The following is a 55,969-nucleotide window of genomic DNA, read 5'->3' as shown; positions in this document are numbered from 1 at the left end:
CCTGGGCCGCCACGCCGTCGCGCTGGGCTGCGCGCACCAGCTGTTCATGCCGGCCTTCTACTTCAACCACCCGCGCGATGAGGGCGTGATCGCCGCCGTCACGCAGATGATCCGCGGCATCGGCAGTGACGCCTTGCGCGTGCTGCTCTACCAGTTCCCATCGCTCAGCAACGTGGGCTTCAGCCACGCCAGCATCGCCGCGCTGGCCGATGCGCATCCTGGTGTGGTGGTCGGCATCAAGGACAGCACCGGCGACCGCGCGCATTCGCTGGCGTTGGTGCAGGCCTTCCCGCAGCTTGGCACGCTGGTGGGCGCGGAGCTGGATGTGGCGCCGGTCATGCTGGCCGGCGGCGCAGGGTCGGTCAACGGCCTGGCCAACCTGGCGCCGCACCTGATGCGCCGCGTGGTCAGCCGGCCCGCCGAGGTGTCTGCCGCCGATGCCACGCTGATGCAGGGCCTGCTGGCCTTGCTGAACGTCAAGCCGAACCTGCCCTTCGTCAGCGCCTACAAGACTGCGCTCGCAGAGCAACTCGGCGATGACGGCTGGCTGCATGTGCGCGCGCCTCTTTCGCCCCTGGATAACACCGAGGCGCAGGCCGTTCGGGCCGCGTACCGTGCCCTCGGTCAGCGTTTAGCCACCCTCTAACCACACCGGAGACACGCCATGAACATCCCCGCCTTCAAGCGCCGCGAACTGCTGCAGGCCGCCGCTGGCGCCACGGCCCTCTCAACGCTGCCCGCCGCCTTCGCGCAGGCCAACTTCGACTGGAAGCGCTACGCCGGCCAAACGCTCGAAGTGCACCTGGTCAAGAGCCCGCGCGGCGAGCTGCTGCAGCGGCATCAGAAGGAGTTCGAGGACCTCACCGGCATCAAGGTCGGCGCCGAGCAGATGCCCGAGCAGCAGTCGCGCCAGAAGACGGTGATCGAGTTCAACTCGGGCCGCACCAGCTTCGACGTCGTGCACCTGAGCTACCACGTGCAAAAGCGCCAGTTCGCCAAGGGCAAGTGGATGGAAGACCTGCGGCCCATGTTCGCCAACGCCGCACCGCCGGATTTCGACCAGAAGGACTATTCCACCGGCGGCATGTTCTACGCCACGCAGGCAGACGGCCGCATCGACAGCCTGCCGCTGAACCTGGACCCGTGGATCCTCTACTACAACAAGGAACTGTTCGCGGCCAAGGGCGTGGCCTACCCCAAGAGCTACCCCGAGATTCTGGAAGCCGCCAAGAAGCTGCACGACCCAGCCAACGGCGTGGCCGGCTTCGTGGGCCGTGGCTTGAAGAACGCCAACGTGCCGCTGTGGACGGGCTTGTTCCTCGGCTGGGGCGGCCAGTTCTTCGACGCCAATGGCAAGCTGGCGACCGAGACGCCCGAGGCCATCGCCTCGGCCACGCTGTACCGCGATCTGCTCAAGACCACCGGCCCGGCCGGCATCGCGGGCTACAACTGGAACGAATCGCAGAGCCTCTTTCTGCAGGGCAAGGCCGCGATGTGGATCGACGGCTCGGGCTTCGCGCCGCCGCTGGAAGATGCGACCAAATCCAAGGTCGTCGGCAAGGTCGGCTACGGCGTGATGCCGCCCGGCCCCAAGGCGCAGGTGTCGGCCACGTTCGGCGACGGCATCGGTGTCTCGGCGTTCTCGAAGAAGAAGGAGGCGGCGTTTCTCTACATCGTCTGGGCCACCAACAAGGCGATGCAGGCGCGCATGCTGGCAACAGGGTCGGGCGCGCCGGTGCGCCTGTCGGCCTATGCGAACAAAGAGGCGATCGCCAACCTGAAGGTGCCGGCCGAATGGCTGAGCGCCGTGGCCGAATCGCTGCGCATCGCCAAGCCGGGGCTGCCCATCATCGAGCCGGTGACCGAGTTCCGCGACGTGTTCGGCATCGCGCTGAACAACATGCTGACCGGTGGCGATGTGGCGGCGGAGTTGAAGAAGGCGACGGCCGAATTCGCGCCGGTGTTGGCCAAGGCCGAAGGCTGACCGGCGCACGCACCCTCACCCCACCTCGGCCCCATGCGCCCTCGCGTCTCCCCTTTCCTCTGGTTCATCCTGCCGGCCGTGCTGGTGGTGGTGGCCGTGATCGTCTTCCCGTGGATGTTCACGCTCTGGATGAGCCTGTTCGACTGGAAGATCGGCTCGGCCTCCAAGTTCGTGGGCCTGGCCAACTATGTGGAGCTGGCGACCAACACGCGCTTTCTGATGTCCATCGTGCACACGATGGTCTTCACGGCGCTGGCCGTCATCGCGCCGCTGGTGCTGGGCACGGCGGCAGCGCTGGTGTTCAACCAGAAGTTCGCCGGGCGCGGTTTCTGGCGTGGCGCTTTCGTGCTGCCGATGATGGCCACGCCGGTGGCCATCGCGCTGGTGTGGGTCATGATGTTCCACCCGCAGCAGGGCGTGCTCAACTACCTGCTGTCGCTCGTCGGCATTCCGCCCAGTGAGTGGGTCTACTCACCGATGTTGGCCATCCCCTGCCTGGTGCTGGTGGACATCTGGCAGTGGACGCCCCTCGTGATGCTGATCGTGCTGGGCGGCCTGGCATCGCTGCCGACCGACCCGTTCGAGGCGGCCTACATGGAAGGCGCGACGCGGGCGCAGACGCTGCGCTACGTCACGCTGCCGCTGCTCATGCCCTTCATCATGGTCGCGGCCGTGGTGCGGCTCATCGACGCGCTGAAGACCTTCGACACCATCTACGTCATCACGCAGGGCGGGCCGGGCACGTCGTCGGAGACCATCAACCTGTACCTGTACCTGCAGGCGTTTTCGTTCTACCAGATCGGCAAGGCCTCAAGCGTCGTGGTGGTGTTCTTCGTGCTCGTGGTGGGCCTGAGTCTGCTGCTGTTCTGGCTGAAGGAACGGTCCCGCTATGACGCGTGAACTGAGCTCTCCCCGTTTGGATGGCTCACTGCGTGTAGCCCTCCCATCCCCCTCAAGGGGCGCACCCAGCGGCCTGGCAGAGCCAGTTCCGCGGGTGCCCTGGCATGGCCTGCTCTGCGCTGTCTGGCGCCGCGGGCGGTGGGTCACGCGATGAAAGCCAAACTGATCGATCGGGCGCTGCTCGCGCTGTGCGTCTTCCTCCTCGTCTCACCGGCCATCGGCTTCTTCTTGTGGATGCTGTCGCTGGCATTCAAGAACGATGTCGACAACCTGGCCTACCCGCCGGTGTTCATCCCCAGCCCGCCCACGCTGGACAACTTCCGCAAGGTGTTCGACAGCGGCCCGTTCTTTCAGTACTTCATCAACAGCGTGGTGGTGTCGGGCCTGGCGACGTTGATCGCGCTGTTGATCGGCGTGCCGGCCGGCTACGGCATCGCGCGGCTGAAGGCGCGCAAGCTGCTGCTCACCATCCTGATCGCGCGCATGACGCCGGCCATCAGCTTTTTGATCCCGCTGTTCACGCTGTTCCAGGCGCTGGGGCTCACTGGCACGCTGGCCCCGGTGGTCATCACGCACCTGGTGATCACCGTGCCCATCATGGTCTACATCGTCGCGGGCTACTTCGAGACGCTGCCGATGGAGCTGGACGAAGCGGGCCTGATGGATGGCTGCTCGCCCTGGCAGCGCTTTCGCTACATCGCGCTGCCGCTCGCGCGCCCGGGCATCACGGTGGCGGCCATCCTGGCGTTCATCTTCTCGTGGAACAACTTCATCTTCGGCGCTGTGCTCGCGGGGCGCGAGACGCGCACGCTGCCGGTGGCCATCTACAACGTGCTGACCTTCGAGCAGATCGCCTGGGGGCCGCTGGCGGCCGCGGCGCTGCTGGTCACGCTGCCGGTGCTGGTGCTGACACTGGTGATTCAGAAAGAGATCGTTGGCGGTTTGACGGCCGGCGGCGTCAAGGGCGGATAGATGTTGAACCCCCTTGTCTCCGCGCTGCGCGGCATCTCCTCACACGTCCATGCAGCGCATTGCGCGATCGATCATTGATATGGCTTCAGTCACTCTCTCCGGCATCACCAAATCGTTCGGCGACACGCAGGTCATCAAGGGCGTGGACATTGCCATCCACGACGGCGAGTTCGCTGTGTTCGTCGGCCCCAGCGGCTGCGGCAAGTCCACGCTGCTGCGCATGATCGCGGGGCTGGACGCGCCGACCGCCGGCGACATCCGCATCGCCGACCGCGTCGTCAACGACCTGCCGCCCAAGGAGCGCGAGGTCTCGATGGTGTTCCAGACCTATGCGCTCTACCCGCACATGACGGTGGAGGGCAACATGGGCTTCGGCCTGATGATCGCCGGCGCGGCGGCCGATGCCATCGGCGCCAAGGTGGGCGCCGCAGCGCGCATGCTGGGGCTGGACCAGCTGCTGGACCGGCTGCCCAAACAGCTCTCCGGCGGCCAGCGCCAGCGCGTGGCCATGGGCCGCGCGATGGTGCGCGACCCTAAGGTGTTTCTGTTCGACGAGCCCCTGTCCAACCTGGACGCCAAGCTGCGCGTGCAGATGCGCACCGAGATCCGCGCGTTGCACCAGCGCCTGAAGACGACCTCGGTCTACGTCACGCACGACCAGGTCGAGGCCATGACCATGGCCGACCGCATCGTCGTGCTGCGCGATGGCAAGGTCGAGCAGATCGGCACGCCGGTCGAGTTGTACGACCGGCCGGGCAATGCGTTCGTGGCGACCTTCATCGGCTCGCCGTCGATGAACCTGCTCCCGGGCGTGGTCGAGGGCGGCAACGCCAGCACAGCCGGCGGCGCGGTGCCGCTAATGCCGTCGTTGGCCGCAACGCTGCCAGGCCGCGAGTTGCTGTTGGGTTTGCGCCCAGAGCATCTGAAAGTGCAGGGCGCGGGCCAGGAAGGCATCGCTTGCGAAGTCAAGGTCGTGGAGTTCAGCGGCGCCGACACCCTGCTCGTCTGCGAGGCGGCCGGCCAGCCACTGCAGGCGCTGGTGCACGACCGACTACTGGTCAAGCCGGGCGACACCATCCGCCTGGCGATTGCGCCGGAGCTGGTGCACGTGTTCGACGCACAGACGCAGCAGCGCCTGGGCTGACGCGCTTCAGTGCGCCCCGCCCTGCCGGCTGCGCGATTGATTGCCTGACCCGACCTGTGATTCGCGGTCGCTGCGGCTCGCCGGCGTGCGCTGCGACTGGTGGATCTGCGTCGCGCCGTCGGGCGTCGGCTGGTTGCGGTCATTGGCCACCTTGCCTTGGGCCTCGGCCTCGGCGTCCCCATCCATGTCGCTGCGGGTGCTGGAGGGCTTTTTGGACATACATGCTCCTGTAGGTGCGGGGTTCGGACCGGCCGTTGCGCCGGGGCGTCGGCATAGATTGCGCCCGGGCTGGGCCTGCTGCGTGTAGGACAACGCCGATTCGGGCGCAAGACCATGGGGCTTGGCCATTGGCCTGGCGTTCCCAAGGCACGCCTCTTGCCTACGCAAGCTGTCACCGCTTGCCCCCATACTGCGCTGCACTTCGGGCGCCCGCGCCCCGCTCCATGTTCCAACGCAAGACCCTGAAAACCCTGACCCGGCTGTTCACCAGCAGCCTCAAGCCGATGCTGAAGGCCGCGTCGCCGCCGCCCAAGCGCAAGAAAAAGGCGGCGGCCAAGCCGCTGGCCCACCCCAAGCCGGTGCCGTGGGCCACGCTGCTGGCCCAACCCAGATCACCGGCCCGGGCCAAGCCAGCGCCCAGCCGTGCGGCCGCCAAGCCGGCAACAGTCCGCGCCGCCCCAGGCACCAGCGCTGCGGCTGGGCGCTGGGTCAGCGGCCGGGCCATGACCGCGGGCGGCACGCGCCGTTACCGGCTGTTCATTCCGGCGGCCCGCGGCTTTGGCCAACAGGTGCCGCTGATGGTCATGCTGCACGGCTGCGACCAGAACGCTGAGTCTTTCGTCGCCAGCACGCGCATGCACCAGCTTGCAGCGCGCGAGGGCTTCGCCGTGCTCTACCCCGACCAGGACCGCCTGGCCAACGCCCACGGCTGCTGGAACTGGTTCGACACGCGCAACGGGCGCGGTCATGTCGAGGCGGCGCTGATCATGCGCGCCATCGACCAGGCCTGCCTGTACGGCGCCGACCGCACGCGCGTGGCGATCGCCGGGCTGTCGGCCGGCGCCAGCATGGCCACCCTGGTGGTCACGCGCTACCCCGACCGCTTCCAGGCCGTGGCCATGCATTCCGGCGTGCCACCCGGCACGGCGCGCACCGGCCTGGGCGCGCTGTCGGCGATGTACGGCCATGGCAACACCAAGCCGCTGGACGCCGATGCCGCCGCCATGGCCGCGCACTGGCCCGCGCTGCTGGTGGTGCACGGCGGCGCCGACACGGTGGTCAAGCCCAGCAATGGGCTGGCCGCCGTGCAGGCCTGGGCCGAAGCCGCCGGCGCCAAGGCCGCCAAACCGCGCGCCGTTCAGCGCGGCCAACGGTTGGCAATGCAGGTCACCGACTACCGCGCGCGCAGGCGGGTGGTGGCCAGCCTGGTCGAGATCCCGCAGCTGGGCCACGCCTGGAGCGGCGGGCCGGCGTCGCAGCCCTACAGCGACCCGCAGGGGCCGGATGCCTCGCGCCTGATCTGGGCCTTCGCCAGCCGGCAGTTCCGCACCGTGGCGAAGTTGTAAGCGCAGGTTACAAAGCGACCGCAGACCCCCTCAGTTTTGAGGATGCGAGCGTGCGGAGCGGCTCCTAGCATTGGTGTGCCTGTGCGGCAGCTTCGCTCGCCGGGCCCGAAAGGGGGACACCATGTACGCCACCGCCGCTTTCCAGACCATGCCCGCGCTGCACGCCTTTCCAGGTGCGCTGCCGCCATGTCGACCCGCAGCGCGCCGCGTGCTGTTGGTGGACGACCATGAGCTGGTGCGCTTCGGCGTGCTGGCGCTGCACGAACAAGTGCAGGGCGTGCCGATCGAGTGGCTGGAGGCCGGCTCGCTGCAGGACGCCATCGACCTGTATGGGCGTGAGGCCGACATCGACGCCGTGCTGCTCGACCTGAACCTGCCCGACAGCAAGGGCCTGCAGGGCCTGCGCAAGTTCCTGCAGGCGCACCCCGGCGCGCGGGTGGCGATCTTCAGCGGCACGCAGGATGAATTCGTGGTGCGCCAGGCGCGCGCGCTGGGCGCCACCGGTTATGTGGGCAAGAACACCATGGTCCAGCAGTTTCGCGACGCGCTGGCGGTGCTGCTCGGCTCTACCGGCGGGCGTGACCTGCGGGGCCTGTCGGGCGCCAGCAGCGCGCTGTTCCCCAAGTTCCCTTCGTCGGCCATGTTCGACCGCGTGGCCGAGCTGGGGCCGCGTCACCTGGAGATCCTGGAACTGGTGCTCTCGGGCTGCGCCAACCAGGAGATCTGCAACGCCACCAAGCTCTCGCTGGGCACGGTGAAGAACTACGTGTCCTCGCTACTGCTGGCGCTGGACGTGACCTCGCGCTCGCACCTGGTCAGTTTGTTCCGCTGAAGGTGGTCTGCGGTGTCGGCCCCCACGGCCCACCGCACCGGGCGCTGGCTCTGGCGCCTTGCGCTGGCCGCAGCAGCGGCGGGCGTGCCCCTGGCCGGTTGGGCCTGGGGCGCCACTGCCGCTTCCGCGGCTGCAGCCCTGTTGGCCACGGCCGTGGCAGCCGTTCTATGGCAGCGCTGGCAGCAAGCCACGCGCCAACTGCAGGCGCAGCACGAACAGATCCGCGCGCTGCAGGCCGCGCGTGACGCCGCCGTCAAAGCCGACCAGGAAAAAAGCCGCTTCCTCGCCATCGCCAGCCACGACCTGCGCCAGCCGGTGCATGCCATCGGCCTGTTCGCTGCCACGCTGGACAAACGGCTGGAAGGCTCGCCCGAGCAGCCCCTGGTGCGCAACCTGAACCGCGCCATCGCCGGGCTGGACCGCTCGTTCAACGCGATGCTGGACATCTCGCGGCTGGACGCCGGCGCCGTGGAGCCGCGCGTTCAGCACTTTCCGCTGCGCGACCTGTTCCGCCGCCTGCACATGCACTACGCCGGGCAGGCCGAGCAAAAGGGCCTGGGCCTGCGCTTCTCTCCCGGCGGCAAATCCATCAGCAGCGACCCGCAGCTGCTCGAACGCGTGCTGGGCAACCTGCTGCAGAACGCCATCCGCTACACCGCCACGGGCGGCATCGTGGTGGTGGCCCGGTCCACCGAATCGCATGTGCACGTGGAGGTGTGGGACACGGGCATCGGCATCCACGAACGCGACCTGCCCAAGATCTTCGACGAGTTCTACCAGGTGGGCGGCGGGCAGCGCGTGCGCTCGCAAGGGCTGGGCATGGGCCTGGCCATCGTCAAGCGGCTGGTGCGGCTGCTGGGGCACGAGTTGCAGGTGGCTTCGCGGCCCGGGCGCGGCACCATGTTCCGCCTGCGCATCGCGCGGGGGGGGCTGGACGGCATCGAGCGAGTGACCGCCGCGGCCGACACGCTGCCGCTCGGCCCACTGCAGCCGCGCACGGTGCTCGTGCTGGACGATGAAGACACCATCCGCGAAGGCCTCAGCATGCTGCTGCGTGAATGGGGCTACGACGCGATTGCCGCCGGCAGCATCGCCGAGGCGCTGCACGCGCTGCGCCAGATCGATGCGCCGCCCGATCTGATCCTGTCGGACCTGCACCTGGGCGAGGGTGCGGACGGCATCGCCGCCATCGACGAGATCCGCCGCGAATGCGGTTGCGATGTGGCCGCCATGTTGATCACCGGCGACACCACGGCCGCCGAGATGCACCGCGCCACCGAGAGCGGGCACACCGTGCTGTTCAAGCCGGTGCAGCCGCGCAAGTTGTATGACGCGCTGCGGGCGCTGGGGTCTTGACATGGACTGCCCCCACGCGCATCGCTTCGCGTATCGCTGCCCCCCCGAGGGGACGCGTCAGCGGCTTCGGGCGGCCGGGCGCCACTGACATGACTTTCGTCCGCTGTGCGCGCAAGCGCCCCGTCCTAAAGTGACCGCAACCTTCAAGCAGGACCACTGCATGCCCGAGTTCGACATCGACGCGTACCTCTCCCCCCTCGCAGGCGATACGCCGTGCGGGCCGGAGCTGGACCACGACGACGCATTCCAGGCGCTGCAGGAGGCCGCCCTCGGCAAGCCCGAGCGGCAGTACGGCGAGAAGATCTACCCCGCCGAGCCGCCCGACTGGCGCCTGGTGCACCAGCACGCGCAGGCCCTGGCGCTGCGCACGCGCGATCTGCGGGTGGCCGTGTGGCTCACGCGCAGCGCGGCCCATGTGCAGGGCGTGGTCGGCATGGTGCAAGGCCTGCAGCTGCTGCAGGGGCTGCTGGAACGCCACTGGCCCCACGTCCACCCGCAACTCGACGCCAGCGACGACAACGACCCCACGGCCCGCCTCACCGCGATCTGGCCGCTGCACAAGGAAGACGGCCTGGCCGACCTGCGCCGCGCCGCGTTGACGCCGGCACGCGGTGCCATCACCGTGCGCGATCTGGAACTGGCGTTTGGCGGCGCCAAGCCGCGCACCGGCGAAGCGCTGCCAACGGTCGAAGGGTTGATCCCCGCCATCGCCGCCGCGCAGGCCCAGGTGCCCGCGCTGGCACCCGCCATGCAGGCCGGCCTGCTGGCCGTGCAAGGCATGACCGCCGCGCTGGACCAGCACCTGAGCGCCGGCCGCTCGCCCGACCTCAAGCCGCTGGCCGCGCTGCTGCGGGCCGTGGCCTCGGCTGGCCAGCAGGCGCAGGGCACGCCGGCGTTTCTGGCGGCGGCCGATACCGGAGCGCCCGGCGCGCCGGGCCAGGCTGCAACCCAGCCCGCGCCCGGCACCATCAACTCGCGTGAAGACGCCATCCGCATGCTGCAGCGCGTCAGCGACTGGATCGAGAGCAACGAGCCGACCAACCCCGCACCGCTGTTCATCAAGCGCGCGCAGCGCCTGATGACCAAGAACTTCCTCGAGATCATTCGCGACCTGATGCCCGACGGCGTGGGCCAGATCGAGAAGCTCGCCGGTTCCCCGAAGTAGATCCGCAAGCCGCAAGCCCGCCGCGCCCACAGACCACCAGGAGCCCACCATGGCCACCAGCAGCCAGAAGTTCATCGCCCGCAACCGCGCCCCGCGTGTGCAGATCGAGTACGACGTCGAGCTCTACGGCGCCGAAAAGAAGGTGCAGCTGCCCTTCGTCATGGGCGTGCTGTCCGACCTCTCGGGCAAGCCGGCCGAGCCGCTGCCGCCGGTGAGCGATCGCAAGTTCCTGGAGATCGACGTCGACAACTTCGACGCGCGCATGGAATCGATGAAGCCGCGCGTCTCGTTCCCCGTACCCAACACGCTGACCGGCCAGGGCAACCTGGCGGTGGAGCTGGTGTTCAAGAACATGGACGACTTCTCGCCCGCCGCCGTGGCGAGCAGCGTGGACGGCCTCAAGCAGTTGCTCAAGGCGCGCCAGGAGCTGGCCAACCTGTTGACCTACATGGACGGCAAGACCGGCGCCGAAGACCTGCTGGCCAAGGTGATGGCCGACCCGGCGCTGCTGGCCTCGCTGGCCGCTGCGAAGAAGCCCGAGGCGCCGGCGCCTGCGCTAGAGGCCGCCAAGCCGGCCGACGCCGCCTGACCCGTCCGCCCCGCCGCCGTCCGCCCCCCTCCATCCGCACTCCCGGGAGTCATCCACCATGGCCGAAGACACTCTCCAGACCGCAGCGCCGCTGCAGGGCATCGAGTACCAGGGCGGCGAGTTTGCCGCGCTGTTGAACCAGGAGTTCAAGCCCAAATCCGACGACGCCAAAAACGCCGTGCAGAACGCGGTGCTGACGCTGGCGCAGCAGGCACTGGCCTCGACCAAGCTGATCGATGGCGACGTGATGGCCAGCATCGAGGCCATGATCGCCGAGCTGGACGAGCAGCTGTCCAAGCAGGTCAACCTGATCCTGCACCACCCCGAATTCCAGGCGCTGGAGAGTGCCTGGCGCGGCCTGCATTACCTGGTCAACAACACCGAGACGGACGAGATGCTCAAGATCAGCGTCATGAACATCTCCAAGAAGGACTTTGGCAAGACGCTGAAGAAGTTCAAGGGCACGGCGTGGGACCAGAGCCCCCTGTTCAAGAAGATCTACGAGGAGGAGTACGGCCAGCTCGGCGGCGAGCCGTTCGGCGCGCTGGTGGGCGACTATTACTTCGACCACAGCCCGCCCGATGTCGAGCTGCTGGGCGAGATGAGCAAGGTGGCCGCCGCCGCGCACACGCCCTTCATCGCTGCGGCCAGCCCCAACCTGCTGCAGATGGGTTCGTGGCAGGAACTGTCGAACCCGCGCGACCTGACGAAGATCTTCACCACGCCCGAATACGCGGCCTGGCGCTCGCTGCGCGGCTCGGAAGATTCACGCTACATCGGCCTGGCGATGCCGCGATTTCTGGCGCGGCTGCCCTGGGGCGCCAAGACCGCGCCGGTGGAAGAGTTCAACTTCGAAGAGGCCACCACCGGCAAGGACCACACGGCCTACGCCTGGGCCAACTCGGCCTATGCGATGGCGGTCAACATCAACCGCTCGTTCAAGATGTACGGCTGGTGCACGCGCATCCGTGGCGTGGAATCAGGCGGCGCGGTGGAAGGCCTGCCGACGCACACCTTCCCCACCGACGACGGCGGCGTGGCCATGAAGTGCCCGACCGAAATCGCGATTGGCGACCGGCGCGAGGCCGAGCTGGCCAAGAACGGCTTCATGCCGCTGCTGCACCGCAAGAACTCGGACTTCGCCGTCTTCATCGGGGCCCAGTCGCTGCAAAAGCCCGACGAGTACGACGACCCCGACGCCACCGCCAACGCCAACCTGTCGGCACGCCTGCCCTACCTGTTCGCCTGCTCGCGCTTCGCGCACTACCTGAAGTGCATCGCGCGCGACAAGGTCGGCTCGTTCAAGGAGCGGACGGACATGGCCAAGTGGCTGAACAAATGGATCATGAATTACGTGGACGGCGACCCGGCGAATTCGTCGGAGGCGACCAAGTCACGCAAGCCGCTGGCCGCCGCCGAGGTCACCGTCGAAGAGGTGCCCGGCAACCCCGGCTACTACACGTCCAAGTTTTTCTTGCGGCCGCACTACCAGCTCGAAGGGCTGACGGTGTCGCTGCGGCTGGTGTCCAAGCTGCCATCACAAAAGGGCGCCTGAAACCGCTACCCAAGGGACCAGGCACGGGCCGTCGTGCGTGCCTGAACTCCCTTCCAACGTCACGACGTTCAACCTAACGAATGAATCGAGGAAATCATGGCCCATGTTGACTACTTCCTGAAAATCGACACCGTCGACGGCGAGAGCACCGACGACAAACACGCCGGCGAGATCGAGCTGGAATCGTGGAGCCTGGGCGGTGCCAACGCCGGCTCGTTCAGCAGCGGCGGTGGCGGCGGCAGCGGCAAGGTGTCGCTGCAGGACTTTCACTTCGTCAAGAAGACGGACAAGGCCTCGGCCAAGCTGCTGACGGCCTGCTGCACCGGCGAACACCTGGCCACAGCCACGCTGGTGTGCCGCAAGGCCGGCGGCGAGCAGGAGGAGTTCCTGACGGTGATCCTCTCGCCCGTGATGGTCAGCAGCTACCAGAACAGCGGCTCGGCCGGCTCGGACATCATCCCCATGGAACAGGTGGCGCTGAACTACGGAAAGATCGAGTTCAAGTACAAGCCGCAGGACGGCAAGGGCGGCCTGGGCGGCGAGGTCGTGGGCGGCTGGGACGTCACGACCAACAAGAAAGTCTAGGGCGCAACCGAGGCCACCGCCATGCCGCTGCGCATCCCTGAACTGGAGGCCGCGGCTGGCGGCCAGCCCTCTGCGTCCGACGTCTTTCTGAGCGTGCAGACCAAGCGCGCCGGCAAGGTCAAAGGCGAGGTGACGACCGAGGGCCACGAGGAGCAAATCCAGCTGCTGCGCTGGAACTGGGGCGTCAGCGCGAACACCGCGATCGGCTCGAACGAGCGCACGGCGCGGCGCGTGTACCGCCAGCTCGTCATCACCAAGGGCATCGACTCGGCGTCCACCGCGTTGCTGAGCGCGCTGGCCACCAACGACGAGATCAAGGAGGCCGTGCTGACCATGCGCAAGGCCGGTGGCGAGGCGCTGGACTACTTCACGATGACGCTGAATGGCGCGCGCGTGGTGGCGGTGGACATCGACGTCGCCGACGATGGCCGGCCGGTGGAGCGCGTCAGCATCGCGTTCACCAAGATCGGCATCGCCTACCAGCCGCAGGAGGGTGCGGGGCTGGGCTCGGGCACGTTCAGCTTCGATGACGAGGTGTTGCCCGCCTGATCGGTAGGGCGTGCGTGCCATGGCCACCGTGGACGCCCGCAACCGCCTGCAACCGGCCTTGCTGGACCGGCTGACCGACGACGCGCCGGGCGAACGGCACGAGGCAGACGACCACCGCGTGATGTCCAAGACGCAACTGCGCCAGGCCGTGCTGCGCGACCTGGCGTCGCTCTTCAACGCCGTGCAGCCGCTGGGTGCTGCCGGCGATGCGTATCCGGGTGTGGCGGGCAGCGTGCTCAATTTCGGGCTGCCTGCCCTGTCGGGCCAGCTCGCGTCCAAGCTCGACGTGAGCGTGCTGGAGCGCGCGATCCGCCAGGCCATCCTGCGCTATGAGCCGCGCATCCTGGCCGAGAGCCTGCAGGTGCACGCGGTCGAATTCAGCAGCGTGCTGGACACGCACAACGTGATCGAGTTCGAGATCCGCGGCCACCTGTGGTCGCAGCCGGTGCCGCTGGAGATTCTGCTGCGCACGCAGATGGATCTGGAGGCGGGGCAGGTGGAGGTGCGGGATGCGGCGGGTACCAAGCCATCACGAATAGGTTGACCGCTTGAATCACAACGGAAAGCGAGCATTCAAATCATGGCTGTATTTTTCTTGTCGGGGCAACGCATCGAGCTTCCTGCTGTCCCGCTCAACCCCGGTTCGCCCACGAGTAAACCGAGCGCGTGGTTGCATGGGAAATTTGTGACGGTGCGCCTGCTGTCGTCAGTCACAGGTGTCCGCCTACACACCAACGGTCGTGATTTTCAGGATCGCCCCGCCTCGGGAGCCAACGGCGCCTGGGTCGTCATCGGCGATCTGATCCTGACATCCACCGAGTTGGTCGACACACTTGCGTTGCCAGGTGCATTCACGCATGCATCGGAAGTTGTGCTTCCCGAGCAGTGCGTCATCAACATCGGCGTATGTGCGCCCCTGTACAAGGGCGCAGGCGGAAATCTGCAAGCCGAATACGTGTCCGGACCGAAGCTGGCGATCAAGCCGATGCCCGGCCATTGGCACAGCCGGGCAGCTCATGCATAAGTTGGAAGCTGTCGCTGTGAGCGGGCCATAGGTCGCCGGCGACAACACGCAAGCAAGCCCCCATGGACCCCCGCCTCCTGCGCCTCTACAGCGACGAGCTGACGCACCTGCGCGAGGTCGGCGGCGAGTTCGCGCACGCCTTCCCCAAGATCGCGTCGCGCCTGAGCATGGAGGGCATGGAGGTCACCGACCCCTATGTCGAGCGGCTGATGGAGGGCTTTGCCTTCATGGCCGCGCACGTGCAGCTGAAGATCGAGGCCGAGCAGCCGCGCCTCATCGCGCAGTTGCTCGAAGCGAGCTACCCCAACTTCCTCGCGCCCGTGCCATCGATGATGGTGGCGCGCTTCGATGTCGACACGCTGGACCCGAACCTTGTGCGCGGCCACGTAGTGCCGCGCGGCAGCGCCGTCACGGCCGAGCTGGCGCGCGGGCAGGAGACGCATTGCGAGTTCCGCACCGCGCACGCCGTCACGCTGTGGCCCATCGAGCTGCTGGCGGTGCAGTACTTCACGCACGCGCCGGACTTGCCGCTGGCGCGCTTGCCGCAGGCCCAGGGCACGCAGGGCGGCCTGCGCATCCGGCTGCGGACCGGGGGCGGCCTGGGCTTCCATCAGATGGGCATGGACCGGCTGGCGTTCTACATCAGCGCCCCGGATGAAGTCGCCTTCCGCCTGCACGAACTGCTGCACGGCGCATGCACCGGCACGCTGGTGACCACGGGCCGACCCGGCGTGCTGCCAGCCTGGCGCGGCCCCGAGAGCGTTCGCCCACTTGGGTTCGCAGCCGACGAGGCGCTGCTGCCCGAATCGCTGCGCGCCTTCTCCGGCTACCGGCTGCTGCAAGAGGCGGCCGCCATGCCGCAGCGGCTGCTGTTCTTCGAGATCGGCGACCTGGCCGCGCGGCTGGCACACGTGAGCGGCGACGAGGTCGAGCTCATCGTGCTGCTGCGCCGTGGCGATGCGCCGCTGGAGGCGCTGGTCGACCGCGCCAGCCTGTCGCTGCACTGCACGCCGGCGATCAACCTGTTCAAGAAGCGGCTGGACCGCATCCAGCTCGGCCCGGGCGCCTGGGAATACCACGTGGTGCCGGACCGCACGCGGCCGATGGACTTCGAGGTGCACAGCCTGGAGACGGTGACGGGCTATGGCACGGGCGCCGTGGCGCAGCAACGTTTCGAGCCACTGTATGCGACGCAGCAGGCGGCCGGTGCCAGGCTTGACGCTGACGCCAACCACGCTGAGACGCACGGCTATTACACGCTGCGGCGCGAGCCACGGTTGCGCTCGCAACGGCAGATGCAGCAGGGTGCCCGCTCGGCCTACATCGGCGAGGAGGTGTACCTCGCGCTGGTCGACCCGCGCCATGCGCCGTACCGCGAAGACATTCGCCAGCTGTCGGTGGCAGCGTGGGTCAGCAACCGCGACCTGCCGTTGCTGCTGCCGCAGGGCCGGCGTGCGCCACAGGGGTCGTACGGATCGCACGGGTCACAAGGGCCGCAAGCAGCGCAGGCGATGCAGGGCTCGAACGGCTCGCCCAAGGACGAGGCGCCCCTGTGGCGGCTCGACGCTGCCGGCCCGGTGCGGCGCGTGGACGCGCTGCGCGGACCGACGCGGCCGGTCACGCGGCGGCCGGTGGGCGAGCTCGGCTGGCAGCTGGTAAGCCACCTCAGCTTGAACCATCTGTCGCTGGTGGGCAGCTCGCCGGCCGATGCGGCGGCCTCGCTGCGCACCATGCTTGCGTTGTACGCGCCGCCCGAGGATGTGGCCTGGGCGCGGGCTGTGGCCGGTGTGCAGACGCTACAGGTGCAACCCATCGTCCGGCGGCTGCCGTTCAAGGGGCCGATGAGCTTCGGCACCGGCATCGAGATCGTGCTGGAACTGGACGAGATGGCCTACCAGGGCACCAGCGCCTTCCTGTTCGCCAGCGTGCTGGAACGCTTCTTCGCGCGGCACGCCGCCATCAACGCATTCACGCAACTGGTGCTGCGCACACCGCAGCGCGGCGAAGTCATGCGCTGGGCGCCGCGCGTCGGGCTGCGGGAGGTGGTGTGACCGCCACCACGCCGCCAGCAGACGCTCGCTCCGAAGCCGAAGGCAACCGTGTGACTGCCGAACGCCTGCATGTCGACGCCCGTGCCGCCAGGCGCAACGGGGATGGCGGTCCAGCGCGCCGGGCCCGAGATGACGAGCGCGACGCACTGTTCGAATCCCTGCGCGCCGAACCCTGGGCGCACGACTTCTTCGCTCTTCTGCGCCACCTCGAAGCGCTGCACCCTGACGCCCCGCGCATGGGCCGCGCGCTGCGCCCGTCGCAGGAACCCATCCGCCTGGGCCAGGAGCCCGAGCTCGACTTCGCCCCCGCCCCGCTCGCCACCTTCGCGCATGAGAAGAACACCCCCGCCCCGCGCCTGGGCGTGCGCTTCTTCGGCCTGCTCGGCCCGCAGGGGCCGATGCCGCTGCACCTAACCGAGTTCGTGCGCGAGCGCCTGCGCTGGCGCAACGACCCGACGGCGGCGCGCTTTCTGGACATCTTCCACCACCGCATGCTGGCGCTGTTCTACCGCGCCTGGGCCGACGCCCAGCCCACGGTGCAGCACGACCGGCCGCAGCACGACCGCTTCGCCGCGTGGCTGGGTGCCGGCTTCGGCGCGGTGGGCGCGGCGCCGCTGCAGGGCGCGTTGCCGCGCCAGGCGCAGCTGTTCCAGGCCGGCCTGCTAGGCGCGCGCAGCCGCCACCCCGAGGGCCTGGCCAAGCTGCTGGCGCAGCACTTTCGCGTGCCGGTGCGCATCGAGCAGCACGTCGCGCAGTGGCTGACCATCGCGCCAGAAGACCGCAGCCGCCTGGGCCACGCGCGCAATAGGCCCGAGCGCTCGGCCGTGCCCACCGCGCAGCTGGGCCGCAGCGCCAACGCCGGCCATGCGGTGCGCGACCGGCAGTTCAAATTCCGCATCGTGCTGGGGCCGCTGCTGCTTTCGCAGTACCACGGCTTTCTGCCCGGCGGCGCCGCGTGGCCGGCGCTGCGCGACTGGGTGCGGCAGTACGCCGGGCTGGACTTGCAATGGGACGTGCAGCTGGTGCTGGCGCACGCCGAGTTGCCCGCGCCGCGCCTGGGCCAGCGCAAAGCGCCAGGCCCGGCGCTGGGCGTGACCTGCTGGATCGGCCGTCACACCCCCCCGCGCGACCGGGGCGACCTGCGCCTGCGGCCTGCCACCTCGTTCCTGCACCGACACGGAGCCTGAAATGACACTACCCCGTTTGGATGTCTCACTGCGTGTAGACATCCCATCCCCCTCAAGGGGCGCCGCGAGCGGCCGGGCAGAGCCCGTTCCGCCGCGGCTGCTGGCATGGCCTGCGCCGCGGCCTTTCGATCAGCAGCATGCGAGACGGTCGCATGCCCTGAGGGTGGCGCGCAGCGCCATGGAGAACTGACATGCCCGAAATCTCACGTACCGCACTGTTCGGCAAGCTCAACGCCACGGCCTACAAGGCCATCGAAGGGGCCACCGTGTTCTGCAAGCTGCGCGGCAACCCGGTGGTGGAACTGCAGCACTGGATCTACCAGATCCTGAACGGGCAGGACTCGGACCTGCACCGCATCGTGCAGCACGCCGGCATCGACGCCGGGGCGCTGGCGACCGACCTCACGGCCGCGCTGGACCGGCTGCCGCGCGGCGCATCCTCGGTAACCGATCTGTCGAGCTGGGTCGAGAGCGCGGTCGAGCGCGGCTGGGTCTACGGCTCGCTGATGTTCGGCGACACGCGCGTGCGCACCGGCACGTTGCTGGTCGGCATGCTAAAGACCACGGGCCTGCGCGCAGTGCTGGTGTCGATCTCGCGGCAGTTCGAGCGCATCCAGGTCGACGCGCTGGCGCAGGACTTCGCGAAGATCGTCGCCGGCTCGCCCGAAGACGGCCAGCCCGCCACCGCCAGCGGCGCCGCGCCCGGCGAGGCCAGCGGTGCGATTTCCCCTGCGGCGATGGGCAAGCAGGAGGCGCTGAAGCGCTTCGCCATCGACCTGACCGAGCGGGCGCTGAAGGGCGAGATCGACCCGGTGGCCGGCCGCGACGAAGAGATCCGCCAGATCGTTGACATCCTGATGCGCCGACGGCAGAACAACCCCATCCTGACCGGCGAGGCCGGCGTCGGAAAGACGGCGGTGGTCGAAGGCTTCGCGTTGCGGTTGGCGCGCGGTGACGTGCCACCGCAGTTGAAGAACGTGCGCCTGCACATGCTGGACGTGGGCCTGTTGCAGGCCGGCGCCAGCATGAAGGGCGAGTTCGAAAGCCGGCTGCGCGCCGTCATCGACGAGGTGCAGGCCTCGCCGCAGCCGATCATCCTGTTCATCGACGAAGCGCACACGCTGGTGGGTGCCGGCGGCCAGGCCGGCACCGGCGACGCGGCCAATCTGCTGAAACCGGCGTTGGCGCGCGGCAAGCTGCGCACCATCGCCGCCACGACCTGGGCCGAGTACAAAAAATACATCGAGAAAGACCCAGCGCTGACGCGGCGCTTCCAGGTCGTGCAGGTAGCCGAGCCGAGCGAGGCCAAAGCGATTCTGATGCTGCGCGGCGTCGCCGGCATTCTGGAGAAGCACCACCGCGTGGCGCTGCTCGATGAAGCGATCGAGGCGGCCGTGCGGCTGGCGCACCGCTACATCCCCGCGCGGCAGTTGCCGGACAAGGCCGTGAGCCTGCTGGACACAGCCTGCGCGCGCGTGGCCGTGAGTCAGCACGCCACGCCCCCGGCGCTGGAGGACTGCCAGCGCAAGCTGGAGGGGCTGCAGGTCGAGCGCGAGATCATCGAACGCGAGGCCGCCATCGGCATCGACACCGAAGTGCGGCGCCAGCGCACGGCCAGCGCCATCGATGCGGAGCAGACGCGGCTGGAAGTGCTGCAGGCGCAGCACGCGGAAGAGAAGGGTGTGGTGGACCGCATCCTGGAGCTGCGGGCCGTGTTGCGCGCACCACCGCCCGAGGGCGATGCGCCACCACCCGACCGCGACGCCCTGCTCGCCGAGCTGCGCCCGCTGCAAACGCAGCTGCGCGAGCTACAAGGCGACGCCCCCCTCATCCTGCCCACCGTCGACGAGCAAGCCGTGGCCAGTGTGGTGCAGGACTGGACGGGCGTGCCCGTGGGCCGCATGGTCAAGAACGAGGTCGAGGCCGTGCTGCGCCTGGCCGACACGCTGAACCAGCGCGTCATCGGCCAGAAGCATGCGTTGGAAATGATCGCGCGGCGCGTACAAACCTCGCGCGCGCGGCTGGACAACCCGGGCAAGCCGATCGGCGTCTTCATGCTGTGCGGCACCTCGGGCGTGGGCAAGACCGAGACCGCGCTGGCGCTGGCCGAATCGCTGTACGGCGGCGAGCAGAACGTCATCACCATCAACATGAGCGAGTTCCAGGAGGCGCACACCGTCTCCACGCTCAAGGGCGCGCCGCCCGGCTACGTGGGCTATGGCGAGGGCGGCGTGCTGACCGAAGCTGTGCGCCGCCGGCCCTACAGCGTGGTGTTGCTCGATGAAGTGGAGAAGGCCCACCCCGATGTGCACGAGCTGTTTTTCCAGGTGTTCGACAAAGGCTGGATGGAAGACGGCGAAGGGCGCGGCATCGACTTCAAGAACACCATCATCCTGCTGACCAGCAACGTCGGCAGCGAGCTGATCATGCGGCTGTGCAAAGACCCGGCCCGCACGCCGGACCCGGAGCAGATCGCCACGGCGCTGCGCGAGCCGCTGCTGCAGGTGTTCCCGGCCGCGCTGCTGGGGCGGCTGGTGGTGGTGCCCTACTACCCGCTGTCCGACACGATGATGGGCGAGATCGTGCGGCTGCAGCTGGGCCGCATCAGCAAGCGCGTGCAGGAGAACCACGGCATCCCGTTCGAGTACGACGACGCCGTGGTGCGGCTGGTGGTCTCGCGCTGCACCGAGGCGGAGTCGGGCGGGCGGGTGATCGACGCGATCCTGACGAACACGGTGCTGCCACGCGTGTCGCTGGAGTACCTGACGCGGCTGGCGGCGGGGGGGAGTTTGCAGCGGATACGGCTGGGGGTGCGGGAGGGGGATTTCAGTTACGGGTTTGATTGAGGGGAGGCGTCGGCATGCCTTCCGCGCGCATCCCCGCCACCGGCGACGTCATCCAGACCACCCAGCCGACACGCGCCACGCCTGCGCCGTCCATCCTCTATGTCAACAAGGTGGGCAACGATGGCTGGCTGCAGGCGCGGGCGGAAGGTGCAGGAGAGCGGCTGTCCTTGTTCAAGTACACCCGGCTGACGCACGTGCAAACGCGCGGCGGGCGCACTTACTTCAAGGCGGCAGAGGGGGTGCACCAGGGACGTATGCTGAGCCTGGCGCAGGCCAATGCGCAGGCGTACCTCGGCAGCCGACCGCCGACGGCCAAAGTTGCGCAGCTCACCGTCACGTACGGAGCGTACGAGCAAGGTTGGTTTTCCGAGGCGCGCGGAGACCGGCTGGACCAACAACTGGCAACGCTGGAGATCGATGGGGTGTCCGCCGCTGTCACGATGAATTCGGTATGGGGAACGGGGTTCACGACCTTGCCGCCCGGGCAGTACACGGTTCTGGTGCCCGACGTTCCCCATGGGGCCAACATGACCCGGCCTTACCGGAGGGTCGCACCCACGCTCGTGTTTGACCAGGTGTGGTTTCCGATCCAATATGGCAACAACAGCCGGTATATTCATATCGGCAACGTATCGGAAGGCTGCGTGACGGTGATGGACTTCGCCCGGTGGCCCGCCATCCACGAAGCACTGCTGAGTCACCGGTCGCCCGATGGCAAAAGCGTTGCGCAACTGACGGTCAAGGGAAAACCTCAGAGAGAGCGATGAAGTCGATGCTGAAGCGATGCATGGAGTTGCTGGGAATCATGGTCATTGCATGGCCGGTGTGCTCGTTCTCAACCTTGGCAGATGGTTCGCCCCACGCTACAGACCGCTACACGGCGCAGGACCGGCGCACTGCGCAATCGCTGAATGCGGTGGGAGACAAGGCATACCGGGCAGGGCAATTCGACACGGCGCGCAAGGCGTATATGGAGTCTTATCCGAACTTCCCGAACTCCTACGCCTATCTGATGTCGGGCGACGCGCACTGGCGCGCCGTGCTGGCCGCCAACCAAGATGGGCAGGGCCAGGAGGCGGGCCACTGCCGTGTCATCAACGCGCACTTCGCCAGCGACGTGCGGCGCAGTCTCGAGGAACATTTCCAGCGCGGGCTTGCACTGCGCCCGGCCAAGGGAGTTGCAGGCAAGCCGAGCGCGGAACTGCGCCAGCGCGCAGTTGCCACAGCGGCCTGCCTGGGCAAACTCGCTGAGCACTACGGGCGTCAACCGGCATCTACGTGTGTGGCGCTGGACCGACTGTCTGCGTGCCTGGGTGCGCCCTTGCTGAAGTGATGCACCTGCTCGCCGCGATCGGGTACACGCACCACCCGGAAACCAGCGAAATCGCCACAGCTGCATCCGCCTATGCCGGACACCATCTCGCCCGGCAACGGGTGTTGACCTTGCTGGCATACCTGCAAAACTTCCCTGCGACCAGGAAGGATGGGAAGTGAGGACAGCGCTGGGCGCAGTCCGCGCCGTACCACCTCATGACCATGCCCATCCTCATCTCCAAAGGACAACAGCAGTTCCCTGAGCTGGCGTCATTCATGGGCGGGTGGTTCCATCAAGACTTCGACATCCACGGCGACACTTTGGAAGCGGTGGTGGCCGCGTTCAAAGCCGAAAGTGACGCAGCGCTTGTCGAGCCCCTCGTCGCCGACATTGGCGCATTCCTGGCGACCGGCGATGAAGGCATGGAAGACCGGTTCCAGGACTTCTTCCAGCCCGACGTCATTCCCACTGCGTTGCGCCCCACGACACGGGAGTTTCTTGTGGCCATTCGCGATGCGCTTGTGGCAGGGCGGGACTGAGCAGATGGTGCATTGGCGTGTCGTGCACGTGTTGCTGGCCTCGGTGTGCGCCGGCTTGCCGGCAGCGGCTTCTGATGCGGTCCACACCCTCTGCGTGTCGCCCGAGGTTCCCGCGTTCTCGTGCCCGGTGGCAAGCGGCCGCGCACTCGCGTTGTGCATCAGCACCGACCAGTCCGTGCGCTACCGGTTCGGGCGAGCCGGCGCCATAGAGTTGCACTACCCACCCGGCACGCTCACGAACGGCCAGTCGATGCGGTTCGCGGACTACTTCCGCTACCAGACCGAACGGGTGGAAGTTCGGTTCGAGCACCAGGGCACGCAATACATCGTCTTCGACTACCGCGAGGACGATCGGCCCCAAGCCGGCGTGCGCGTGATGGGTGCTGGCGCCAGGGAACGCGAGATCGCTTGCACCGGTCGCATCACCGGGCGGCTCAGCGCACTTAGCGATGTGCTGCCATGCGACGCCGACAGCGGGCTGAATCCCGGCAGCTGCAAGTAGCTGCTCCGTGGCTCTACGCGGCGCTCGACCAGCCCATGCCGGCCGCGCGGGCCTGCACGGCAATCGACGCTACCAACCGTTCGGCGATGGCGCCATCGAGCGCCAGCAGCCCGAACGCATCGCCGTCGACGGCAGGCCGCGCGACCGCGAGCACGCCGCAACCTTGCAACGCAGCAGCGCGCGCAGCCCAGTCGACATCCAGCAGCGCCAGGGCCTGCTCGGGCGTCGCGTCCGGCGGCGGGGCGTCGGGCGCGGACAGCAGCAGCACCTGTGATTGCAGACACCACGGAAACGCGGGGTCGTCGAACATGCCCGCAATCGCGTCGACCCGCTGCGAGCACACCATCGTGATGGGGCCATGCCGGCCGCGCAGCCAGTCGATCACTGCGCCCAAGCCTCCCGACGGCGCACTCGTCCGCGCGCAATCACCGTCTTCGTCGTGAACCCAGGTTGAAGATGGAGCATGCCGAGACCCGGCCCGCAGCGAGCTGACCTTCGCAATGCTGGCCATGGCGCGCGCGACGGCGAGTGCGACGGGCTGCGGCACACCGGCGTCGACCGATTCGACATCCCACCCCACCAGCCACACGCGCGCAGCATCTGCGGTACCCAGGTCGCCGAGTTGCCATGGCGCCTCGATCGGGCCGCGCCGGGCCAATAGGGTTGGTTCATGCACTGCGCAGATTCTGAGGGGCACGGGGGCGAGCGCCTTTCAACCCACCATGACTTTGGTCTGTTGCCCGCCCTGCCCCCACCCCGTACCGTTGCCTGCAACACGCGCTTCCCATGCCGGCCCCCATCACGCTCACCTCCCCGCTGCCGCCCGAGGACTTGCTGTTCGAGTCCATGAGCTGCTCCGAAGGCCTGAGCGTGCTGGGCGAGATGCAGCTGGGCCTGGTCAGCGCCAAGCCTGATCTGAAACCGCAGGACCTGCTGGGCAAGACCGTCGGCGTGACGGTGCAGCTGCGTGAGGACGCCAAGCGCCACTTCCACGGCTACGTGACGCGCTTCTCGATCGGCGCACGCAGCGGCCGCTACTATGGCTACCAGGCCAGCGTGCGGCCCTGGCTGTGGTTCCTCACGCGCACGACGGACTGCCGCATCTTCCAGGACCTGAGCGTGCCCGACATCGTGAAGAAGGTGTTCGAGGACCACGGCGGCGCCAGCTTCAAGTTCAACCTGTTCCGCTCTTACCGCAAGTGGGTCTATTGCGTGCAGTACCGCGAGAGCGACTACAACTTCGTCGCGCGGCTGCTGGAGCACGAGGGCATCTACTGGTACGTGGAACACGGCGAGGGCCAGCACAAACTGGTGCTGGTCGATTCGAAGAGCGTGCACGACGCCGCGCCCGGCTGCACGCCGCTGCCCTACTACGAGAACACGGCCGAGGCGCCGCCCGACACGGAATGCATCGGGGGCTGGCAGTTCGCCAGCGCCGTGGAGACCGACCACACGCTGCTGCGCAGCTACGACTTCGAGCGGCCATCGACACCCTTGGAGGTGAAGGCCGAGACCAAGCCGCCCTACAAGATCGGCGCGCTGGAGCAGTACGACTGGCAGGGCGACTATGTGCAGGCGCCCGACGGCACGCAGTGGGCCGAAGGCCGGCTGGACGAGCAGCAGACCCGCTACGAGACCGCCCGTGGCAGCGCGAATGCGCACGGCATCGAGGCCGGCCGGCTGCTGACGTTGGAGCGCCACCCGCGCGAGAACCAGAACGCCGAATACCTGGTGACGCAGGCCACCGTGCACGCGCGCAACGACGCGTACGAGACCGGCGGCAGTGCTGGCAGCTACCAGTGCGAGTTCTCGGCCATCCCCTCGGGCCAGCAGTTCCGCCCGCAGCGGCGCACGCCCAAGCCCTTCGTGCAGGGGCCGCAGACTGCCGTGGTCACGGGGCCGGCGGGCGAGGAAATCTTCACCGACAAATACGGCCGCGTGAAGGTGCAGTTCCACTGGGACCGGCTGGGCAAGAAGGACGAGAAGAGCTCGTGTTGGGTGCGCGTGTCGCACCCGTGGGCGGGCAAGAACTACGGCGTGATCCACATCCCGCGCATCGGGCAGGAGGTGGTGGTCGATTTTTTGGAAGGGGACCCGGACCAGCCGCTGATCACCGGTCGCGTCTACAACGCCGAGCAGATGCCGCCGTGGGACCTGCCGGCCAATGCCACGCAGAGCGGCATCCTCACGCGGTCGAGCAAAGGCGGCGCTGCAGCGAACGCGAACGCACTGCGCTTCGAGGACAAGAAGGGCAGCGAGCAGGTGTGGCTGCATGCGGAGAAGAACCAGGACATCGAGGTCGAGAACGACGAGACGCACTGGGTGGGGCATGACCGCAAGAAGACCATCGACCACGACGAGACCACGCTCGTGAAGCACGACCGCACGGAGACGGTGGACAACAACGAGACCATCACCGTGCACGGGCAGCGCACCGAGGTGGTGGACAAGGACGAGACGATCACCATTCACAAGAACCGCACGGAGACAGTGGACCTGAACGAGGGCATCACCATCGGTGTGGACCGCACGGAGAGCGTGGGGTCGAACGAGACCATCACGGTGGGTTCGAACCGCAGCGTCACGGTGGGCGCGAGCGAGACCAAGACGGTGGCGCTGCAACGCACGCACACGGTGGGGGTGAACGAGACGATCTCGGTGGGGGCGGCGCAGGAGATCACGATTGGGGGGCTGCAGGCGGTGACGGTCGGGGCGGTGCAGACGATCAATGTTGGGGCGAGTCAGTCGACGAGCGTGGGGGCGGGGCAGAGCAACACGATCGGGGCGAAGCAGACGAACGAGATCGGCGCCGACCGCAGCATTCAGGTGGGTGGCGCGCAGACGACCAGCGTGGCCAAGGCGCGGAGTGCTTCGGTGGGCGAAGACGACTCGTTGAAAGTCGGCAAGAACCTGGTCATCGAAGCGGCGGACTCGGTGTCGATTAAGACCGGGAGCGCCAGCATCACGATGAAGAAGGACGGGACGATCACGATCAAGGGCAAGGACATCACGCTCGACGGATCCGGGAAGATCAATGTGAAGGCCTCCAGCGACGTGATCGTCAAGGGTTCGAAAGTCCTGCAGAACTGACGATGGAACCGACCATGCATCCGCACGACATGCCCGTTCACCTGGCCGAAGCCGCAGAAGCGGCCGATGCGTTCAGCCCACTGCTGCGCGCGCCTGTCGCGCACGTTGTGCCCTTGCACGCCCTGCCCGCCGTGGTGCTGGGTGAACTGCTGGCACTGGTCGATGGGGGAACGCAACCACTGGTGCGCCACACGGCTGGCGGCGAGGCCGCCGTACGTGCGCGCAGCGCGGTCGATCTGCAAGGCACACAGATCGGCGCGCGCGTGGTGCTGGTGTTCGAAGACGGCGACGCCGCCCGCCCCATCGTCATGGGCGTATTGCGCGAAGGGGCAGGCTGGGCATCGCCTGAGCCGTCGGCGCAGGTGCAGGTAGATGCCGACGGCCAGCGACTGATCGTCAACGCGAAGGAACAGCTTGTGCTGCGCTGTGGGAAGGCCAGCATCACGCTGACCAAGGCCGGCAAGGTGTTGATCGAAGGCAGCTATCTGCTCAGCCGCTCCAGCGGTGTGAACCGCGTCAAGGGTGGGTCGGTGCAGTTGAACTGAGGCGCCACCGTCACCGAGCCATCGCCATGGAATTCATCAACGCCACCCGCATGACCGCGGGCTACAACATGGGGCTGGAGCCGAGTGGGCGCGAACTGCTCGTGGTGGTGGTGAAGGGCACGTTCGTGTTGCCCAAGACTGGCGAGCCGATGCGGCTTGCGGATGAGCAACTGCCGCTGATCATGGCCGACACGTTCACCGGTGCGCCCGGCTTCAGCGCCCCAGTGCACGAGATTGACTTCGCGCCCCGCAAGCACCGATGTGACGTGTTGCTGACCGGTCATGCCCGCGCGCCTGTGGGCACGCAGGTCACGCGGCTGCGTGCAGGGTTGCGCGTCGGCCCGATGGAGAAGGTGTTCGATGTTGTCGGCGACCGCGTGTGGCAGGCCGGCCTCACCGGTATCAGCGTCTCGGCGCCGTTGCCGTTCACCGAGATGCCCATCTCATACGACCGCGCCTTCGGCGGTGCCGATCACTACAGCGAAGACGAAAGCGAACACGACGCCTACCTGCCGAACCCGGCCGGCCGCGGCTGGCACAAACACCTGAAGAACGCCTGGGTCGACGGCACGCCGTTGCCGAACACCGAGGAAGTCGGCAAGGCGGTGAGCTTCCCAAACGACAAGTACGCGCCGATGGCCCTCGGCCCGCTCGGTCGCGGCTGGCCGCAGCGCGCGCGATTCGCCGGCACCTACGACCAACCATGGCTGGACGACATGTTCCCGTTCCTGCCGAAGGACTTCGACGAACGCTACTACCAGGCCGCGCCGGAAGACCAGCAGCTTGCGTTGCCGGACGGGCAGATGGAGGTGGGGCTCAGCGGCTTCACAAGCGATACACCGCGCCAGTTCACGCTGCCTCATTTTGAAGCCCCCGTGCATGTGTTTCCGAAACGAGGGGAACGCGAACTGCATTTTGGGTCGCTCGACACCATCGCCTTCGAGCCCGATCACGAGCGCCTGACGATGACGTGGCGTGTGACCCGACTACTGAAGAAGAGCATCTTCGAGATCGCGCAGGTGCACGTGGGCATGCGGAGCTGCGAGCGCTGGGGGCAAGGCGAGTCCGTTGCCCAGGCGACTGCAGGATGACCGTGCGGCCCCTCGCGATCCTCAAGACCGGGCTGATGACGGCCGTCGGTTCCAATGCCGCAGCGTGTGCGGCGGCTTTTCGATCGAAGCTGACCAACCCCACTCCCACTCGCTTCATGAACTCGAATGGCGACTGGATCATGGCGCACCAGGTGGAACTGAAGGGCAGGAAGTCGGCCTTGTCGAGGCTGGCGCAGATGGCCGCGACCGTCATTGACGAAGCGCTGGAAGGTATTCCGAAGGGTGAGCGATCCGACATTCCCTTGCTGTTGTGCGTCGCGGAGCGAGAGCGACCGGGGCGACTGGACGGCCTCGAAGACCGCTTGCTCGAACAGGTTCAGGTTTTTCTCGACACCCGCTTCGAGGGCTCGTCTGCGGTCGTGACGCAAGGTCGGGTCGGTGTGGCGGTGGCGCTGGCCCAGGCGCGCAGGCTCGTCCACGAGGGTGTAGTGCGCCGGGTGTTGATCGCGGCCGTCGACAGCCTGCTCGGTTGGCAGGTGCTGATGCACTATGACCGGGCCGATCGCCTGCTACGGGACGACAACTCGAACGGCTTCATGCCTGGCGAAGGGGCCGGCGCGCTGCTGGTCGGCGACCCTCCGGGCCACGCCGAGCTGCTCTGCCTGGGCCTCGGTTTCGCGCGTGAGGTTGCCCCCATCGACAGCGAAGAGCCGTTGCGCGCCGAAGGCCTCACGGCGGCGCTGCGGAGTGCCTTGACCGAGGCCGGGCGGGCCATGCAGGACTTCGACTTCCGCGTCGCCGACCTGTCCGGCGAGCAGTACTACTTCAAGGAAGCGGCGCTGGCGCTGTCGCGCACCTTGCATCAGCCCAAAGAGGAGTTCGATCTCTGGCATCCGGCCGAATGCACCGGCGAGGCCGGGGCGCTGGCCGGTGCCGCGATCATCAGCCTGATTGACGCCGCCTGCCGCAAGTCGTTCTCGAAGGGCACGCATGTCGTTGCCCACATGTCGAACGATGGTGGCCAGCGTGCCGCGGTGTTGCTTGGGTTCCGGGGAACAGCATGAGCAACAAGGTGTTTGCCAACATGATGGAGGTGTCGTGCAAGTCGGCGAGCGGCAAGACCATCTGCGCCTTCCCCGACGTGTGCATGACGCCGCCGCAGACACCGGCCACACCGCCGGGTGTGCCTATACCCTATCCGAACACCGGCATGGCATCCGACGCGACCGACGGGTCCACCTCGGTCAAGATTTCCGGCAGGGAGGTCATGCTGAAGAACAAGTCCTGTTTCAGCAAGAGCACCGGCGACGAAGCCGGGGCTGCGCCCAAGAAGGGCCTGATCACCTCGAAGAATACCGGCAGGGTGTTCTTCAACATGTGGTCGATGGATGTGAAGATCGAAGGCGAGAACGTCGTTCGACACCTCGACATCACAACGCACAACCATGGATCGACACCTGGCAACTCGCCGCCCATGCCGCACACGGACGGGATGACGCCGCCCGGACCGATGCCGAGCAATGAATCCTGCCCGATCTGCTGACGCTCGTGTCGGTTCGCCGGTGAATCCGGTCCTCGGCGTCAAGTTCCTCGCCGGCGAGGAGGACCTCGACTTCACGGTCGATGGGCCGTTGCCATTGCCTTGGCAGCGGTCATACCTGTCTTCAAACACAACGTCGGGCTGGTTCGGGCAAGGTTGGGGGTCCCCGCTGGAAGCCAGTCTTCGTGCGGTTGCCGACCTTGCGGGCAAGGTCGTAGATCACATTGACTATGTCGATCCGTTTGGTCGACACATCGAACTTCCCAGCGTTGCGGCGGGAGGTGAATTCTTTCTCGCATCGGAGAAGATTGTTCTCTCTCGAACACTGCAGGGCCAGTATCGACTTGAAGATCAGGGGGGCGTGACCTATTGGTTCAACCCGACGGCGAAGGGTCACCATCGCATCTCGGCCATCGTCGATCGGAATGGAAATGCGATACATGTCGACTACCGCGAGCAGAACGGCGAACTTCAATTCGTCCATGTGTCCTGCAGCGGCAAGCAGCAACTAGAGATCGCCCTTGTAGCCTCGCGCGTGCAAGAGGTTGTCGAGAGTCGCGTGACCGCGGCGGGCCTCCAGCGGAGCAGCCTGGTGCGCTACCAGTACACCTCGCAAGGCGACTTGTGCACTGTCATCAACCGCGCCGGCGAATGCATGCGCTCATTCGACTACACCGATGACCGGCTGATGAAGCATCAGGTGTTCGCGGGTCAGCTCGAGTCCTGGTACGACTACGTCGGCGCGGGCAAGGATTCGCGCGTGGTCAAACATTGGGACAACGCTGGCGGCCAATGGACGTTCGTCTACCTTGCCGACCGAACCAACGTCACGGACCAGGACGGACGCACCTACGTTTACCACTTCGACGAACTCAAGCGCTGGACGGGATTGACCGACCCCGCTGGCCGATTCACACGACGTGCAGTCGACCGCGACGGCAACTTGCGCGCCATCATCGACCCGGCAGAGAACGTCACGGAAACGATTTTTGACCAACGCGGCAACCCGATCGAGCTGCGCGACGCCATGGGTGCCGTCACCAAGATCGAATGGCACGAACGATTTGCGGAACCGACGGCGATCACCGACGCGTTGAACCGCACGGCCACCTATCAGTACGACGAGAAAGGCAATCTGGTCCTGGAGGTGGACCCGGCCGGGGGAGAGACGGCCTACAAGCGCGACGCACGGGGCTTGGCGACGGAGATCGTCGACGCCATCGGCGGAACCAAGCACATGCGCTACAACGACCGGGCGCAACTGACCCACCTCACCGACTGCTCGGCCCGAACCACGACCTTGTCATACGACGACAACGGCTGGCTTGTCGGCCTCACCGACGCCCTGGGTCAAACAACGACCTTCACCTATGACGCCGCCGGCCGCCTGAGCCGCCATACGCTGGCCGATGGAAGCTACGAAGCCTATGTCCATGACAGTCGAGGCGAGTTGCTCACGGTCACCGATGCGCTCGGGAACGAAACCCGATTCGAGTATTCACCCGACGCGCTGCTGACCGGGCGCATCGACGCGCTCGGAAACAAGTTCGTCTATCGCTACGACCGCGCCCGGCGCTTGACGGAGCTGATCAACGAGATCGGCGACCGATACCGTTTCAACTACGACGTGTTGGATCGGGTCGTCGACGAAACGGCGTTCACCAACACCCGGGCGCTTTATGAGTACGACGATGCCGACAACTTGATTCAGCGCGTCGAGGCGCCCGGCAGTCCCGAGGCCATCGTCACTCAGTATGAGTACGACCGTCTGGGGCACGTGCTGACCCGAACATCTCCGAATCGACAAGTCAGGTACGAGTTCGATGCCGTCGATCAGATGATTCGGGCCAACGATGGCGTCGTCGATCTCAGGATGCGGCACGACAAGCTTGGCCAGGTCGTCGAAGAGGAACTGATTGCCGCTCAACGCACATTCAAGGTATCCCATGTGTTCGACCCCTTGGGAAATCGTCTGGAGTCGACGCTGCCGGACGGCACCAAGCTCGGTTGCCTGTACTACGGCAGCGGTCATGCGCACCAGCTCAGCATCGACGGCCAGGCGATATCGGACATTGAACGTGACGCCTTGCATCGAGAGGTGGAGCGCACGCAAGGCAAACTGCAGACGACACGCGCCTACGACGCCGCGGGTCGCCTGCTGCGGCAATCGAGCAGTGCGTTTGCTGGCTCGAAAGGTCCAGGCAGCGGCATTCGCGATGCCCTGCTCATTCATCGGCAGTTTCGCTACGACCGCGCGGGCAGGCTGGTGTCCGAATCGGAGCGAGGCGGCCGGCAACTGACCTACGAGTACGACAGACTCGATCGCCTCACCCGCTTCAACCAGGAGCGGTTTTCCTTCGACCCCGCCCACAACCTGGTGGGTGCGCGAGGGGCGCCGAGTTCGTCTGGCGGGAGGGTGGAGAACGGGCGCATTGCGGTGCACGAGGACAAGCGGTTTGTCTATGACGGACACGGCCGCTTGACGGAGAAGCGCATCAGCGCCCACACGACGATCAATCTGCGTTGGGACGAGGGTCATCGTCTCGTCGAATCGACGAAGCAGGCCGCTGCGATCAGGTCGAGCACCCGGTACTTGTACGACGCCTTGGATCGCCGAATTGCCAAGCGTACGGCAGAAGGAACCACCTGGTACGTCTGGATCGAAGATCTGCTGGTTCAACAGATCACTGACAGCGATCGGCACACCTTCGTCTATGAAGAGGACTCGTTCACGCCGTTTGCGCTTCACTCGCACCGATTCGCCGACGCGACGAGCGCCGTTCACTACTACCACTGCGATCAGATCGGTGTGCCGCGCGAGCTCACCGATGCACAAGGTCTTGTCAGGTGGAAAGGCGAATACAGTGGTTGGGGCCGGCTCGTGCATGAATCGTCGGGCACCGTCGAGCAGGCGGCTGGAGGCATCCAACCGATTCAGCCACTGCGATTCGAGGGCCAGTATCACGATGAAGAGACCGGTCTTCACTACAACCGGTATCGGTACTACGACCCTGATCTGGCCGCTTTCATCTCACCAGACCCGATGGATCTGGACGGCGGTGAAAACCTGTACCAGTACGCGCCCAATCCGGTCGACTGGATCGACCCCTATGGCCTGTACAACAAGCGCCGAAAGAACGGTCGATTTGCAGCCAAACCTGGGCCGAAGAAGAAGAAAGATGCCTCGCACGGATGCAGCTTGGCCACCACCAAGCCGGCACAGGGCTACGAACTTCGCAGCCGGACGAACGACAGACTTCGAAAGTACGGTGAAACGACAAAAGGCACCCTTCGATATACAAAAAAGTACCTGAAGAAGCACAATGTGTACATGAAGTTCGTGGCCAAGGGAACCAAGAAGGAAATGAAGGACTGGGAGCACCAGAAGATCACCGCGTACAAGGCAGCCCACAATGGTTGTCGGCCCGATCTGAACAAGTCAGACCACTAGTTGATGCAACGATCGCCTGACATAGAACTCAATTGCAGGACCATCAGAACCATGAAACTTTGGATATCGGCTGAACTCGACGGCGACGTCGCCGCAAAACACCAGGCGGCGTGGAAGCCCATTCAGGATGCAGTGAATAAGCGAGTGAAGGAACGCAAGTTCACGAGCTTCTGGAAGAAGTGGGACTTCATCAGCATCATCATGAGCGACCCCGATTTCTACAAAGAGGTGGCCAAAAAATCAAGGAAGGACAAGTCCTTGGAGTTCCGACTCAAGATCGACCACGGCAAGTTCCTCAATGCGAGTCCGAAACAAGCGAGTGCAATGCTGCTGGAAGCGCTCGGGCGCTCGGTGGACATGATGGCAAAAATGGAAGTCACCGACGAGGACATCGGCTTCTTGAAGTCGACGCTCTCTGACGTTGCCAAGGAGTTGTGATCGCGTTTGCAATCCAGGCAGCACCCTCGGTCCTCGAAGTGGCGCGGCAACTGTTCGACGCGCCCTTGTCGCGCACCGTTGCCCTGGGCCCACCGAACGCGGTGATCCTGCGTGCCGTCGACCGCGTGGCGCCGAACCAGGGTCAGGTCTCAATACTGTTCGTTTACGAAAAGTTCGCGAGATTGGCAAACCGCTGGCGAGGCGACAACGGCTTCGGTCCAAGCAGTGCGGGCGAGAAATCGAGCTCTGTGCCAGGGCGCTTGGTCCGGCTATAGCCCGGGAACGGCGAGTTGCGTCGCTTGACCATGCGCGCATTCGCACGGCCTCGGCTACTGACGCAGCGCAGCGTGGCTGCCTCGCGCAACAACGTGGCGAACCAGCGCTTACGCAGTCTTGGTCGCGCTGGGGGGAAAGGCCCCGGACAGGGGCTGGGCGCGGCGCAGCAGGTGGAGATGGCCGGTGAATGAAAGACTTCGCTGGCGTACGCGCTGGCTGCTGGCCGCCTGATGCATCAGCCAGCATACGGCGTAGTGCGCCAACACCCAGCCGTAGAACTCCTGGCGCACCCCTTCCGGGGTCTTGCTGCGCAGGGTGCGACGGCGTTGCACGAGGTGCGTCTTCAGTTCGTCAAAGACCGCCTCGACCTCCCAGCGCTTGTGGTACAGAGTGGCCAGCTCCAGGGCCGGTGACTGCTCGGGGTCGAGCATGATCGTGATCAGTCGATAGCGCTCTTCGACGTTGTGGATGCCGGGCAGTGCGTACTCGATGACGCGCAGCACGATCTCACCGGTGCGTGCGCTGCGCGACTTGCCATCGGGGTAGATCACACTGAGATACGAGCCGTCCGGCAACTCACGAGCCACTGGCAACTGCCGGTTGGCTACGCAACGCCACAGCAGCTGTGCGCCGGTGGCCAGGGCCGCTTTCCAGTGGGCGTAGCCGCTGAAGCCGCGATCGGCCAGGCACAGCATGTCGGGGCCGAGCCGGTCGAGCAACGGCGCGCAGATGTCCCACTCAGCCGCACGGTAGGCCCCCAGGTTGGCGCCGAGGATTGCGTGCGTGGCGCACTCCACCAGCACCGCGCATTGCGCCTGCGGACAGCCCGCGTGGCCTGTGCGGCTGCCGGGATGCCCGAACTCAACGACATTGCCGGCCTCGTCGGGCAGCTCGAAGTTGCTGCCGTCGATGGCGACCAGCCGAAGGCCGGCGTAGAACGCCTCGGGCTGCAAGCGCACATCGGCCAGCGGCACACAAGCGCGGGCATGCAAGTCCTGCAGTGGCGCCGCGCCGATCTTGGTGCGCGCCATGCTGATGGACGACTTGGCCACCGTCGGAACACCTTGCTGGCCTTGCATCCACGCCAGACCCTGGGCCACGACGGCGAACACATCTTCATAGGCGGCCTCGGGGTACAAGCTCAGGGCCATGCAGTAGTAGCCGGCGGCAATGGCCGGAAAGCTGCGGATGCGCTGGCTGTTCACGCCGTGCGCATCCTCTTCGCCGACCTGAGTTGATAGCATTGCTGCCGGTAGATTGATAGCAACGTCGATGAAATGCACAACCTCAGTATTCGCGGCCTCGACGACAAGGCCATGGCCGAGCTCAAGCGCTGTGCCGCGCGTGAGGGTGCCAGCGTCAACGCATTGGTCGTCCGGCTGATCGAGCAAGGCCTTGGCCTGCGACGCGCGCGGCCGGCTCGGACTCGTCATGACGACTTGGACGCACTCGCCGGCACCTGGACCAAGAGCCAGGCGGCGAAGTTCGAGGCGTCAGTCGCCGCGTTTGGTGAGGTAGACGCTGCGCTCTGGCGGTAACGCATGCGCCCCATCGTGGTCGACACCAACGCGTAGCCCGCGTTCAAGGCTGGCGAAACTTCCGTCGTCGACGTCGTGGCACACGCGGATCGCTTAGTGATGACCAGCGTGGTGCTGGGTGACTACTAGCCGCCTTTGCGGCCGGCACGCGCCAGGCGCAGAACCGGGCGGAGCTGGCAGCATCATGGACTCGCCGCGTGTCGAGGTGGTGGCGATCACTGCGCAGACCGCCGACAGCTACGCACTTGTCTACACCGGGCTTCGCCGTAAAGGCCAGCCGATTCCGACCAACGACTTGTGGATAGCAGCCAGTGCGCTCGAGCAGGGCGCAGCGGTTCTGACCCGCGACGCACACTTCGCAAACATCGACGGGCTGCGCGTGGGGAACAAGCTCGAAGCCCTTCTTCCGTGAACCAGGCGGAGGCATCGCATGGCTCGCCCCCTCCGCATCGAATTCCCCGGCGCCGTCTACCACGTCACCTCACGCGGAGATCGCCGCGAGCCGATCTACCGCGACGACGACGACCGCAAGGCGCAACTGGATGTCATCGCCCAGGCGATGGACCGTTTCGACGGTCAGGTGCTGGCCTATTGCCTGATGGGCAACCACTACCACCTGGTGCTCCACACGCGGCAGCCCAATCTGTCGCGGCTGATGCGCCATGTGAACGGCGTCTATACGCAGGTGTTCAACCGTCGGCACGGTCTGGTGGGGCATCTGCTGCAAGGCCGGTTCAAGGCCATTCTGGTGGACCGCGATGCCTACCTGCTGGCTTTGTGCCTTATGTCGAACGCAACCCGGTGGCCGCTGGCATCGTTGGTCAGCCGCAGGACTGGCCGTGGTCAAGTTGCCGCGCGCATCTGGGCCTGGAGGGCACTCCGGCGTGGCTGGACACGGATGGGCTACACGGCTATCTGCTGGCGCGTGAACTCAAGACGCGCGGCGACCGGCAGCAGGCAGCCCGGCTCTACGCCAAGTTGATGACACAGGCCGATCCCGGTGACGATGCGTTCTGGTCCACGGCGCTACGCCAGCAGATCTTTCTGGGTGACGAGGCTTTCGCGCAGCGCACGCAGGAGAAGGCCGAGCCTCTGCGTCGTGCGGCGGCCGACGTGCCTCGCCCGCAGCGGCGAACCGTCGCCGATACACCGGCGGCGCGCGAGCGGGTGTGGAGCGAGTGTCTCCAGCAGTGCGGTGGGACCGGGCTGCGGCCCTGCGCGCGGCTTATCGTGAACACGGCATGACCATGACGGTGCTCGCCCTGATGGCAGCGCTGTCGGTGTCACGCGTCAGCCGGTTGATCGCGGGGGAAGAGGCGCGCGACGCTGGCGCCAGGCCGCAGGCGCGGACCGACGAGCGCACCGGGTTGCCGGCGATGCGGTCGGCTCGGCCCGATACGGCGGAAGATGTGCGAGCGCTCGAGGGCGCGTGATGTACGGTAGCGGGCACTTTGCCAAAATTTGCCAAGATCGGTACGATGCTGCCGACTTGACGGTGGCATGAAGGGCCTGCGATGAGCACCATGAACATTTCCCTCCCGGAACCGATGAAGGCGTTCGTCGACTCGCAGGTCGCCGCGCGTGGCTACGGCACCAGCAGCGAATATGTGCGCGAACTCATTCGCAAGGAACAAGACCTGCAGCACTTACGCGCGGTGCTGCTCGCGGGCGGGGAATCCGCAGCCACGCACCCTGTCGATGCCGGCTACTTCGACAGCTTGCGCGCACGTATCGCAAGCAAGACTCCGCCCGCAGCAGCCAAGCAGCCCGCCGCGCGCCACAAGCCGGCCAGCAAAACGACCCGCCGTGGCTGACACATGGCCACGAAGCCCGTCGTTCCCCGGGCGCTTGCCCTGCGCGACGTGGAAGATGCCGTAGATCACTACCTGACGGATGCCGACGCCAGCGTCGCATTGCAGTTCGTCGATGCGCTGCAGGACGCGTACACCCACATCGGCAAGCATCCCGCCACCGGCTCACCGCGCTATGCGCACGCGCTCAACCTCCCAGGCCTGCGGCATTGGCGCGTGCGCCGATTTCCGCATCTGGTGTTCTTCATCGACCGCGCGGACCACGTGGACGTCTGGCGCGTGCTGCATGGTGCGCGCGATATTCCGGCGTCTTTGATGGGCCCTGAACCGCATGAAGTTTGAGCGGAACTTCTGCGAGCAATGCCCGGAGTCGTACCCATGCCCACCTTGAAGATTCGTTTGCCCGACGACAAGCATGAGCGCCTAAGGGCGCTCGCGAAGTCCAACTCCATCAGCATCAACAAGCTGATGGACGAGCTGGCCACGGTAGCGCTTGCCAACGACGACGGCCGCGTGCGCTTCGAAACGCGCGCGGCGCGTGGCAATCCCAGGCGCGCGCTGGCCCTGCTCGAAAAGCTCGTGCCGGTCTGTCGAACGCAATCCAACTCACCGCGCGATGCACACGCGCTGAATCTGCCCGGCATGCGGCATTAAAGGTTCCGCCGACAACTCCACCGCCACCCGCCAACCCGCCTAGAACCGCCAGCCCAGCCCGATGCCGAACAGCACCGGGTCGACCTTGAAGCTGCCCAGCGTGGCACCGCCAGCGGACACGTCGGTCTTGATCCAGACCTTCTTGACGTCGATGTTCAGGCTCAGGTTTTTGTAGGGCAGCGGAATGTCCATGCCGAGCTGCAGCGCGGGGCCGAAGCTGTTGCGGTCGATGTCGACACCGGCTGGCAGGCGCACCGAACTGAAGCGCGTGTAGTTGATGCCGGCACCCACGTAGGGCCGCACGGCACCGGTGGGCATGAAGTGGTATTGCGCCAGCAGCGTGGGCGGCAGGTGGCGCAGGGACCCGATGGAGGTGCCGCCCGCGCGCAGGTCGTGCTTCTGCGGAACCGTCAGCACGAGCTCGGCCGCGATGTTGGGCGTGAAGAAATAGCTGATGTCCAGCTCAGGCATCCACTTGTTGTTGATCGACAGGTCCAGCCCGGTGGAATCCTTGTTGGCGCTGTTCAGGTGCACGGCGCGCACACGCACCTGCCAGGGGCCTTGGGGCGTGGCTTGCGCGAATGCCGATGTCGCCATCACGAGGCCCAGCACGGCCGCGGCGATCACTTGCTTCTTCATGGTCTTCTTTCTGTTGTCGTTCCGGGAACACTCCCGAGCACGATTACAGAAGAGTCCACCCACCTGCACGTTGATGCCTCTCAAGCGCTGCGCGCGACCCGCTTGCGCTGCATCAAAAACCGTTCACGGCGCCAGCGGGCATGACAGCGCCAGCGCCGAGACCGACCGGTTCATGGTGTAGCGGTGCAAGCCGGGGCGCCGGTTCGCAGTGCACCCGGGGCATTGCGGGCCTCGGCGCAGACAGATCGAGCGGCGCCTTACGCGTGTGGGCCGCCACGCGTGTGACTTTCGGATATTGGCCTCAGCCGAATGCAGGCACATCATGACCCGCATCGCCCAGCTCAGGACCGCGCCCACGCCCACGCCCACGCCCCCAGCAACCACCGCCACACGCCATCCAACGCCACCGCCTTCCAGCAAGCCGCCCCAACCGAAAAACGTGTTGCGCTGACGCCCGTCACCTTCACAGCATGCCCCTCGCTCGCCCGCCCATCCCCGCCGTCGTGATGCAGCACGTGGAGGAGGCCGCGCACCTGCGCCATGTGCGCTCGGTACTCGTGCGCGCCCCCCACGTGCGCCTGCTGCAACTGGGCCGCCTCGACGAACGCATTGCCGCGCATCTGGATGGCATCGCGGTCGCTGGCGCGTACGGTGCGGGCTTGGTGCAACAGGCGCTGGAGCGGCCTGGCGCGGGCGAGATCTTCACCGCCACCGTGGGCGCCATCGCCGACCGGGATGTGGAACGGCTCGACAAGCTGCTCGCGATCACCGAGGCCCTGCCGGCGAGCCGCGCGGGTTTGCTGTCGGCCTTCGGCTGGGTCTCGGCGTCCGACCTGCAGGGCACCACGCGGGCGCTGCTGGAGTCCCGCCAACCATGGCGGCGCGAGGTCGCTCTGGCCACCTGCGCCATGCACGGCGTGGACCCACGCACCGCACTCGACACGGCCCTGCGCGACGGCGACGCAACCTTGCGCGCGCGCGCCCTGCGCGTGGCGGGCATCTGCGGTCGGCGCGATCTGGCGGACGCGTGCCTCGCAGCGTTGGCAGACGGCGATGCGCGCTGGGCTGTGGAGGCGGCGTGGGCCGCGCTGCTGCTCGGCCACCGGGCCGAGGCCATCCACGCGCTGGAAACGCACGCTCTCGACGACGGCCTCGAGCAGGCACCACGGTTGACTTCACTGCGCGCGCTGCTGAAAGTGCTCTCGCCGCCGCGCGCACACGCATTGCTCGCCACGCTGGCCAAAGACCCGGCGCAGGTGCGCTTGCTGATCCAGGGCATCGCCATCGCGGGCGACCCGCACCATGTGCCGTGGCTCATCGCGCAGATGGCGGACTTGCAACTGGCCCGGCTGGCGGGCGAGGCCTTCAGCTTCATCACGGGCCTGGACCTCGCGTACCTCGACCTCGACCGCAAGCCGCCCGAGGACGTGCAGTTCGGCCCCAACGACGACCCGGATGACGACAACGTCGCGATGGACGAAGACGACAGCCTGCCCTGGCCAGACCCCGACAAGATCGCCGCGTGGTGGCAGGCGAATGGCCACCGCTTTGCGCCGGGCACGCGTACGTTCATGGGCGCGCCGCCGTCGTCGTTGCACTGCCTGGGTGTGCTCAAGACCGGCTTTCAACGCCAGCGCATCGCGGCTGCGGAGTACCTGAGCCTGCTGCAGCCGGGCACGCCGCTGTTCAACGTGGCCGCGCCCACCTGGCGGCAACAACGCGTGCTGCCGATGATGGGCGGCTGAGTTCCAGAGGCGAAGACCATGTCCTTCCCCGTGCCGACGCTGTTCGCCATCCTCGGTTCGCTGTTCCTGCTGCTCGGTGCCTGGCGCTGCCTGAGTGCCGGCGCGCTGGTGCCGCAGGGGCGCACCTGGCTGATCGTCGGCGCCATCTTCGGCGCCGTCGCGCTGTACCTGTGGTGGTCGCACATGCCGGGCATCTGACCATGGACATGCTGATCAAGCTCTACCCACCCGAGGCTTTGGCGGCCCCCGCTGCGCCCGGCGCCGTCATCCGCAAACCCATCGGCCCTGAGCACACCGCCATCACCCATTGGGTCGCGACCCACTTCGGCGTCGGCTGGGCCAGCGAGGCGCAGGTCGCGCTGTCGAACCGCCCGGTCACGCTGTGGGTGGCCACGCGGGATACGGCGCTGCTGGGCTTCGCCTGCTTCGACGCGACGGCGCGCGGTTTCTTCGGACCGATCGGCGTGGCCAGCGGCGTGCGCAGCCAGGGTGTCGGCGCGGCGTTGCTGCGGGCGTGCCTGCTGGACATGCGGGCTGCAGGCTATGGCTATGCGGTTGCCGGTGGCGTGGGCGCACCGGAGTTCTTCCGCCGCGTCGCCGGCGCGGTGGAGATCGCAGACTCGGTGCCGGGGCTGTACGGCGGCCAGTTGCGGGCGTCCTAGCACGGGCAACCTCAGTGGGCGGCGGCCACGGCTGCAGCCCTCTCTCCCCAACGCTCTCCCACGAGGCGAGCGGGCACCAACAGGCCGCCGCGCCGGCCCCACGTGACTTTCGTTCATTGCCCCACCGCCCCTGCCGCGGGACCATAGCGCCGCACGCTGGCACCCACCTCTGCCCGCGCGCGGTCGCTGCGCCGGGCTGTCCGGCGTTGCCGGGGTGGGGCTGCAGGGTGCAGGCGCGCATGACTGACGAAGAACGGTCCGCTTCCCGCCGATTCGACCCGGCGCCACCCACGGGTGGCCGGGGGGATGAGACCGTGGTCGTCGACAACGATTCGACCCGCCTCAACACGCCCAGTGGCACCGCCACAGCGCCACCAGACGCCCCCGTCAGCCGCACGCTGCCCGGCCCCGACACGAGCCTGCCGCACAGTTCGACCATCCCCCAGACGCTGCCCGGCAAGAGCGCCACGCCGGGCGCGCCCGTCATGCGTCAGGTGGGCCGCTACCGCATCGGCGAGAAGCTGGGCCGCGGCGGCATGGCCACTGTGTTCCAGGCGCACGACCCGGACATCGGCCGCGATGTGGCCATCAAGTTCCTGCACGCCACGCTGTGCGCGGACGAGGAATACCACGCCCGCTTCCTGCGCGAGGCGCGGGCCGCAGGCGGCCTCTCGCACGCCAACATCGTCACCGTGCACGACGTCGGCGAGATCGAAGGCCGGCCCTACATGGCGATGGAGCTGATCGACGGCAAGCCGCTCAGCGACGAACTGGCCGATGGCAAGCCCCTGCCGCTGCGCGATGTGGTGGTGATGGGCATCCAGCTAGCGCGCGCGCTGGCCTATGCGCATGCGCGCGGGATCGTGCACCGCGACATCAAGCCGGGCAACGTGATGCGCGTGCGTGGCACCAACACGATCAAGGTGACGGACTTCGGCATCGCGCACATGGACTCGACCGGCGCGGAGCACCGCACGCGCGTGGGCGACATCCTGGGCACGCCGCAGTACATGTCGCCCGAGCAGGCGCAGGGCGAGCGGCTGGATGGGCGATCTGACCTGTTCTCCAGCGGCATCCTGCTCTACCAGATGCTGACCGGGCGCCGGCCGTTCCTGGGCGACAGCCTGGTGGCGCTGGCCGTGAAGATCGCACGCGAAGAGCCGGCGCCGATGGAGTCGCTGCGCTCGGACTTGCCGGCCGCACTGCGCCGCGTGGTCGAACGCTGCCTGGCCAAGGCGCCGGACCGGCGCTTTCAGACCGGTGAGGAACTGGCCGACGCCCTGGGCCGCGTGCTGCACGAGATCGACGAAGACGCCGCGCAGAAAGACAAGCCGCGCAGCGTGCCTTTGCGCGTGAAGTGGGCCGGGATGATGGCGCTGATCGTGGCCGTGGTGATGGGGCTCACGGCGGCCATCGTCACCAACCGGCAGAACGCGGCGATGGTGAACCAGGTGGTCGATTCCGGTGCTGCACTGGCGCGCTTCATCGCGGCGCAGAACGCCGCGCCGGTGCTGGGCGATGAGTGGGACACAGTGGATGTCTCGCTCAAGGAGATCATGAAGACCGGCGATTTCCAGAGCATCACGGTGATCGACCAGGCCGGCACCGTGCGTGCGGCCAGCCAGGCTGAGCGCGTCGGCCAGCCGTATGTGGCGCCGCCGGGCGAGGTGATGGCCGAGCGCGCCGGCAGCCTGCCCGTGACGCGCTACGTGGCGGGGGGCGAGGCGGTGCTGGGCTTTGCCGCGCCGATCACCTTCGGGGGCAAGCACATTGGCCAGGTGGCGCTGGGCCTGCGCGAGCAGCCGCTGGTGCAGGTGGCGCAGCTGTCGCGCTGGCTGATGGCGGTGCTGGTGGTGGTGACGGTGCTGGGCGTGGCGGTGGCGATGTTCTTCGTGGCGAACTGGTTTGCGCGGCCGGTGAAGCTGGTGGCCGAGTCGATGCGCGAGATCGCCAAGGGGCGCTTCGACCACCGCATCCGCGAGCAGCGGCGCGATGAGTTCGGCGAGCTGTACCTGGCCTTCGACCAGATGGCGCAGGCGCTGCAGGACCGGCAGGCCGGCGCGGGCGCGGGCACCGGCGCGACGCCGACGCCTGCGCCTACGTCCATGGCCACACTGGCAACGGGCACGGGCACGGCGCCCATGGTGCCCACCACACCCGGCACGCCAGCTGCACCGGCCACGCCTCTCGCGCAGATCCCGCTGGGTGCAACGTATGAGGGCGACGGGGGCGACGCCACGGTGGTCGTGCCCTCGGCGGCAGCGGACATACGCACCGGCGCTGATGCTTCCACTGTCGTGACCACCAAGGCCGCCGCCAACACAGTGCCCGATGGGGCCCTCGACGCGACCGGGGCCGATACCGCCGACCTCACCGTGGTGGCGCCCACCAAGGGGTTGCGTTGACGCCGCCCCGCTGGCACGCGCAACGTGTGGCCGCGCACATGCTGATCGCGCTGCTGGTACAGACCGCACTGCTGGCGTTGCTGGCCGGCTGTGCGGCGCCACCACCGGCCACCCCGCCCCCCGCACCCATCGCTGCACCTGCGCCCGCGCCGAGCGCAGGTGGCCGCGTGCTGGGGCAGAGCGACCGCTTCGTCATCTACCAGCCGGCGGCCGGCGACACGCTGCGCTCGGTCGCGCAGCGCTTTCTGGGCAGCGAGTCACGCGACTGGGTCATCGCCGATTTCAACGCGCTGCCGGCTGGCACCGCCGCGGCCGAGCCCGACCGCGCGCTGGTCGTGCCGCTGCGGGGGTCCAACCCGGTGGGCGTGGGCGCCGAGGCCTACCAGACGGTGCCCATCCTGTGCTACCACCGCTTTGGCAACGGGGGCGGGCGGATGGTGATCTCGGCCGCCGCGTTCGCGCAGCAGCTGGACTGGCTGGCGCGCAACGACTACCGCGTGATCCCGCTGGCGCAGCTGGCGGCGTTTCTGGAAGGGCGCCAGGCGCTGCCGCAGCGCGCGGTGGTGATCACCATCGACGACGGCTACGAATCGGTGCACCGCATCGCGCTGCCGCTGCTGCGCCAGCACGGCTTTCCGGCCACGCTGTTCGTCTACACCGATTTCATCGGCGCGGGCGACGCGCTGAGCTGGGGGCAGCTGCAGGACTTGGCGGCCTCGGGGCTGGTGGATGTGCAGGCGCATTCGAAGTCGCACACCAACCTGATCGACGGCACCAGTGACCCGCGCTACGGCGCCCGGCTGGACGCGGAGACACGCACACCGCGCGAACTGCTGGAGCGCCGGCTGGGCAAGCCGGTGCAGCACTACGCCTACCCGTATGGCGACGCCAACCAGGCCGTGCTGGACACGCTGGCGCGGCACCGCTACCAGATGGGGCTGACGGTCAACCCGGGTGGCAACGCCTTCTTCGCGCAGCCGCTGATGCTGCGCCGCACGATGGTCTATGGCGACCAGGACCTGGCGTCGTTCAAGCTCAAGCTGCAAACCGCGCGCGGGGTGGCGGCGCCATGAGGCCGGCGCGCGGCAGCGGGTGCGCGGGCGTGCTGGCCTGCGCGCTGCTGCTGGCGCTGGCGGGCTGCGGCACGCCACCCTCGCCGCCGCCAGCCGATGCGCCGATGGGCCCGCCGCCCATCGTCAGCAGCGGGCCGCCGACGCCGGCGCTCGTGTTCGAACAGCGGCAGCGCGATCGCGCGCAGGCGGCGGCGCGCCAGGGGCATTGGGCCGAGGTGGCGCTGGCCTGGGAACTGCTGACCGTGCTGCGACCCGACAGCGCCGAGTACCGCGAGCGGCTGGCCGAGACGCAGGCCCGCATCGACGCGCTGGTCGCCGAGCGGCTGCCGCGTGCGGCGCTGGCCGCGCAGCGCGGCGAGCTGGAGGCGGCGATGCAGCACTACCTGGTGATCGTGGGGTTGCAGCCCGGGCACGGCGCGGCCGCCGACGCGCTGCGGGCACTGGAGCGTGAGCGCAACCGCAAGCACTACCTGGGGCGCTATTCGCGCCACACACTGACGCGGCGCGCGCTGGGCGATGCAGAGATGCCGGCGCGCAGCGCGGCGCCGCGTGCGCGCGGGAGCGCGCCCAAGTGAAGGCCTGAACAGCGGGCGCGCTTGGGGGCCGTAGTCGCCTGCGCTGCAGCGCGGGCCGTCGGGCAGGTCGGGCAGGTCGGGCAGGTCGGCACCGTCGCATGGCTTGCGGGTGAACCGCAGCATCACGCTGCGGCGCCCGCTCACTTGACCTTGCCGAGCTTGTCTTTCAGCGCGCGCATGCGCACGATCTCGGAGCGCGCCTGCGGGTGGTCGGGGTCGATGTCGAGCACGCGCTGCCAGTTGGCGATCGACGCGTCCAGATCCTGGCGCGTGAAGGCGGCCCTGGCCTGACCCGCGTGACGCTGCGCCAGCTGCTTGCCCATCTGATCCGCCTTGGCAGCGGCGCCGGGCTGGTCGAGCGCGGCGGCGTTCTGGTACTCGGCGCGGGCGCGGGCCAGATCGCCCGCACGCTCGGCCGCAGCGGCGCTGCGCAGGGCGCGCTCGCCAGGCGTGGGCTCGGGCGCCGGTGGGGGCGGCGGCGCCGCGGCGGGGGCGGGCGCCGCGGCGGGTGGGACCGTGGCCACGCGGGGCTCTGCGGCTGGCGCGGGTGGGGGCGGTGCAGGCGCCCGGGGCGGGGCGGGCTGCGCTGCTGTGCCGCCCGCTGGGGGCTTGCCCGGAATGCGCAGCACCTGGCCGGCCGCTACCTGCCGGGGCACGGCAATGTTGTTGTAGCGGGCCAGCGCGTAGAAGGCGTAGATGTCGCCCAGAAAACGCTGGGCGATGCGCGACAGCGTGTCGCTGGGCCGCACGGTGTAGGGGAACGAATCGCGCCCGTAGGTGGTCTGCGGGTCGGTCTCGATCTGCTTGGTCAGGTTCAGCGCCAGCTTGCTCTGCGGGTCGATCGCCAGCGCGCGCTGCAGCTCGGCGACGGCGGCCTCTTCCTTGCCCGCTTCGAGCAGTTCGACGGCGGCCATCGCCAGCTTGTGCGCCTGCGCCTGGGCCGCCGCGCCGACCGGGCCGCTGGGCACCGGGGCGGCGACTGGCGCGGCGGGCGCCGGCTCGGGCTCGGCCACGGGCGGCGCTGGCGGCAGCGCGACGGGTGCAGCGGGCGGCGGCGCCTGGCACGCCGCCAATACGGCCGCCGCGAGGATCGACAGGCAGGCGTGCTTCATCGGCAGGTGCGGGTTGGATGCGGGTCGCGCAACATGATCAACCCATTATGGAGAGCGGGCCCGGCAGCGCAATCGTTAGAACAGGTGACTTTCGTTCATTGAGGGGACGCCGGGAAGTGACGACCATCACAACGCAGACACCCGCACATGAGCCCCTCGCACGGACGCCCACCATGACCCTGACCTTGCGTGCCGTGTCGCTGAACGACCACCCCCTGACCCAGCCGATCACGGCGCATTTCGATGCCGAGGGCGGCAGCATCGGCCGGGCCGATCACAACACGCTGGCACTGCCCAGCCCAGAGCGCCACATCTCGCGCCAGCAGGCCGAGATCCGCTGCAGCGCAGGGCGCTACGCGATTCGCAACGTGGGCAGCGCCAACCCCATCATCGTGCGCGGCCAGGCGCTGGCACGTGGTGAATCGGCGCCGCTGGCGCACCAGGATCAGGTGCGCATTGGCGGCTACTTGCTGGAGGTGGTGCAGCAGCTCGCCGCGGACGACGAGGCCGACAGCGTGGTGCGGGGGCGCGCCGCCGTGGATGCCGCCACGCCAGGCGTGACGCGCCGGGCGCTGCCGCCTGCGGCGGGTGCTTCGGCCGGCGCCGCGCGCGGCGGGTTGGGCGACCTGGGCGCGCCGCTGTCGCCCGGCAACCCGTTCGCCGACCTGCTCGGCGCACCGGGCGACGACGCCACGCCGGCGCACCCGCCAGCAGCGGCTGCCGCGCCGGCTGCGACCGACCCGTTCCGCGATGCGCCGCCAGCGGCCGGCATTCCGGCCGGCTCAGGCGCCTGGGCCAGGCCGCCCACGCCCACGCGCCAGTTGCTGCCGGATGATTTCGACCCGTTTGCGCCACCTGTGCCACCGCCTGCGGCCCCAGCCGCATCGACCGGCGACACGCATCTGTTCGAGGGCCTGGTGCCCGGCGGGCCGGCCGTCTCGCTGGACCAGGCGTTCGGCCTGGGCACGGCAGCCGCGCACGATCCGCTGGCCGGCTTCATGGCCGACCTGGCATCGGCGGTGCGCACGCCAGCCGCACAGGATGGCGCCGGGGCCGGCACGGTGCCGGTCGACCCGCTGGCCGCGCTGGGCCTGGCCGCTGCGCCCGCGCCCAGCACAGCGGCCACATGGCCCGACCATGTACCCGCGCTGCGTGGCGCCTATATGCCGCCGCCGGTGCAGCGCGACGACATGCCGGCCCACACGCCCGCGCACCTGCGCGCGCAAACGGTGGCCCCCACGCCCACCCCAACCCCCGCCCCCGCGCTAACGCCAACCCCTGCGCCCATGCGCCGGGCAGAGCCACCGGCACCTGCCGGCCCGGCGTGGTCCGGCGATGCGCAGGCGCTGTGGGCCGCGTTCTGCGAGGGCGCCGGCGTGGCCGTGCTGCCACCGCAGGGTGTCGACCCGGCGTTGATGCGCACCGTCGGCGCCTTGCTGCAGGCGGCGGTGGCCGGCACGCTGCAGCTGATGTCCGTGCGGGCGACTGCCCGGCACGAGCTGCGGGCCCAGGTCACGATGATCCAGGCGCAGCACAACAACCCGCTGAAGTTCTCACCCGACGCGCGCTCGGCGCTGGAGCAGTTGCTGCAGCCGCCGCTGCGCGGCTTCCTGCCCGGGCCGGAGGCCATGACCGACGCCATGCACGACCTGGTGGGCCACACCATCGGCACCATGGCCGGCACGCGCGCTGCGCTGGAGGGCGTGCTGGACCGCTTCACGCCGCAGCAGCTGGAGGCCAAGCTGGCCGGCCATTCGGTGCTGGACAGCGTGCTGCCGATGCACCGCAAGGCGCGGCTGTGGGAGCTGTACCTGCAGAACTTCGAGGCCATCCGCAACGAGGCGCAGGACGACTTCCACTCCCTGTTCGGGCGGGCGTTTCTGGAAGCGTATGAGCAGCAGCTGGCGCGGCTGCAGCCGCAAGAACAACCGCTGCGGGTAGGGTGATGGGCGCCTTCACCTTCGCGCTGGCCAGCCTCTGCGAGCCCGGCACGCGGGCCGGCAACGAGGACGCCGTGCGCGCCGGCGACCAGGGTGGCCGCTGCCATGCCGTGCTGGCCGATGGCGCCGGTGGCCACGCACGCGGCGCCGAGGCCGCGCGACACGTGGTGGAGGGGGTGGAGGCGGCGCTGTGCGCGCCCGGCGCCGCGTTCGAAGCGGCCACGTTGGTGGCGGCGGTGCAAGGCGTGCACCTCGGGCTGCAGCAGGCCCAGGCCGGCGCCATGGGCCGCGAGCGCATGCACGCCACGGTGGTGGTGCTGTGGGTCGATGGCCAGACCGACCGCGCGCTGTGGTCGCACGTGGGCGATTCGCGGCTGTACCGGCTGCGCTATGGCGCGGTGGAGCGGTTGACGGCCGACGACAGTGTGGTGCAGCGCATGCTGGAGAGTGGCGCGCTGACGGCCGAGCAGGCCGTGCACCACCCGATGAAAAACCAGCTGCTGGCCGCCATGGGCATGGACGACCGCATCGAGCCGCACACACCGGGCCTGCCGGTGGCGCTGGAGGACGGCGACGCCTTCCTGCTGTGCAGCGATGGCTGGTGGGGCGCACTGACCGAAGCCGACATGCTGGCCACGCTGCGCGCGGCCGACACGCCGCAGGATTGGCTGGCGGCCATGCGCACGCTGATCGATGCGCGCAGCGCGCCGGACCAGGACAACTACAGCGCGATTGCGCTGTGGGTGGCCGACCCGAGCGAGTGCACCCACCCGATGGCGGACGAGGACTGGAACTGAGGCTGGCGCGGCCGCGCCTCGCCGTGCGGCGCAGAGGTGGTGGGCCAGGCGTACGTTCTTGTTGGACTAGGTTTCGGACGCGCCCGGGACCCGGTTTCAATCCGTCAGCATCTGCGCGAACAGCGCCGGGTCGGGCAGACCGCTGACCACGCGCGCGCTGGCCATGCGCGTCGCCTCGTCGTGGCGCCACCAGACCGAACAGCCTTCAAAACGCGCCTGCAGGCCTTGCGCCGCCAGCGCCTGCAGCCAGTGCGGCAGCACCGCCGGGGCCACCAGCGGGTAGTGCGTGCCGCCGGGAATGGCGCTGTGCACCAGTGCGACGCTGCCGCCCGGCACGGGCCAGGGGGGGGCCTGGCCCAGCGCCTGCTCGAACCGGGCCAGCGTGGCGTCTTCCGTCAGCGTCTGCGTGGCAGCCTGGGCGATGTGGTCGAACCAGGTGGCCAGGTGGTCCAGCGCGCTGCGGTCCAGCGGCGGGCGGGTGCGGCGCTGCGCGATCAGCAGCGGAAAGTAGCGGCCCACGTTGTCGCAGCTGGGCATCAGCAGGCCGAACCACCAGGCCGCATCCACCACACCGGGCGCCCAGGCGAAGCGCAGCACCGGTGCGGTGAGGTAGGCGTCGAGCCAGCGCTCGCCCAACTGCTGGCGGCTGGCCTGCATGGCGCGCGAGAGCCAGTCGTCGCTGCTGCGCACCAGCTCGGGCGGCAGCCGACGCTGCGCGAAGTCGCCCAGTGTGGACAGCTTGCCGTACCAGCCTGGGGGTTCGGTATCGGCAACCACACTCATGGCTGCCTCACAGGCCTGTCGGGCATTGGAAGTCGCGCAGCTCCTTCAAGCCGAAGGGGTTGCGCACGCTGCTGGTGGTGATGTCGAACACGGCCTTGCGGCCGTCGACCTCGAAGGTGGCGCGAAAGCGCTCGGGCGAGGGGCCGGGCTCGGTGCGCACGCGGTCGAACATGCGGAACAGCGCCCATGGCCCTTCGGTGACCATGCCGCCCAGCGGGATGCCGGTCTGGCCGGTCACCTGCACGCGCACTTGCGAGCTGCCGCGCGGCCCGGGCCACAGCACCTGCACGGGGATGATGGGGCCGTGCATGTAGCGCACGATCTGGCCGTCCACGTCGAGGATGAACTCGCGGATGGTGGTGTCCATCTCCACCGGCCGGATGTCCAGCCGCAGCGCGGGCGTGGCCGAGCCGCCGGGGAAGAAGGTCTCGCGCACGACGGCGGCGCGCTGGAACTGCGGCAGCGTGCCGACGTCGCTGCCCAGCGAGGTGCCTTCGACCGCGCGAAAGCGCCAGCTGGGCCGCGCGCTGGTGTCCACATACGGCGCCAGCGCACCCTGCATCACCTTGTCGATGCGCCCGCCGGGGCCGAACAGCTGCGCGAAGTCGGCCTGGTTGGCGTCCAGCGCGGCGAGGCGGTCGACCGGGTAGCGTCGTGCGATGGCGAGGTTGCAGAACTCGCCGACATCGGCGCGCACGATCTTGGAGAGGCTGTCGCGCAACATGGCCTTGCCCGATCGCTCGCTGCTGTCGGACAGGTTCTCCAGCATGCCGCGCACCGGCTGCGGCGTGGTGGCGGCCTCGGCCTTGAGCTTGTTGGGAAGGGGTGAGGGTGGCGGTGCGGCGCCGCCTTTGAGCGCGGTGTCCACCGCCTGCAGCATCACGGCCAGTTCGCCGAGCAGGGCGACGATGTCGTCCACGCGCGCCTTGCCACCTTCGGGCGCGAGGGCGAACTGGCGCAGGCCGCGAAAGCGCTCGTCGACCAGCGTGGCCTCCAGCGCGCCGGGCTCGACGGGCGCGGCCTTGGGCACCACGCCCTTGAGCGTGGTGTTGATGGCCTTGTTCGCTTTGGTAAAGGCTTTGTCCAGCGCCTTGTCGAGCGCGTTGCGGTTGCCGAACGGGGTGGCCAGCGTGGTCTCGCGGGCCATGGCCTTGACCAGCAGCGGCAGCGGGCTGTCTTGCGCGGCGAGCAGGCGGGCGGTCTGCACGGACAGGGCCAGGCTGGTCAGCGGCACCACGCGCACATCGGCGATGAAGGCTTCCCAGATCGAGGCGTACTCGGTGAGGTACAGGCGCCGCACGTCGTCGACCAGCGCCGCATTGCCAGGCTGCAGCAGCGCGCCGGGGCGTTGCGGCTCGGTGACGCCGAGCACCCAGCCTTGCTCCTCAGCCAGTTCACGGGTGACCTGGCCGACGGCGTTCTGGAACCCCTTGTGGTAGCCGTCGTAGGTGTACAGGCCGGGCACGCCCTGCGTCAGCGGCCGGCCGCTGACGCGCGAGAAGACCAGCGGCGCGCTGACGCCAGCGGAGCGCACGATGCTGAAGTCGGCGATGCCCTCGCCCGGCCCCTGCTGGCGCAAACGGTTGTAGACGCGCTGCGGCAATGCCACGCTGGCCAGCTGCGCGCGCGTGGTGGCGACCAGGGCCTGGTCTTCGCGCACCGGGCTGGTCACCTTGCCCTGGGCCAGCAGGGCGTCCAGGTGCTGCGACATGGCGGCGCGCTGTTCGACGGTCAGCTCGCGCGCCAGCACCGTGTCCCAGTCGCGCTCGATGTAGGCCTTCACCGCTTTGGGGTCGAGCCGCTCGGGGTCGTGCAGCATCAGGTAGATCTTCAGCGCTTCGTATTGCGATTCGGCGGCGTCTCCGCCCTGGCGCAGCTGCTGCTCGACGCGCAGCGACAGGCGCGGCTGCACGGCGTCGACCAGCATGCGGTCGTAGGCGGCGTGGGCGGCACTGTCGAGCTTGCGGCCCTGGAACAGGCCGTAGCCCAGCGCGCGCGGCACCGCCTGGTCGGCGTTTGGGTCGGCCAGTTGCCGTGTGGCCTGCAGCGCCGGCACGATGGGCTGCAGCTCGGGCGCGTGGCGGTTGGGCGTGGCGTGGACCAGCGCGCGTACCTTCTCCACACGCGCCGCGACATCGGCCACGTAGCGCTGGTTGTTGGTGTAGCTGATGCCCCAGGCCGTGAGCGTGCCGGCGGTGACCAAGGCGACCAGGGCGTAACCGGCGATGGCGAGATGGCCCCGGCGGCGTTCCCACTTCAGGTTGGTGCCGGCCAGGCCACTTTCAGCGAACACGACCTCGCCCAGCAGCCGCGTGAGGAAGTAGCTCTTGCCGCTGGACTGGTTGGGCGCGATGACGGCGTGCTCGATGCGGTAGCTGCGCGCCACGGCGCCGAGCATGCGGTCGATCGGCGTGCCCTCTTGCGTGCCGCTGATGAAGTAGACGCCGCGCAGCAGCGGGTTGGCGTCGTACTGCGAGGGCGAGAACGCGGCGTCCACGAATTCCTGCAGCACCGGCTGCAGGCCGGCGAACTGGCTGGGGAAGGCGTAGATGGCGGCGCGGCGCTGCGGATCGGCCTCCGCCTGGAGGCGGTCGATGAGGCCATCGGTCAGGCGCTGCTGCAGCAGCTGCAGCTCACCGCCCAGGCGGGCGAGGTTGGGCGCCTGGTCGGCTTTGTGGTCTTTGCCGTCCAGGGGGAAGGTGAAGCCCCAGGGGGCGGCGCGCTGGTCTTTGTCGAGCGTGGCGAAGCTGTCCATGAAGCCGGCCATGAGGTCGCACTTGGTGACCATCAGGTAGATCGGAAAGCGGATGCCGAGGTCTTGCTGCAGCTCTTGCAGCCGCGCGCGCACGGTGGCGGCGTGGCGCGCGCGATCGTCGGCTCCGCGGGTCAGCAAATCGGAGACGGAGACGGTGACCAGCACGCCGTTGACGGGCTGGCGTGGCCGGGCCTTGGCCAGCAGCTTCAGGAAGCCGCCCCAGGTGGCGCGGTCGTTGTCGCGGTCGCTGTCCTGTGTGGTGAAGCGGCCGGCGGTGTCGATCAGCACGGCCTGGTCGGTGAACCACCAGTCGCAATGGCGCGTGCCGCCGACGCCGCGCACGGCATGGTCGCCCATCTGTTGGGCCAGTGGAAACTTCAGGCCGCAGTGCTGCAGCGCCGTGGTCTTGCCCGAGCCGGGCGCGCCAATGATCAGGTACCAGGGCAGCTCGTACAGGTAGCGGCCACCCAGGCGCGCCTTCCATCCCGCCAGCAGTTGGCCAGAGCCGAAGCGAGCGCGCTGCAGCGTGCCGAGCGCGCGTTCGAAGCGCTCGCGCACGGCGGCGAGGTCCGGGCTTTCGGTTTCCTTCGCGGATGCGGGGGCGGCCATCAGCTGGTGCACCACGGCGGTGTTGCCGCGGCGCGCGCGCCAGGCCTTCCACACGAGCAGCAGCAGCGTCAGCGCGACGATCACGGCGATGGTGATGGACCGTGCGTTCTCGCTTTCCAGCGGCGCATGCCCGGCGACGGCGACGAGCGGGCCGACGATCCACACCACTGCCGCCACCGCGCCGAGCAATACCGCGAGCAGCACCCAGCGGTTGAAGACGAGGCCAAGCAGCTTCTTGATCATCATCGGCTCGCTGCAGTGGCGGGAGCGGTTGGCGGCGTTGTGGCTTGGCCCGCGGAGGGGGCGGCAGTGGCAGATGGGCCCGGTGCGGACATGGGCGCTGCCAGTGCGCGCCCGGCAATCAGCGTGACCTCGACGCGGCGGTTCTGCGCACGGTTGGCGGGCGTGTCGTTGGCGGCGACAGGTTCGCTGGCAGCGCGGCCTTCGGAGGTGATGCGCTCGGGGGGGACCTGGTGGGCGATCAGTAGTGCGCGCACGCTGCGTGCCCGCTCTTCCGACAAATGCCAATTCGACGGGAAGCGGGCCGAGCGCATGGGCGTGTTGTCGGTGTGACCCGTGACCAGGACCTGGCCGCCGACCAGGGCCAGGGCATTGCCGATGCGGGCCATCAGGGCCTCGCGCTCCGGGACCAGCGTGGCGCTGGCGGGGGCGAAGAGACCATCGCCACGCACGGTGACGATGCTGCGGTCGACCTCGTCGCGCACGGCCACCAGGCCGGCTTTGATGTCTGATTGCAGGAACTGTGCGAGCCGCGGCTTGGGCGCGGCCTGCGCTACCTGCACGACCGCAGGCGGCAGTCGCAAGCCCTGGATTTGTGCGAACACCGGGTCGGACTGGTCGGCAAGCGAGGTGGCGAGCCACAGGTGCGTGACCACCATCACCAGCGCGGCGAGTGCGGTCGCAGCTGCCAGCGGCAGCCATGAAAGGCCGGCTTTGCGGCGCACCGGCTGGCCCTGCCAGTGCTGGGCCAGCGCGGGCGCATACGGGCCGCGTTGTTGCTTGACGATGTGGGCCAGTTTGTCGCGCACGGCGTCGAGCTGCGCGCGGCCATTGGGCACCACGCGGTAGCGTCCCTCGAAGCCGAGTGCGATGGCGCTGTAGATCAGCTCCAGCAGGTCGCGGTTGGCCTCCGGCTTTTCGGCCAGACGTGCCATCAGCTGAAAGACCTTCTCGCCGCCGGAGGCCTCGTTGTGCAGCATGGTGAGCAGGCTGTTCTGGCTCCACACGCCGGATCCGCCCCAAGGCGTGTCTGCCGCAGCTTCGTCCAGCATGGTGCAGAGCACATAGCGGGCGGCCATCACGCGCTCGGGGGCGATGCCCGCGGCGTGGGCACGGGCCACGAAGTCGCGCACGCCCTGGGCCAGCGCATTGCGCAGTGCCGTCGGGTCGGCAACATGGCGCGTGTGGCGCAGCTGCGGCACCAGCAACAGCAGCTGGTTGGCGGCGGCAACCAGGGGGTTCAGTCCGGTGTCGGGCGCGGGGGGCTCGGCGCCGGGGGCCTCGCGCGGCTCGGCAGGGCGCTGCGGGCCGGGCCGGCCGCCGGGGTTGGGCTTGATGAAGGTGCGCGGCTCGTCCAGCTGCGCAAACGGGTCGTGGAGGCTGGCGGAATCCATCGCACGGTCCTGCTGCGCGCTACTGGCGAATCGCCCACAACTCGAGTTCGAGCCTGGGGAAGTCGTTGGTCACGAACAGCGCCAGGCTGCCGCTGCCTTCGATCTGCTTCCATAGGTCGTCGCCGCGGTCGAGCTCGAAATAATGAAAGCCTGCGTGGAAGGGCAACTGGCGCGGGGCCGTGGGCAGCGGCCGCATCGTCACGCCAGGCAAGGCGAGGTTGACAAGGTCGCGCAACTTGGCGACGGGGGCGAGCTTGGATTGCAGGGGGAAGCGGGCGCGCAACTGGTCCGACGGCATCTGCGCGTTCACGGCGAGCACGAAGCTGGCGCTGCGCGCAAGGTCTGTGTCAGGAAAGACGCCGGTGCGTACGCCGTGTGCACGCTCTGTCAGCGCAATCTGCAACGCGTTGCGCTCCAGCACGGTCGAGAGCATCTGACGCAGGGCGTCGACCACCGGCGCGAAGGTGCGCTGCAGATCGACATGGTGGTACAGCGGGAATTCGGGCGGCGTGCGCGCGTCGCTGGCGAACGTGGCCAGCTCCCCCGCGAGCTGCAGGCAGGCCAGATGAAACGCATGCGGGTGCACGTGCGGTGCGCCGGCATGCTGGCGAAAGACCGGCTCGGCACGGTTGAGCGTCTGGAGCATCAGGAAGTCGGCCACCTCTGACAGGCCATGGCCGAGCTGGCCCATGCGCGAGGCGAGAAGTCTGGCGCGCTGCTGGACCAGGCCGTGCAACAGCGTGGCGATGGCGGAGAGTTGCGCAGTCGCTTCGATGCGCGTTTGCGGCGCGATGTAGTCGCGGTCAAGGACGGCTTGCTGGTCCGCGCGGCGCTCGATCACGCGCACCACGCCGAGCGACGCGTAAGCGTCGGTGAGATCGCGCGCGCGCAGCAGACGCAGGTTGAGCGCGCCAGTCTGCACGGGCTCGGGTTCGTCGGCAGCGTTGGTGTGGTCGCGCAGCTCCTCGTGGACGACGCGGTAGCGGAACAGGTCGTTGGCACCCGTCTCACCGAAGTCGATCTCGGTGACGTCGGTGCGGGTCACAGGGACGGCGAGACAGACGAGCTCACCCTGGATGTCGGCCGGCACGTCGAGCGCCAACGGAACTGCGTCGACGGTGGGAATCTGAAACGGCGTGCCGTCGGGCAAGACACCGCTGGCCCGCACGATGCCGACCTTGCCGAGCGCCAACAGGCCTTCGTCCAGCACCAGTTGCGAAAAGCCCCAGGCGTACGCGCCGGTGGCGCGCACGCGCAGGTCGACCACATGCTGCAGGTGCCGCGCCTCCTGCTGGAAGTGGTGGGGTTGCAGGAACATGCCCTGCGACCAGATGACCTTGGAGCGCTGGCTCATCGGGGTGACCGTCAGGGGCCGACGACAGCGGTGATCGCGAGGTCGTCGGCGGTGATGGTGAGGGTCTGCTTGCGGGCCGGCTGCACCGCCACGACAGCGCGCCATTTCGCGCGGTCCAGGTCGCGGTATGCCGCCAGCACGCCGATGAAGCGCGTCTCCGGCGCCGCCACGCGGCGAATCGGGCGCGACTCGCCCGGGTTCATGACGAACTCTTCCCGTGCGACAAGATCCGCGCCTAGTTCGGCTTGGTCTTTCTGGTAGAGCGAGACGAAGTCTGCGTTGTTGAACGCACTCGCTGTCTTGAGTTCGTAAAGCCTCACCAGCAGGGGCGAGGGGCGCTGGCTGATGCTGGGATTGACGGTCGCCGCGGCGACGATGGAGCCTTCGATCTCGGTAGGCTTGGGTGCACTTGCACAGGCGCCCAGCAGCAAGGCAAGAACGAGCCCGCACATTCCAACACCGGTGCGGGCGCTCACGCTTGGGGGTCGCTCGATCGAACACACACGCCTCGTGGCCGTGGGGGGGCTGGTCATGGGGCTCTCCTGTGGGCTCAGGATAGCCACAGGGCAGCGTAGCGGGGCGTGACTTAGGTAACCCTGATCATCAAGCCGTGAGTTCTGGCGCATTAACTGTTGCACACGAACGCACCCGCGTTTGGGCCTTGGGGCGGCGCGGTTTTCGGTGGATTGCATTCTCTGCAACCAAAACCGGCACCCCAAATAAAAACGCCCAATCTTTCGACTGGGCGTTTTTGGCTGTAGGAGCCTGACGATGACCTACTTTCACACGGGAACCCGCACTATCATCGGCGCGGAGGCGTTTCACTGTCCT

Annotated in this window: 57 protein-coding genes (1 of these 57 cut by a window edge); 46 read left to right on the top strand and 11 right to left on the bottom strand. The window is 68.1% G+C overall.

The window, feature by feature from the left end:
* The 5 genes from AC099J_RS00285 to AC099J_RS00265 all read left to right on the top strand — a co-directional run.
* Positions 1-646 carry the 3' portion of a dihydrodipicolinate synthase family protein gene (locus tag AC099J_RS00285; RefSeq protein WP_479613196.1) on the top strand. 269 nt of this gene lie to the left of the window's left edge, so 646 of the gene's 915 nt are visible here — the last part of the coding sequence; its start codon lies beyond the left edge, outside the window; the stop codon is at positions 644-646.
* A gap of 18 nt (positions 647-664) precedes the next feature.
* Positions 665-1,984: an ABC transporter substrate-binding protein gene (locus AC099J_RS00280; protein ID WP_479613195.1), complete on the top strand. Its 1,320-nt coding sequence runs from the start codon at positions 665-667 to the stop codon at positions 1,982-1,984.
* 33 nt (positions 1,985-2,017) lie between these two features.
* Positions 2,018-2,884, top strand: coding sequence for a carbohydrate ABC transporter permease (locus tag AC099J_RS00275; protein WP_479613194.1), 867 nt, complete (start codon positions 2,018-2,020; stop codon positions 2,882-2,884).
* A gap of 150 nt (positions 2,885-3,034) precedes the next feature.
* A complete protein-coding gene (locus AC099J_RS00270; protein ID WP_479613193.1) occupies positions 3,035-3,856 on the top strand; it encodes a carbohydrate ABC transporter permease in 822 nt (273 codons plus the stop codon).
* A 79-nt stretch (positions 3,857-3,935) separates the two neighbouring features.
* A complete protein-coding gene (locus AC099J_RS00265; protein WP_479613192.1) occupies positions 3,936-5,000 on the top strand; it encodes an ABC transporter ATP-binding protein in 1,065 nt (354 codons plus the stop codon).
* A 6-nt stretch (positions 5,001-5,006) separates the two neighbouring features.
* On the opposite strand, the gene AC099J_RS00260 is transcribed toward AC099J_RS00265, so the two are convergent.
* Positions 5,007-5,219: a hypothetical protein gene (locus tag AC099J_RS00260; protein WP_479613191.1), complete on the bottom strand. Its 213-nt coding sequence runs from the start codon at positions 5,217-5,219 to the stop codon at positions 5,007-5,009.
* Positions 5,220-5,443: 224 nt separating this feature from the next.
* Here AC099J_RS00260 and AC099J_RS00255 point away from each other — a divergent pair, with 224 nt between their 5' ends.
* The 18 genes from AC099J_RS00255 (at position 5,444) to AC099J_RS00170 (ending at position 22,660) form a co-directional block, all read left to right on the top strand.
* Entirely contained in the window at positions 5,444-6,565 is a 1,122-nt protein-coding gene (locus tag AC099J_RS00255; RefSeq protein ID WP_479613190.1) for an extracellular catalytic domain type 1 short-chain-length polyhydroxyalkanoate depolymerase, read from the top strand.
* A 121-nt stretch (positions 6,566-6,686) separates the two neighbouring features.
* Entirely contained in the window at positions 6,687-7,397 is a 711-nt protein-coding gene (locus tag AC099J_RS00250; RefSeq protein ID WP_479613189.1) for a response regulator, read from the top strand.
* Positions 7,398-7,409: 12 nt separating this feature from the next.
* Positions 7,410-8,753, top strand: coding sequence for a hybrid sensor histidine kinase/response regulator (locus AC099J_RS00245; protein ID WP_479613188.1), 1,344 nt, complete (start codon positions 7,410-7,412; stop codon positions 8,751-8,753).
* A gap of 160 nt (positions 8,754-8,913) precedes the next feature.
* A complete protein-coding gene (gene tssA / locus AC099J_RS00240) occupies positions 8,914-9,918 on the top strand; it encodes a type VI secretion system protein TssA (RefSeq protein WP_479613187.1) in 1,005 nt (334 codons plus the stop codon).
* 49 nt (positions 9,919-9,967) lie between these two features.
* Complete coding sequence (gene tssB / locus AC099J_RS00235) at positions 9,968-10,507, top strand: type VI secretion system contractile sheath small subunit (protein WP_479613186.1); 540 nt, start codon at positions 9,968-9,970, stop codon at positions 10,505-10,507.
* Positions 10,508-10,565: 58 nt separating this feature from the next.
* Positions 10,566-12,062 (top strand): type VI secretion system contractile sheath large subunit, encoded by a 1,497-nt coding sequence (gene tssC / locus AC099J_RS00230; RefSeq protein WP_479613185.1) that lies wholly within the window; start codon positions 10,566-10,568, stop codon positions 12,060-12,062.
* A 96-nt stretch (positions 12,063-12,158) separates the two neighbouring features.
* Complete coding sequence (locus AC099J_RS00225; protein ID WP_479613184.1) at positions 12,159-12,647, top strand: Hcp family type VI secretion system effector; 489 nt, start codon at positions 12,159-12,161, stop codon at positions 12,645-12,647.
* A 21-nt stretch (positions 12,648-12,668) separates the two neighbouring features.
* On the top strand, positions 12,669-13,196 hold the full coding sequence (locus AC099J_RS00220) for an Hcp family type VI secretion system effector (RefSeq protein WP_479613183.1): 528 nt from the start codon (positions 12,669-12,671) through the stop codon (positions 13,194-13,196).
* Positions 13,197-13,215: 19 nt separating this feature from the next.
* Positions 13,216-13,740 (top strand): type VI secretion system baseplate subunit TssE, encoded by a 525-nt coding sequence (gene tssE, locus AC099J_RS00215; protein WP_479613182.1) that lies wholly within the window; start codon positions 13,216-13,218, stop codon positions 13,738-13,740.
* Between the two features lie 36 nt (positions 13,741-13,776).
* Positions 13,777-14,220 (top strand): hypothetical protein, encoded by a 444-nt coding sequence (locus AC099J_RS00210; RefSeq protein ID WP_479613181.1) that lies wholly within the window; start codon positions 13,777-13,779, stop codon positions 14,218-14,220.
* 62 nt (positions 14,221-14,282) lie between these two features.
* Entirely contained in the window at positions 14,283-16,271 is a 1,989-nt protein-coding gene (tssF, locus tag AC099J_RS00205) for a type VI secretion system baseplate subunit TssF (protein WP_479613180.1), read from the top strand.
* Positions 16,268-17,458: a type VI secretion system baseplate subunit TssG gene (gene tssG / locus AC099J_RS00200; protein ID WP_479613179.1), complete on the top strand. Its 1,191-nt coding sequence runs from the start codon at positions 16,268-16,270 to the stop codon at positions 17,456-17,458. The genes tssF and tssG overlap by 4 nt, the downstream gene beginning before the upstream one ends.
* A 191-nt stretch (positions 17,459-17,649) precedes the next feature.
* A complete protein-coding gene (gene tssH / locus AC099J_RS00195; protein ID WP_479613178.1) occupies positions 17,650-20,304 on the top strand; it encodes a type VI secretion system ATPase TssH in 2,655 nt (884 codons plus the stop codon).
* 14 nt (positions 20,305-20,318) lie between these two features.
* Positions 20,319-21,071: a hypothetical protein gene (locus AC099J_RS00190; protein WP_479613177.1), complete on the top strand. Its 753-nt coding sequence runs from the start codon at positions 20,319-20,321 to the stop codon at positions 21,069-21,071.
* Positions 21,068-21,637, top strand: a complete 570-nt coding sequence (locus tag AC099J_RS00185; protein WP_479613176.1) for a hypothetical protein — start codon at positions 21,068-21,070, stop codon at positions 21,635-21,637. Before AC099J_RS00190 ends, AC099J_RS00185 begins: the two co-directional genes overlap by 4 nt.
* The gene (locus AC099J_RS00180; RefSeq protein ID WP_479613175.1) at positions 21,637-21,798 is read left to right on the top strand and encodes a hypothetical protein; all 162 of its coding nucleotides are present in this window, start codon (positions 21,637-21,639) and stop codon (positions 21,796-21,798) included. The genes AC099J_RS00185 and AC099J_RS00180 overlap by 1 nt, the downstream gene beginning before the upstream one ends.
* A 42-nt stretch (positions 21,799-21,840) precedes the next feature.
* The gene (locus tag AC099J_RS00175) at positions 21,841-22,158 is read left to right on the top strand and encodes a contact-dependent growth inhibition system immunity protein (protein ID WP_479613174.1); all 318 of its coding nucleotides are present in this window, start codon (positions 21,841-21,843) and stop codon (positions 22,156-22,158) included.
* Positions 22,159-22,180: 22 nt separating this feature from the next.
* A complete protein-coding gene (locus AC099J_RS00170; protein WP_479613173.1) occupies positions 22,181-22,660 on the top strand; it encodes a hypothetical protein in 480 nt (159 codons plus the stop codon).
* A 13-nt stretch (positions 22,661-22,673) separates the two neighbouring features.
* Here AC099J_RS00170 and AC099J_RS00165 read toward each other — a convergent pair whose 3' ends face one another.
* Positions 22,674-23,336 (bottom strand): hypothetical protein, encoded by a 663-nt coding sequence (locus AC099J_RS00165; RefSeq protein ID WP_479613172.1) that lies wholly within the window; start codon positions 23,334-23,336, stop codon positions 22,674-22,676.
* Between the two features lie 110 nt (positions 23,337-23,446).
* Between AC099J_RS00165 and AC099J_RS00160 the strand changes: the two genes are divergently transcribed.
* From AC099J_RS00160 to AC099J_RS00130, 7 genes are read left to right on the top strand one after another with little or no spacing between them, the layout of a single operon-like run.
* Complete coding sequence (locus tag AC099J_RS00160; protein WP_479613171.1) at positions 23,447-25,750, top strand: type VI secretion system Vgr family protein; 2,304 nt, start codon at positions 23,447-23,449, stop codon at positions 25,748-25,750.
* A gap of 14 nt (positions 25,751-25,764) precedes the next feature.
* On the top strand, positions 25,765-26,295 hold the full coding sequence (locus AC099J_RS00155) for a DUF6484 domain-containing protein (protein WP_479613170.1): 531 nt from the start codon (positions 25,765-25,767) through the stop codon (positions 26,293-26,295).
* A gap of 26 nt (positions 26,296-26,321) precedes the next feature.
* Entirely contained in the window at positions 26,322-27,386 is a 1,065-nt protein-coding gene (locus AC099J_RS00150; protein WP_479613169.1) for a DUF2169 family type VI secretion system accessory protein, read from the top strand.
* Positions 27,383-28,411 carry a hypothetical protein gene (locus tag AC099J_RS00145; protein ID WP_479613168.1) on the top strand — a complete coding sequence of 343 codons (1,029 nt, stop codon included), beginning with the start codon at positions 27,383-27,385 and terminating at the stop codon, positions 28,409-28,411. The genes AC099J_RS00150 and AC099J_RS00145 overlap by 4 nt, the downstream gene beginning before the upstream one ends.
* On the top strand, positions 28,408-28,890 hold the full coding sequence (locus AC099J_RS00140; RefSeq protein ID WP_479613167.1) for a DUF4150 domain-containing protein: 483 nt from the start codon (positions 28,408-28,410) through the stop codon (positions 28,888-28,890). Before AC099J_RS00145 ends, AC099J_RS00140 begins: the two co-directional genes overlap by 4 nt.
* Complete coding sequence (locus AC099J_RS00135) at positions 28,868-32,338, top strand: RHS repeat-associated core domain-containing protein (RefSeq protein ID WP_479613166.1); 3,471 nt, start codon at positions 28,868-28,870, stop codon at positions 32,336-32,338. Before AC099J_RS00140 ends, AC099J_RS00135 begins: the two co-directional genes overlap by 23 nt.
* A 51-nt stretch (positions 32,339-32,389) precedes the next feature.
* Entirely contained in the window at positions 32,390-32,776 is a 387-nt protein-coding gene (locus AC099J_RS00130) for an Imm44 family immunity protein (protein WP_479613165.1), read from the top strand.
* Positions 32,777-33,159: 383 nt separating this feature from the next.
* On the opposite strand, the gene AC099J_RS00125 is transcribed toward AC099J_RS00130, so the two are convergent.
* A complete protein-coding gene (locus AC099J_RS00125) occupies positions 33,160-34,296 on the bottom strand; it encodes an IS4 family transposase (RefSeq protein WP_479613164.1) in 1,137 nt (378 codons plus the stop codon).
* 33 nt (positions 34,297-34,329) lie between these two features.
* Between AC099J_RS00125 and AC099J_RS00120 the strand changes: the two genes are divergently transcribed.
* The 8 genes from AC099J_RS00120 (at position 34,330) to AC099J_RS00085 (ending at position 37,055) form a co-directional block, all read left to right on the top strand.
* Positions 34,330-34,590 carry a hypothetical protein gene (locus AC099J_RS00120; RefSeq protein ID WP_479613163.1) on the top strand — a complete coding sequence of 87 codons (261 nt, stop codon included), beginning with the start codon at positions 34,330-34,332 and terminating at the stop codon, positions 34,588-34,590.
* A gap of 184 nt (positions 34,591-34,774) precedes the next feature.
* The gene (locus AC099J_RS00115; RefSeq protein WP_479613162.1) at positions 34,775-35,002 is read left to right on the top strand and encodes a PIN domain-containing protein; all 228 of its coding nucleotides are present in this window, start codon (positions 34,775-34,777) and stop codon (positions 35,000-35,002) included.
* Between the two features lie 18 nt (positions 35,003-35,020).
* Positions 35,021-35,572, top strand: a complete 552-nt coding sequence (locus AC099J_RS00110; protein ID WP_479613161.1) for a transposase — start codon at positions 35,021-35,023, stop codon at positions 35,570-35,572.
* Complete coding sequence (locus AC099J_RS00105; RefSeq protein ID WP_479613160.1) at positions 35,572-35,835, top strand: hypothetical protein; 264 nt, start codon at positions 35,572-35,574, stop codon at positions 35,833-35,835. Before AC099J_RS00110 ends, AC099J_RS00105 begins: the two co-directional genes overlap by 1 nt.
* A 2-nt stretch (positions 35,836-35,837) precedes the next feature.
* The gene (locus tag AC099J_RS00100; RefSeq protein ID WP_479613159.1) at positions 35,838-36,023 is read left to right on the top strand and encodes a hypothetical protein; all 186 of its coding nucleotides are present in this window, start codon (positions 35,838-35,840) and stop codon (positions 36,021-36,023) included.
* Positions 36,024-36,104: 81 nt separating this feature from the next.
* The gene (locus tag AC099J_RS00095) at positions 36,105-36,404 is read left to right on the top strand and encodes a type II toxin-antitoxin system ParD family antitoxin (protein ID WP_479613158.1); all 300 of its coding nucleotides are present in this window, start codon (positions 36,105-36,107) and stop codon (positions 36,402-36,404) included.
* Between the two features lie 3 nt (positions 36,405-36,407).
* A complete protein-coding gene (locus tag AC099J_RS00090; protein ID WP_479613157.1) occupies positions 36,408-36,743 on the top strand; it encodes a type II toxin-antitoxin system RelE/ParE family toxin in 336 nt (111 codons plus the stop codon).
* A 36-nt stretch (positions 36,744-36,779) separates the two neighbouring features.
* Entirely contained in the window at positions 36,780-37,055 is a 276-nt protein-coding gene (locus AC099J_RS00085) for a toxin-antitoxin system HicB family antitoxin (RefSeq protein ID WP_479613156.1), read from the top strand.
* Positions 37,056-37,094: 39 nt separating this feature from the next.
* Here AC099J_RS00085 and AC099J_RS00080 read toward each other — a convergent pair whose 3' ends face one another.
* Positions 37,095-37,694, bottom strand: a complete 600-nt coding sequence (locus AC099J_RS00080; RefSeq protein ID WP_479613155.1) for an OmpW/AlkL family protein — start codon at positions 37,692-37,694, stop codon at positions 37,095-37,097.
* 470 nt (positions 37,695-38,164) lie between these two features.
* On the opposite strand from AC099J_RS00080, the gene AC099J_RS00075 reads away from it, so the two are divergent.
* The 6 genes from AC099J_RS00075 (at position 38,165) to AC099J_RS00050 (ending at position 44,154) form a co-directional block, all read left to right on the top strand.
* A complete protein-coding gene (locus AC099J_RS00075; RefSeq protein WP_479613154.1) occupies positions 38,165-39,439 on the top strand; it encodes a TIGR02270 family protein in 1,275 nt (424 codons plus the stop codon).
* Between the two features lie 18 nt (positions 39,440-39,457).
* Positions 39,458-39,637, top strand: coding sequence for a hypothetical protein (locus AC099J_RS00070; RefSeq protein ID WP_479613153.1), 180 nt, complete (start codon positions 39,458-39,460; stop codon positions 39,635-39,637).
* A 2-nt stretch (positions 39,638-39,639) separates the two neighbouring features.
* Positions 39,640-40,101: a GNAT family N-acetyltransferase gene (locus tag AC099J_RS00065; RefSeq protein ID WP_479613152.1), complete on the top strand. Its 462-nt coding sequence runs from the start codon at positions 39,640-39,642 to the stop codon at positions 40,099-40,101.
* A 239-nt stretch (positions 40,102-40,340) separates the two neighbouring features.
* On the top strand, positions 40,341-42,506 hold the full coding sequence (locus tag AC099J_RS00060; RefSeq protein ID WP_479613151.1) for a protein kinase domain-containing protein: 2,166 nt from the start codon (positions 40,341-40,343) through the stop codon (positions 42,504-42,506).
* Positions 42,503-43,579 (top strand): polysaccharide deacetylase family protein, encoded by a 1,077-nt coding sequence (locus AC099J_RS00055; RefSeq protein WP_479613150.1) that lies wholly within the window; start codon positions 42,503-42,505, stop codon positions 43,577-43,579. Before AC099J_RS00060 ends, AC099J_RS00055 begins: the two co-directional genes overlap by 4 nt.
* Entirely contained in the window at positions 43,576-44,154 is a 579-nt protein-coding gene (locus AC099J_RS00050) for a hypothetical protein (protein WP_479613149.1), read from the top strand. Before AC099J_RS00055 ends, AC099J_RS00050 begins: the two co-directional genes overlap by 4 nt.
* 140 nt (positions 44,155-44,294) lie before the next feature.
* On the opposite strand, the gene AC099J_RS00045 is transcribed toward AC099J_RS00050, so the two are convergent.
* Positions 44,295-45,266 (bottom strand): LysM peptidoglycan-binding domain-containing protein, encoded by a 972-nt coding sequence (locus AC099J_RS00045; protein ID WP_479613148.1) that lies wholly within the window; start codon positions 45,264-45,266, stop codon positions 44,295-44,297.
* A gap of 173 nt (positions 45,267-45,439) precedes the next feature.
* Between AC099J_RS00045 and tagH the strand changes: the two genes are divergently transcribed.
* The gene (gene tagH / locus AC099J_RS00040; RefSeq protein ID WP_479613147.1) at positions 45,440-47,212 is read left to right on the top strand and encodes a type VI secretion system-associated FHA domain protein TagH; all 1,773 of its coding nucleotides are present in this window, start codon (positions 45,440-45,442) and stop codon (positions 47,210-47,212) included.
* Complete coding sequence (locus AC099J_RS00035) at positions 47,212-48,003, top strand: PP2C family protein-serine/threonine phosphatase (RefSeq protein ID WP_479613146.1); 792 nt, start codon at positions 47,212-47,214, stop codon at positions 48,001-48,003. The genes tagH and AC099J_RS00035 overlap by 1 nt, the downstream gene beginning before the upstream one ends.
* A 96-nt stretch (positions 48,004-48,099) precedes the next feature.
* Here AC099J_RS00035 and tagF read toward each other — a convergent pair whose 3' ends face one another.
* From tagF to AC099J_RS00005, 6 genes are all read right to left on the bottom strand, one after another.
* Complete coding sequence (gene tagF, locus AC099J_RS00030; protein WP_479613145.1) at positions 48,100-48,786, bottom strand: type VI secretion system-associated protein TagF; 687 nt, start codon at positions 48,784-48,786, stop codon at positions 48,100-48,102.
* A 7-nt stretch (positions 48,787-48,793) separates the two neighbouring features.
* Positions 48,794-52,396, bottom strand: coding sequence for a type VI secretion system membrane subunit TssM (gene tssM / locus AC099J_RS00025; RefSeq protein WP_479613144.1), 3,603 nt, complete (start codon positions 52,394-52,396; stop codon positions 48,794-48,796).
* Entirely contained in the window at positions 52,393-53,784 is a 1,392-nt protein-coding gene (locus AC099J_RS00020; protein ID WP_479613143.1) for a DotU family type VI secretion system protein, read from the bottom strand. Before AC099J_RS00020 ends, tssM begins: the two co-directional genes overlap by 4 nt.
* Positions 53,785-53,803: 19 nt before the next feature.
* On the bottom strand, positions 53,804-55,138 hold the full coding sequence (gene tssK, locus AC099J_RS00015) for a type VI secretion system baseplate subunit TssK (RefSeq protein WP_479613142.1): 1,335 nt from the start codon (positions 55,136-55,138) through the stop codon (positions 53,804-53,806).
* Positions 55,139-55,149: 11 nt separating this feature from the next.
* The gene (gene tssJ / locus AC099J_RS00010; RefSeq protein WP_479613141.1) at positions 55,150-55,614 is read right to left on the bottom strand and encodes a type VI secretion system lipoprotein TssJ; all 465 of its coding nucleotides are present in this window, start codon (positions 55,612-55,614) and stop codon (positions 55,150-55,152) included.
* 127 nt (positions 55,615-55,741) lie between these two features.
* Positions 55,742-55,969: hypothetical protein (locus AC099J_RS00005; protein ID WP_479613140.1), on the bottom strand; the 228-nt coding region annotated here is incomplete at its 5' end.

The organism is Rhodoferax sp. RT4P68 (assembly GCF_056521305.1).
The sequence above is the reverse complement of the archived record's forward strand: the minus strand, read 5'-3'. Positions and strand labels throughout refer to the sequence as shown.

Excerpts from the sequence above, each read along its gene's own strand:
- AC099J_RS00280 (WP_479613195.1), top strand. The coding sequence starts at position 665 with ATGAACATCCCCGCCTTCAAGCGCCGCGAACTGCTGCAGGCCGCCGCT.
- AC099J_RS00275 (WP_479613194.1), top strand. The coding sequence starts at position 2,018 with ATGCGCCCTCGCGTCTCCCCTTTCCTCTGGTTCATCCTGCCGGCCGTG.
- AC099J_RS00270 (WP_479613193.1), top strand. The coding sequence starts at position 3,035 with ATGAAAGCCAAACTGATCGATCGGGCGCTGCTCGCGCTGTGCGTCTTC.
- AC099J_RS00265 (WP_479613192.1), top strand. The coding sequence starts at position 3,936 with ATGGCTTCAGTCACTCTCTCCGGCATCACCAAATCGTTCGGCGACACG.
- AC099J_RS00260 (WP_479613191.1), bottom strand. The coding sequence starts at position 5,219 with ATGTCCAAAAAGCCCTCCAGCACCCGCAGCGACATGGATGGGGACGCC.
- AC099J_RS00255 (WP_479613190.1), top strand. The coding sequence starts at position 5,444 with ATGTTCCAACGCAAGACCCTGAAAACCCTGACCCGGCTGTTCACCAGC.
- AC099J_RS00250 (WP_479613189.1), top strand. The coding sequence starts at position 6,687 with ATGTACGCCACCGCCGCTTTCCAGACCATGCCCGCGCTGCACGCCTTT.
- tssA (WP_479613187.1), top strand. The coding sequence starts at position 8,914 with ATGCCCGAGTTCGACATCGACGCGTACCTCTCCCCCCTCGCAGGCGAT.
- tssB (WP_479613186.1), top strand. The coding sequence starts at position 9,968 with ATGGCCACCAGCAGCCAGAAGTTCATCGCCCGCAACCGCGCCCCGCGT.
- tssC (WP_479613185.1), top strand. The coding sequence starts at position 10,566 with ATGGCCGAAGACACTCTCCAGACCGCAGCGCCGCTGCAGGGCATCGAG.
- AC099J_RS00225 (WP_479613184.1), top strand. The coding sequence starts at position 12,159 with ATGGCCCATGTTGACTACTTCCTGAAAATCGACACCGTCGACGGCGAG.
- AC099J_RS00220 (WP_479613183.1), top strand. The coding sequence starts at position 12,669 with ATGCCGCTGCGCATCCCTGAACTGGAGGCCGCGGCTGGCGGCCAGCCC.
- tssE (WP_479613182.1), top strand. The coding sequence starts at position 13,216 with ATGGCCACCGTGGACGCCCGCAACCGCCTGCAACCGGCCTTGCTGGAC.
- AC099J_RS00210 (WP_479613181.1), top strand. The coding sequence starts at position 13,777 with ATGGCTGTATTTTTCTTGTCGGGGCAACGCATCGAGCTTCCTGCTGTC.
- tssF (WP_479613180.1), top strand. The coding sequence starts at position 14,283 with ATGGACCCCCGCCTCCTGCGCCTCTACAGCGACGAGCTGACGCACCTG.
- tssH (WP_479613178.1), top strand. The coding sequence starts at position 17,650 with ATGCCCGAAATCTCACGTACCGCACTGTTCGGCAAGCTCAACGCCACG.
- AC099J_RS00190 (WP_479613177.1), top strand. The coding sequence starts at position 20,319 with ATGCCTTCCGCGCGCATCCCCGCCACCGGCGACGTCATCCAGACCACC.
- AC099J_RS00185 (WP_479613176.1), top strand. The coding sequence starts at position 21,068 with ATGAAGTCGATGCTGAAGCGATGCATGGAGTTGCTGGGAATCATGGTC.
- AC099J_RS00180 (WP_479613175.1), top strand. The coding sequence starts at position 21,637 with ATGCACCTGCTCGCCGCGATCGGGTACACGCACCACCCGGAAACCAGC.
- AC099J_RS00175 (WP_479613174.1), top strand. The coding sequence starts at position 21,841 with ATGCCCATCCTCATCTCCAAAGGACAACAGCAGTTCCCTGAGCTGGCG.
- AC099J_RS00160 (WP_479613171.1), top strand. The coding sequence starts at position 23,447 with ATGCCGGCCCCCATCACGCTCACCTCCCCGCTGCCGCCCGAGGACTTG.
- AC099J_RS00155 (WP_479613170.1), top strand. The coding sequence starts at position 25,765 with ATGCATCCGCACGACATGCCCGTTCACCTGGCCGAAGCCGCAGAAGCG.
- AC099J_RS00150 (WP_479613169.1), top strand. The coding sequence starts at position 26,322 with ATGGAATTCATCAACGCCACCCGCATGACCGCGGGCTACAACATGGGG.
- AC099J_RS00145 (WP_479613168.1), top strand. The coding sequence starts at position 27,383 with ATGACCGTGCGGCCCCTCGCGATCCTCAAGACCGGGCTGATGACGGCC.
- AC099J_RS00140 (WP_479613167.1), top strand. The coding sequence starts at position 28,408 with ATGAGCAACAAGGTGTTTGCCAACATGATGGAGGTGTCGTGCAAGTCG.
- AC099J_RS00135 (WP_479613166.1), top strand. The coding sequence starts at position 28,868 with ATGAATCCTGCCCGATCTGCTGACGCTCGTGTCGGTTCGCCGGTGAAT.
- AC099J_RS00130 (WP_479613165.1), top strand. The coding sequence starts at position 32,390 with ATGAAACTTTGGATATCGGCTGAACTCGACGGCGACGTCGCCGCAAAA.
- AC099J_RS00125 (WP_479613164.1), bottom strand. The coding sequence starts at position 34,296 with ATGCTATCAACTCAGGTCGGCGAAGAGGATGCGCACGGCGTGAACAGC.
- AC099J_RS00120 (WP_479613163.1), top strand. The coding sequence starts at position 34,330 with ATGCACAACCTCAGTATTCGCGGCCTCGACGACAAGGCCATGGCCGAG.
- AC099J_RS00115 (WP_479613162.1), top strand. The coding sequence starts at position 34,775 with ATGGACTCGCCGCGTGTCGAGGTGGTGGCGATCACTGCGCAGACCGCC.
- AC099J_RS00110 (WP_479613161.1), top strand. The coding sequence starts at position 35,021 with ATGGCTCGCCCCCTCCGCATCGAATTCCCCGGCGCCGTCTACCACGTC.
- AC099J_RS00105 (WP_479613160.1), top strand. The coding sequence starts at position 35,572 with ATGACACAGGCCGATCCCGGTGACGATGCGTTCTGGTCCACGGCGCTA.
- AC099J_RS00100 (WP_479613159.1), top strand. The coding sequence starts at position 35,838 with ATGACGGTGCTCGCCCTGATGGCAGCGCTGTCGGTGTCACGCGTCAGC.
- AC099J_RS00095 (WP_479613158.1), top strand. The coding sequence starts at position 36,105 with ATGAGCACCATGAACATTTCCCTCCCGGAACCGATGAAGGCGTTCGTC.
- AC099J_RS00090 (WP_479613157.1), top strand. The coding sequence starts at position 36,408 with ATGGCCACGAAGCCCGTCGTTCCCCGGGCGCTTGCCCTGCGCGACGTG.
- AC099J_RS00085 (WP_479613156.1), top strand. The coding sequence starts at position 36,780 with ATGCCCACCTTGAAGATTCGTTTGCCCGACGACAAGCATGAGCGCCTA.
- AC099J_RS00080 (WP_479613155.1), bottom strand. The coding sequence starts at position 37,694 with ATGAAGAAGCAAGTGATCGCCGCGGCCGTGCTGGGCCTCGTGATGGCG.
- AC099J_RS00075 (WP_479613154.1), top strand. The coding sequence starts at position 38,165 with ATGCCCCTCGCTCGCCCGCCCATCCCCGCCGTCGTGATGCAGCACGTG.
- AC099J_RS00070 (WP_479613153.1), top strand. The coding sequence starts at position 39,458 with ATGTCCTTCCCCGTGCCGACGCTGTTCGCCATCCTCGGTTCGCTGTTC.
- AC099J_RS00065 (WP_479613152.1), top strand. The coding sequence starts at position 39,640 with ATGGACATGCTGATCAAGCTCTACCCACCCGAGGCTTTGGCGGCCCCC.
- AC099J_RS00060 (WP_479613151.1), top strand. The coding sequence starts at position 40,341 with ATGACTGACGAAGAACGGTCCGCTTCCCGCCGATTCGACCCGGCGCCA.
- AC099J_RS00050 (WP_479613149.1), top strand. The coding sequence starts at position 43,576 with ATGAGGCCGGCGCGCGGCAGCGGGTGCGCGGGCGTGCTGGCCTGCGCG.
- AC099J_RS00045 (WP_479613148.1), bottom strand. The coding sequence starts at position 45,266 with ATGAAGCACGCCTGCCTGTCGATCCTCGCGGCGGCCGTATTGGCGGCG.
- tagH (WP_479613147.1), top strand. The coding sequence starts at position 45,440 with ATGACCCTGACCTTGCGTGCCGTGTCGCTGAACGACCACCCCCTGACC.
- AC099J_RS00035 (WP_479613146.1), top strand. The coding sequence starts at position 47,212 with ATGGGCGCCTTCACCTTCGCGCTGGCCAGCCTCTGCGAGCCCGGCACG.
- tagF (WP_479613145.1), bottom strand. The coding sequence starts at position 48,786 with ATGAGTGTGGTTGCCGATACCGAACCCCCAGGCTGGTACGGCAAGCTG.
- tssM (WP_479613144.1), bottom strand. The coding sequence starts at position 52,396 with ATGATGATCAAGAAGCTGCTTGGCCTCGTCTTCAACCGCTGGGTGCTG.
- AC099J_RS00020 (WP_479613143.1), bottom strand. The coding sequence starts at position 53,784 with ATGGATTCCGCCAGCCTCCACGACCCGTTTGCGCAGCTGGACGAGCCG.
- tssK (WP_479613142.1), bottom strand. The coding sequence starts at position 55,138 with ATGAGCCAGCGCTCCAAGGTCATCTGGTCGCAGGGCATGTTCCTGCAA.